Below are 57,671 nucleotides of genomic sequence, written 5' to 3' on the forward strand. Positions count from 1 at the left end.
CGCTGCAACGTTCCATTCGTATTCGCCACAGGCTACGACCCGTCAGTCATCCCTGACAAGTTTACCGGCTTCACCCTTTGCGAGAAGCCGACTGAACTGGGGTACATCGCAGAGGCTTTGTTTGGGGAGAGAACTACTAACTCGAATTGACACCTACTCTATGTCAAGCAACTCCGTCAGACGGTGTCGGGCGCGACTGACCCGGCTCTTGATGGTACCGATCGCCACGTTGCATCGCTGCGCCGCTGTTTCGTAACTCAAGCCTTGGATCAGGACGAGATCGACAACAACACGGTAACCCTCCGGAAGGGCGTGGATCGCTTTTTCCAGTTCCTGCCCCCGTACCTCCCAGTCCTGCGTAGGCGGCGACGAGCCCCACGACGCTGCATCGTCGATGCCACCGACCTGCTCCCGCCGCGAGATTTTGAACTTCGTGCAAAAGGTGTTGCGCATGATGGTGAAGAGCCACGAGCGAAGCTGGGTGCCGGGCTTGAAACTGGCTGAATGGGCGATTGCCTTGGCAAGAGTTTCCTGGACGAGGTCGTCGATATCGTTTCCAGATCTGTAGAACCGGCGCGCGAAGCTTTCGAGCGCCGGAAGGTTTTCCAGTAGCTCGGCGTCGGTGAACCCGTTCGGGCGATCATCCCGCATCTGCGTTTCTCCTCCAATTGAGATGAACCCCGTCGCGGACCAGACGTTCCATGGGTGCACCGAACCAAGGCATGATCTTCAATCAGAACGGTTGGCCTTTCACCGACAACATGCTTTTCGGCTGGGAACGCAGGGAACTTTCGCCGCGCGACCATAGCTTGGACACCGTTGCCACCCTGGTCTCGACGGGCAAGATCTCGGGCAAGCGGGAAGTCTGTTAGCCGGGCGCTCGACAACGGCGTGAAGCCGAAAGAGATCGGCAGACTCATCACCCAGCTTGCCTTCTACACCGGCTGCCCGAACAGTGACCGACGAAGGAGAGGTTCGAGGGAATTAGGCCGGTATCTCCAGTGAAGCTTCGCGCGTCGGGCTCGTAGCGGCGGCTGAAGCTGCTCGCGCCGCAACCAACCGTCCGTCCTCTTCGGCGGTATGCCGTGGGGTCAGGCGGCCCCGTCGAGATCGTCGGCCCAAGCGACGTCGTCTGGATCCCGCCGCATGCCAACGGGCTTCCAGCTTTAGCCACGTCGACGCCATCCGGACATGCGACACGATCTTTTTCGGCTTCTCCATCTAGGGGATGACGGCACCCACCGCGTCGGCGACGTCGTCCTGTCCGGTATAAGAGCGCGCATCGGCTCTGCTACATCGTGGGTCTGAAGGACTTCTCATCGGACCCGCCAAGAACTCAGGTAAGCGTGAATCTTCCGTTCGCTGGGAACTATGGGGCCGCCCACATGTTGGACGCCATTCCTTCTTACATTGGAGAGACCCATGAAAACCCTGCTAGCCCATGCACTGCTCCTACTAGCGACCTTTCCTGTACTAGCTGCCGACGATGCGGCAAAAAAGCATGCCACCGATTTCGCGACAAAGGCCGCGATGTCCAACATGTTCGAGATTGAGGCGGCAAAGGTGGAGGTTGCCAAAGGAAAGGCAAACGATGCAAAGCGATTCGCGGAGGACATGCTGAAGGATCATGGAAAAGCCGGACCTTTCCTCGTCGACGCCGCGAAGCAAGATGGTATCGAAATTCCGACCTCTCTCGACGCAGAGTACAGGCAGAAGCTTGCGGCTCTGCAGCAGAGCGACACGGCCAACCTTGACCAGGCCTATCTTTCGACACAGGTGACCGCCCACCAGGACGCGGTGGAGCTCTTCACTAACTATTCGAAAGAAGGCCCCGACGGGCACCTCAAGAATACCGCTGCAAAAATCCTGCCGGACCTCCGCATGCATCTGACGCGTGTTGAAGGACTGACCTCGAAATGATGGCGAGATCGGCAGGCCCGCCCCCCTGAAGCCATATCTCAGTGAACTGCGACCGAACTCGGCGCGTTCACACGCGTCGAGTATACACCCACATAAATTCCGATGAGCATGTTGGCGATCTCGTCGACCGAGCGATAGCCGTCTTTGTAGAGGTCGAGCGCCGCGGTGCACAGAACTATGGAAGGAGGCACCTCCGGATCGATCTCGTAGTAGCGATACCAAGCCAGTACGGCTTGCGACATTACCCGGAAATCTGCTTCGACTTTCGACCGCATCTTTTTCCCCGCACGCAGTTACTTTTTTTCGGATGCGAGCTCGCCCGGCTTGAGGCTACCCGGCTTGTTCCCTTTCGACGGAACGACGTCCGACCTTGTATTGCTGCTCTTTTTCTTGAGACGAGTGGTACCGCTGTGATGTGCGAGCGATGAAGTCTGGGGAAGATCGCCGTCACCGTCGGCTTCTTGTTCGGCTTCCCGCCAGGGGTCGTGTTCCCCTTCAGGCTTGCCCTCAGCTTCCCACTTTTCGTATGCGCGAAGACGCGTCTTTCCAGTGTCCATTGCAATCTCTTTCTTGGAGACGACCGAACCTCGTTAAGGCATCAATGTTCCCGCACCTTTCGAGTGAAAGCGCGGCACTGCTCGAACTCGCTACCGTTGATTCGGCCGGACACCGAGAGCGGACGGTCGTTCGACGGCGCACATGGTTCGGATCTTTGAAGCTGACGAGAGACCTTCTCTGGCTGTGCTTTAAACCTAAGTCGCGATCCCTCCACGGGCGTTTTGAGCTTCAGCCGGATCTCCTCGCGCGCGGCTCACATCGGCTACCGCCGGCCGAATCCGATGACTTAAGTTCCTGCAGCCGCGCAAGCACCGTTCCAAGCTCGGCGGGCTTGTGGAACCTTGGCACGTCGGCATATTCACGGGGTATAACCCAGTTATAGTAACCGGTTAGAATAACGAATCGAATATTTCGGTTCTTGAGCGGCGGCGAGGTCGAGGGTGATGCCGTTCCCGGTATTGAGGTCGATGATCGCGGCCTGTGCGGGTCGTCGTCCAGATGGCCATTGCAGCCTCTCCCGTCGAGATGGGACCGAGCACCCGCGCTCCGGACATCAATAGGGCGTGAGCAGTCTCGAGCGCAAGGAAATGGTCGTCCTCGACGACAAGTATGGTCTGCTGTCGGAATAAATCTGCACGGATTCCCATTCAAGTCGAAGAAGCTTCCTTGGGTCGATGGGGTTCCCTTACCAATCTTCGAACAGCATCAACGCCGTCGACAGGCTGCGGTATCGATTTGCATCGATCATGTTCGTGCCTCCTGCGGTCAAACAACAAATGCCCGGCGATGTCCCTACCCGCCAAAAATTCATAAAGGCTGGAGTTCCGCGATTGAGGCTGAAGCGTTCAACTACCCCTTAAGCGCGGCATCCATTAAGACGGACGCGGAGCGACGATACTCCTGAGCGCGTTCTTCGAAAGTCGCAGCGGCGGCGGTCCTCCCTGCCTGCATCGCATCAAAGGTCATTTTCTCCATGAGAACGGCCCGTTCGCCGATGACCCGGACGGCCATGCGAACTGCCTCATCGACGGAGCCCTCCTGCTCATGGGCCAAGGCCTCCGCTGTATAGCCGTGTCCCACCTGACAGCGGAAGCGTAGCGGCGAGCGTCTGATCTGCGACAACGTTCCTCCGCATCCCGGACAGTTCAATGGGACCGGGTCGGCAATTTCGGCGATGGTGGGCGTGTCGGATGGTCGTCCGATCGCGATCGCCACCTCAAGCGCGACGCTTGCAGGCGGCGATAATCTCGGGCCTGGCTCTGCCTGCACGAGCCGGGTAAGGAGGGCGGCCAGCTCACTGGCGGGTGCACGGTAGTCGATATCGCTTGCCAGCAGTGCCGTTCGCGGCATCTCGCTTTCGATGGCGTCAAGCGGGCTCTGGACAACCGTCACGCCGCCGCAGTGCTTGAGGTCCGCCAACCCCGAGGCTCCGTCATTCAGCATGCCAGAGAGCAGCACGCCAATCGCTCTCGGACCAGCGCTTATCCCTGCGGATCGAAACAGCGGATCGATCGCCGGGCGCGCCATATTCTCGCGCGGTCCGCGGCCCAATCGGATGAAGCGACCATCGATGACAAGATGATGGTCTACCGGTGCCACATAGATACGCGCTTTCTGGAACGGCTCGCCATCGACCGCGGTGCCGGCCGGGAGCGGACCTCCTATGTCCAGAATGCCAGCGAGCAGATCCTGATTTCCGGCTCCAACGTGAACTGCGATGAGGACGGTAGCATGCAGGTCCGCCGGCAACATCCGGCAAATTTGCCGGATGACCTGGATCGAGCCGGCGGAGCCGCCGATTGCAATGATCTTGCGCATGGCACGTCACCCTTTTGCTTTGAAGAGCGGGACGATCTGCGCCGCTGGCGACGCAGACAGGTCTATCGCTAACTAGATGCTACTCCCAACAACTCCAGCACTCGTTCCGCAAGCTCGCTAGAGCTGTATGGCTTGGTCAGACGCGGCCGATCGCGATGCCGTTCTTCCAGCGCCCAGTCGCTATAGCCGCTGCAGAAGATGAACGGGATCCCCCGCTCGGCGAGAATATCTGCGACAGGGTAGGAGTTCCCGCCCCGGATATTGACGTCGAGGATCGCCGCATCGATCGACGCCTCTTTTGCTAGGAGAATTGCCGCGTCCAGGCGTGACGCGGGTCCGACAACCTGGGCGCCGAGCTCATACAGGGTGTCTTCGATCATCAGCACGATGGTCATTTCGTCTTCGACGACAAGCACCTGACGGGTTTCTGCGATGTGCTGGACAGCCATTAGTTCCTCCCTCGTTCCGGCGGGCGAAGTTCTCCGACTTCCGGGGTGAGTGGAAGGTCGATGATGCAGGCCACCCCGCTCGCTTCGAAGCTGCGCTCCACCACTCCCTCGAATTCGTAGCTCAGCGAGCGGTCGATCACTGTCGTACCGAAGCCCCTCTGCGAAGGCGGTCCGGAGACGCGGGGGCCGCCAGTTTCGGTCCAATTTAATCGCAACCGCCGATCGGGGCCATTTGTGACTGTCCAGGAAACAGTGAGCTCGCCCCGCGGCACCGACAATGAACCGTACTTGGCTGCATTGCTGGCTAGTTCGTGGATGGCCATCGCCACCGACAGGCCGGCCTTCGGGGTGAGCACGATGTCGGGGCCTTCAACCCGGAGGTGCCTATCCTCATACGGCTTGAGCTCGGTCTCTATGAGGTCGCGCAAAGTGCCGGTGCCGCCTGCGCCCCGATTGGTCAGGAGGCTGTGCGCGCGCGTGATCGCAGTAATCCGACCTGAGATGGTATTCGCAAACTCCTCAGGCGAAGAATTCGTCCGCAGCGTTTGAGCGATGATCGAGGATACGATCGCCAGGATGTTCTTCACCCGGTGATCGAGCTCACCTAAAAGCAAGGCTGCATGTTCTTCGGCGCGCTTGCGTTCCTCGATCTGCAAAGTCACCGAGATGACGCTGTTTGCGCGCCCGTCGCTGCCACCAAGTACGGAAAGACTGTCGTGCACCCACACGGAGTTTCCGGCGGCACGCTGCAAGCGGTACTCGGCCTCGAACGGCTTTCCGTCGCGGGTCGCTTGCTCGAAGCGCGCATTGATAGTCTCGACTTCGTCGGGATTAATAAGCTCCTGCCGCCGTAGCTGCTGCAGCTCTTCAGCCGAGCGGCCTGCCATGGTCTCGAACGCGGCGTTGGTCAGAAGGAAGCGACCGTCGAGGTCGGTCTCCGCAACGCCCACGGCGGCCTGATTGACGATCGCGGTGAAGCGCCGCTCGCTGGCGTCTTTGGCCCGCTCCGCCTTTTTACGCGCCGTCACATCGACAAAGGTGATGACAACGCCGTCGATCACCCGCTCGATACTGCGGTACGGGCGAATGCGCATGACAAACGACGCACCGCGGTCGTGCAATTCGAGTTCGCGCTCCATGACGGTGAGGTCACGCAGCACTTTGGCGACGTCACGCCGTAGATCGTCATAGGCAAGCAGGCTGACGATGTCAGTGAGAGGTCGGCCCCGGTCACTCTCTCGCAGACTGAAGATGTCCGCCATGCCGGGCGTGAAGTTCCTGATACGAAGGTCTTCTTCAAGAAAGATCGTTGCGATCTGCGTGCTGTCCAAAAGGTTTTGCAGATCGCTGTTGAGGTTGGAGAGAAGGTCGTTTTTCGCCATCATCTCGGCGTTGACCGTCTGCAGCTCCTCATTGATCGACTGCATCTCTTCCTTGGAGGTCTGCAGCTCCTCGTTCGTCGACTGCAGCTCCTCGTTGACCGATTGGTATTCCTCCGCCGAGGATTTCATCTCCTCGTTGGCTGTTTCAAGGTCGCTGATCGTCGCCTGCAATTGCGCCCGCGCTGTGCGAAGCTCTTGCTCGGCGGCGAGAACCTCCGGGCTCCGCGGTCTTCCGTCGTCGGCTTGCGACGGCTCGGTCACCAGCGTGCGCATCTCCTGAAAGGCCACAACGTAGAGCCCTTCGCCGCCTGTGTCCTGCACGGGTTCGACGATGACGCTTAGCACGCGCTGCCGACCCTCGAGGAAGATGGAAACGTTGTCGGCGACCACCGCGGCTCCGCTCTTCACGACGGACTGTAGCGCCGTGCGAACGGTGATGCGCAGGTTTTTCCGCAGGTTAGAAAGGAGGCCGAGACTTGCCACGCCGGCCGAAGGCTCCAAGTATCGCGCAACTTCCCCGCCGGAATACCGAACGATGTTGCTCTGGCGATCGACGACGAGAAACACCGGTGAGTGTTTCGCCAGGGCAGCGCGGACGGCGCGATCGACGCGGTCACCGCCTCGACTTAACTCGCCGGCAAGGCGAGCGTTGGCGGGCGCCTGCGCCGGCATCGGCATCGCCGGGAACGCAGCATCGCCGTCGCGTCTTTGGAAGATATGAGCGGCTTTGTCCTCGACCGCGAAAAGATGGGAATGCCCGCTCACGCCTTCGGACATCCCGAGGAACAGGAGGCCATCCGGATTCAGCGCATAATGGAACGTGCGCAAGATGCGATCTTGCAGGTCGCCATCCATGTAGATCATCAGATTGCGGCAGGAGATCAGGTCCAACCTCGAGAACGGCGGGTCCTTCGTCACGTTGTGGACGGAAAACACGCACATCCCGCGGATCTGCCGGTTCGGCAAGAACCCGCCTTCCTCCTCGTAAAACCAGCGCTGCAGGCGCTCCGGTGAGATGCCGGTGGTACGTTGGTAGCGCCCGGCTCTGGCGAACTCGATCGCGCGGTCGTCGATATCCGTCCCAAAAATCTGGACGTCAAGGTTTGCGCCGCGCGCGTCAATCAGTTCTCGAATGGTGATGGCGAGGCTGTAGACCTCCTCGCCCGTCGAACAAGCCGGCACCCAGACCCGCAGGGCCTGCTTTTCCCGGCTGCGTTCGAGAATTGCGTCGATGGCTACCGACAGGCCCTGAAAGGCTACCGGGTCGCGGAAGAACTCGGTCACGCCGATCAGCAGGTCGCGGAACAATCGTTCCGCCTCGGCGGAGTCTTCCCGGAGATGCTTTATATAGGCGGGTACAGTGTCTGCCTGCAGGACCTGCATTCTGCGCTGGATGCGGCGGGTGACAGTCTTGATCTTGTACTTCGAGAAATCGTGGCCGGTCTTCGAGCGGAGGACGGCGACGACGCTCGCTAGGTGCTCCGCGGCGTCCGTCCGCGTGCCGTCACCATCCTTGCGGTCGGCAACCAGCGCCAGGTGATCGCGATATTCGATCAACCTTGCGGGCATGTCTTCGACCTGCATGACATAGTCAACGAGACCGGTTGCTGCCGCGCTTTGCGGCATACCAGTCATGGCGTGGTGGTCGAACTCAGCCTGAGCGATCGTTAGTCCGCCGCTTTCCTTGACGGCAGCAAGCCCGATTGACCCGTCGCTCCCAACGCCCGAAAGGACGATCGAAACTGCGTTGTCGTTCTGGTCCTTCGCCAACGATATGAAGAAAGTGTCGATTGGTCGACGGTCCGCACGCGGGGGCGCTGGTTGGACGATGACGAGCTGGCTGTCCTCGATGGTCAAAGTGGCGTCAGGCGGGATCACGTGAACCCGGTTGGGCTCCACGCGCATGCCGTGCTGCGCTTCGACGACCGGGATGGGGGACGCCCGCCCGAGAATATCGGTCAACATGCTCTTGTGATCGGGAGAAAGATGCTGCACCAGCACGAACGCCATCCCACTATCGGGCGGCAGATTTGCGAAGAATGTTGTGAATGCTTCAAGGCCGCCCGCAGACGCGCCGATACCGACAATCAGCCCGAGGCGGGTGGATTTCTCTTGGTTCTCCCTCATGCCATTTAACCGTTCGCCCTCGATTAAGTTCCAGACCGTGGATCCGCTCAATGCAAATTGCTCAATCCGCAGTCGAATACCTCATCACTGAAATATTTGACAGGCAAAAGCGGCGTGGGCGCGAAAGTGAGAGGTCGAGCGCTGGTCGCGGAAACAACGAATAGCTCGAGTACAATCCGCCCTGCGGTTCCAGCGGAGCAATCGTCAGGAAGCGGAAAAACGCATTGGCATGCGGCGAAGAAGACGCTCCCAAGAAAACGCCTCCTTACCAAGTCAGGGCAGTGCGCCTGACCATTCTCGCCACTGCGCAAGCGATAGAAGGGGTTGACGACGATCGCGCCGACAATGCCAAGAACGATGTTCGTGAGAACGCCCATGTCGCTCGCGAACACTGACCAAAGATTCCTCTGCCAAACGATCGGGCTGTTTTGTGCTGCTGGCGATCGTGCTCGCCAGCATGTTCCGCATATTTCCGCTCGCCTGGGGGCTCTTTCCTTCACTAGCACCAACGGAGTAGTCGTAATCGACTGCGCAGGAATGGCGCGAACGAAACGATGGCCTACCGCCTAACCGTGCGGCACCGGCCATGACCGCCGTCTGAGCTTTCACCGGCTCCGGCATTGCGGCCATGAATGAGGTGCGCGAAAGGGGCGTGATCAAGGGCTGGGAGCACAGGCGTCAATGAAGACGCTATCTGCCTCGACGTGCTCGACCGTGCGCATCTGGACTGCATCCTGATTGCCGGCCGTTCTACGCGCTTGACGGCCCGCCGATGAGAAACCTGGTCCGCTTTGCGCGGAGCGCGGGACTTCGTTGGTGCCGGCGGCAGCTTCAACTCCGGCATCCTTGCGACCGGACAGTGCCTGGTGCGCATTTCGACTATGTTGAGGCCGATGCCTCTGGACGGCGCGTTGGCAAGATCCAGGCGCTGGCGAGAAAGTCGGGGGGATCTTACCGCCGCGGCGATGCGATCCCGTTGGAAAGCCTTGTCGTTGCTTCGGCGCTGATCGGCGCCGCCAACCCATCGATCGTCGAACGCAATATCTCATCGCTTGCCCGTCCTATCGACCCCTCGCTTTTCGCCGCCTGCGCGCCATTTACGCTTCGCTGAACCGCGCCGCCGCATGTTGATTGGCTCAGCGGTTGTCGCGCTGTTCAAAGCCATGTTGCCGCAATAAACGGGAACCCACGCCTCGCGAACGTCAATGACATCTTTCCTGCACGCCCGACGTTGAGCTGAGATGAGGAGCTTGGCTCAACGGTGGCAGCTCCAATCCGCGACGATCATAACAAAACCATTGGGTCAGTTCCGAGAAGCCAGTGGCTTCAAAACGGAATGTTGGCTCGCCGCATCGGAATTCACTTGCAGCTCCTTGTCGGGCCGAAAGGGACGTATTAGCAAGTTAACCAAGTCATCTATGAATGTGAAGATGGTCGGTATGACAAGCAAGCTCAAGAACGTCGAGGTGAGCAAACCGCCGAGCACGACGATCGCCATCGGCTGTCGAAAGCTGGAATCACCTCCGCTCAGGCTCAAGGCAGCCGGCAACATCCCTGCACCCATCGCGATTGTTGTCATGACGATAGGTCGGGCCCGCTTGTGGCATGCATCTACTAGGGCATCGAAGCGCGACAGCCCCTTTTGTCGGGACATAATCGCGTACTCGACAAGTAGAATGGAGTTTTTCGACACCACTCCCATCAGCAGGATCAGCCCGATGATGGCGGGCATCGAAAAGCTGGTGCCCGTAATGAGCAGGGGTGCCAACGCTCCTCCAAGTGCCAGCGGAAGCGCCATCAGGATCGTGACAGGTTGGAAAAAATCGTGAAACAAGAGTACGAGGACAGCATAGATGCAGAAGACCCCAATGCCCATCGCCGTACCAAAGCTCTGAAATAGCTCTGAACTGCGTTGCAGCTCCCCCTGCTCGACCTGATGGACACCTTGTGGCAGCTGGCGAAGTGCAGCAAGGGCTTGCGCTTCGTTGTTCACATCACTCAGAATGCGTCCATTCAGCTCGACAGACAACGTGATGTTTCGGGCACGATCGATCCGATCGAGTTGGGACGGACTACCGCCAATCGAAATCGCTGCAATACTCCCGAGAGAGACTTTTCCGTTTGTACCTGCGACCTGAAGCTGCGATATGGCATCGATATCCTTGCGCGAATTGGCATCGAACCGCACCCGGATGGCTATCTGCCTCTGCGGCAGATTGAGTTTCGCCAGCGCGCTGGAGTAATCACCATTCGTCGAAACCCGTACCGCCTCGGCGACTGACTCGGACGTGATACCGAGTGCCGCGGCCTTTGCAAAATCCGGCCTTATCTGGATCTCAGGGGCTTGCAGCGAAGCGCTTGAAGTGACCGCCCCAATAGCTTTCAGTGTTCGTAGCTGGTCTTCAAGCGCGCTTCCCGCCTGATCTAGGGCGTTGGAGTCATCACTTGCCAGTGTCAGCTCAAGCTTCGTACCGTTTCCTCCGCTCCCAACTTCGACACGCACGCCGGCAAGCGAGGAGAGGGCAGTGCGGATGTCGCTCTCGATGGCACCTTGCTTTCGGCTCCGCTTCTTGATGTCCGTCAGATTGACGACAAGAGTGGCCTTGGTTACGTCCGCTGTGGTTGTGGAATCAAGTCCGCCGCTGCTTGAAGAGGTTCCGACAGCACTGAAGACCTGCGTGATGTCTTGAAGTTTTGAAACAATATCGCTTGCGCGTCTCGACACGGCATCGGTCTGCTCCAGGGTGCTGCCGGGCTGAAGTGTCAGAGTGACCTGCGTCTGCGCATCATCAGAGGCGGGAAAGAACCCTGTCTGCAAGAACGGAATGCTCGACAAAGACAGGACAAGCAAGATGCTGGTGACAAGCAACGTTAGCCTGCGATGATAGAGGCAAGCCTTAACCACGGCTATGTACCCCCGCATGATCGGCCCGTCTTCCTTCTCCACATGATTGGGTTTCATCAAGTAGGCGGCCATCATCGGCGTCAAAAAGCGGGCGACCAGAAGTGAGGACAGCACTGCGACGGAAGCCGTTATGCCGAATTGCCGAAATATCAGGCCGGGAATCCCACTCATGAATGCCGTTGGTAGAAACACCGCGACCAGGGTGAACGTGGTTGCTATAACAGCCAGCCCGATTTCGTCTGCCGCCTCGAGCGCCGCATCCATCGGCGTCTTGCCCATCTGAAGATGGCGCGTAATATTCTCTACCTCGACGATCGCGTCATCCACCAGAATGCCAACAACGAGCGATAGTGCGAGAAGCGTTATCGTATTCAGGCTGTAGTCGAACAAATGCAGGACTAAAAAGGTCGGTATAATGGAAAGTGGCAAAGCGATTGCTGATAGAAACGTGGCGCGAAAATCACGCAGAAATAGCCAGACGACGATAACAGCGAGAATAGCGCCTTCGTAAAGCATACCCATCGAGCCGTCATAGTTCTCGATGACCTGGTTTACCGTCGTATAGGCGTCGACAATCTCCACTTCGGGATGCGCAGATGCAAATTCCTTCACCTTCTTCTGGAGCTCTTCGGCAACAGTGGTATCGGAGAACCCTTTCGATCGCTTGATCTCAACGGCAATCACGCGATCCCCGTTGAGATAGGCCAGCGAAGACCGTTCCGAGAATCGGTCCGTAACCTTTCCAACTTCGTCCAGCCGGACGCTCTGTCCGGTCGAGAGCGGAATAGGCAACGTCGATATATCTTCTACAGAGGGTACGGCGCCCAAAGTGCGTATCGTTTGACGAGACGAACCGATGTCGCCGCGGCCACCGGACTTATCGGATTGCACAGACTTTACACGGGCCGAAATATCCGAGGCGGTGATACCGAGGGAGGTCATAATGTTAGGATCGAGGTCGATGTTGACCTCGCGGTGCACACCGCCCAACCGGTCGACTTCTCCCACCCCACCAACGGATAGCAAGGCTTTGGTCAAATCGTTGTCGACAAACCAGGAAAGCTCCGTCTCATTCAGCTGCTTCGAGCGAACTGCGTAAGCGATGAGAACGGAAGATTGCACCGTAACCTTCGAGACTGTTGGCGAATCCATTTCGGACGGAAGGTCGCCCTTGGCGCTGTCGACCGCATTGCGGACTTCGTTCAGCGCACTTTCGCTGTCCTTTTCGAGCTTGAACGAAACGCTGATTGCCACCGATCCGTCGGTGATCGTCGTTGCAATATGATCGAGAAGACTGAGGGTGGCGAGCTTATCCTCGATTTTCCGGGCTACCTCGGTCTCGAGTTGGGTCGGGGCGGCACCTTCAAGCGATGCGGAGACCTTGATGGTGGGCAGGTCCATATCGGGGAAATTCTGGACTTGCAGCTTCGCGAAGCCGAGCAGGCCGCAAACTGTCAACAAAGCGAACAGCAAGACCGGCGGGACTGGGTTACGAATTGACCAAGCCGAAATGTTCATTGAGCTGTCCTGACCACGTTTACGAGCGCGCCTTCAGAAAGAAAGGCTCCGCCCGTCTGCACGAGGGCCTCATCGCCACTCAAACCAGACGTGATCTCGACGCGGCTGTCCCTACGACGTCCAACATCGACGCGTGTCCGGTGAACCCGATTTGCCTGATCGATGGTGAAAATGTAATTGATGCCGTCCTTGAAGACCAAAGTACTCTCCGGCACCGTCAAAGCGCCCTTGATACCGATATCAACTGTCCCAGAAACATAGAGGCCAGCATGGGGCTGGGGCTCCGTGGGTAAAGTGACATATACAATTGAGCGCCCTGTTTCGGTGTTAACCGTCGGCGCGACGAGCCTGACGGTGCCCCTGAACGTTGTCCCATCCGGCCCCTTGATTTCGGTGGTTTGCCCTTGTCTGATCTGGGCGAGATAGCGGGTGGGGACTTCAGCCTGCCACTCTATGCGTTGCTGGCGGGTGAGGCGGAATAGCTCCGTTCCGGTGGATACCACCGCACCGAGGGACGCTGACCGCGAGGTGATTATGCCGTCGTCGACGGCGGTTATTGTGGTCTGTTCGAGTTTAATTCGCTGGCTATCAAGCGCAGCCTTTTCGGAGTCAAGACCTGCTTTCGCACTCTGCTCGGTGGTAAGGTATTCCACTCTCTTTTGGTCGGACAATGCCCCCGAGCCGCCAATCTCGCGAGCGCGATCCGCATCGGCTTTTGCCTTTGCAAGATCTGCCTCCTTTGCGACAACAGCCGCTTCTTCCTTGCGCAAGTCCGCAACCACTGTCTCCTGATTCAGCCGAACGAGAGTGTCGCCTTTCTTGACGATACTGCCGACATCCGCAACGACGTCGATGATACGCAACCCGCTCGTTTCAGATTCGATGACGGCTTCATGCCAAGGTTTGAGCCAGCCACTCGCTGGCACCGTCTGAGGCCAGTCCTGGGTCACGGATTTTATCGCTGCGACCGTCAATGCCGCGGCCCCTTCAGGCTTTGCTTGTTCCTCAGCAGCCACCTGACCTCCGCCGATCAGGCAGGTGGAGATTGCCACAAACAGCACGCGATAAACGAGACGATTGAAGCCGTCGTTCTTAGGGGCATTTTCTTTCGGGTCCATTTGATGTGTAACGGTCATTGGGCGCGTTGCTTTACCTGTATGTGTGGAGCTTCGTTCGTGTCGCCAACGGCCGGCTGTGAAATGTCGATCCGGCCAGCCCAGCCGCCTCCGAGTGCTTTGTTGAGCGAGACATAATAGGTAGCGATATCGGTATTGGTCTCGATGAGATTTTGTTGGGCTGAGTACAGGGACCGGTCAGCGTCCAGCACGTCGAACAGATCCCCCTCTCCGGCAATATTGAGCTGCTTTGAAAGCTTGGCAGCTGCGCTATAGCCCTGGACAGCTTTTGCCAAATCCACCGATCGCGCCCTCGAGCGATTGAGAGACACGATGGCGTTTTGAACATCCTCCATGGCGGAGAGGACGGCTGACTGGTATGAGAACAGATACTGATCACGCTGTGCCTTGGCGACATCAACCGCTGCCTTCAATTGGCCGCCCTGAAAGATCGGAATCGTTAGCGACGGCCCAAACGACCATCCAATGGTCGAGTTCTTTCCCAGCTCGGAAACGCTCGCCGCGGACGAATCGATGGATCCGGTAAGGCTCAGCGACGGATACCGATTGGCCTCAGCCGCGCCGATCTTTGCCGTCGCCTGGGCCAGTTCGCGTTCTGCCTTGCGTACGTCTGGGCGGGAGTTCAAAAGGTCGGCAGGTATTCCTACGGATACTCTCGAAGGAGGAATTGGGAGCCTCGACCTTTTGCCGAGAAGACTATCAAGCAGCAATGGCGACCTGCCAAGCAACACCCCCAGTCGATTTAAAGACTTGGCATAGGAAATTTCATAGGAGGGAATATCAGCATGCGTGGAAGCCGCTTGCGCTTCCACTTTGGTAACATCGACCAAAGACACCCCGCCCGCGCTGAATTGAGTTCGCGTCAGCGCTGCGGTTTGCCCCTGGGATTTGGAAGAATTTCTAGCGAGCTCCGTAAGCTGCTGATATTCTCGCGCTTGAATGTAATAGGTAGCCACATCCCCAATCAGGGTGACGAGCGTATTGCGCAAGTCTTCATTCGCAGCGTCAACCCCGTATTTTGACGCCTCCGCCGTCCGCTTATTACCTCCAAATAGGTCAAGTTCCCAGCTAGCATCGAAACCGGCCTGATAGTCATTGTAGACCGTGGCGGATGTGCCATTCGAGGCGGCCGAGCGGTTCCGTGTCGCGGACGCCGTGCCCTCGATCGTCGGAAGCAACGCGCCTACCTGCTCGCGATAGGTCGCGCGTGCTTCGCGTATCTTCGCCTTTGCCGTGGCAACATCGAGATTGGACGCGACGGCTTGAGCAATGAGATCGTCCAGAATGGGGTCCTTCATTTGCTTCCACCACTCCGCAAGGACTGGCGGCTTGTCCAAACTATCGTGCGCCTTCGCGTTCCAGGTCTTGGGCATGGAGAGCCTTGGCTTCTGGTAGTCTGGCCCGACAACACAGCTGCTGAGCGCACAAGCAAAAAGAAGCAGAGCGCTAAACTGGTGCGCTTTCATCCATATGGTTGGGATTTGACGCCTGTGTTGCGTTGTACGCGCAAGCTCGCTGCTGAGAGATCCGCTGTCGCCATCCAACGTCGCTCCCTCCATGGGCATGGGATATCGAGAATGCGAATGGGGTTCAGTAATCTCAGTCAATATGAGGCTCCGCGACAAATTGCCGACGGACCTCTGATAGGGGCTGTAATGTTAAGCGACGTTAAGGAAGTGTAAAGTTTTGTAAAACTTCTTCCGATCGATCTTTTTGGGTATATTCGTGCAGACGAAATGCACACGGAAAGCGGTATGCCGAAAGTACTTTTGATCGACGACGACACCGAGCTAACCGCCCTACTCAGCGAATATCTCGAAGAGGAGGGTTTTGAGGTGGAGACGTCGGCAGATGCCCGGGTCGGCATAGCAGGGGCTGCCGACCAATCGGCGGACATTATTGTTCTCGACGTGATGATGCCGCGGATGAACGGAATAGATGCTCTTCAGCGCATCCGACGGCTAGGCGACGTCCCCATTTTGATGCTGACAGCAAAAGGCGATGACATCGACCGGATTTCCGGTCTCAACTTTGGTGCGGATGACTATGTTGCAAAGCCATGTTCTCCGGGGGAATTAGTTGCGCGCATTCGCGCCATTCTTAGGCGGGCAGGCAGCAGGTTTGGTGATGAGAATGTTCTTCACGTCGGGAACCTGATCTTGCATCCGGCCGGTCGAACTGCCCAATGGCAAGGCAAACCGCTGGAATTGACGGGTGCCGAATTCAATATACTCGAGGTGCTGGCTCGCAATGCCGGACAATTGGTTCCAAAACAGGATATCTCCCGGCGCGCATTCGGCCGAGCTCTGACACCGTTTGATCGTCGCATCGATGTTCACATCAGCAGCGTACGCCAGAAGCTCGGCACCCGTGGTGACGGCACGTCGTGGATTCGTTCCATACGCGGTCAGGGATATCAACTGGTGCAGGAGCTCTGATGCGAAAGCTATTTTGGAGAATCTTCGCAATTGTTTGGCTCACAATGGCTATATCAATCGCGCTATTGTTCGCGATAAGTTCCGTCTTTGGACTGCTGCCCCCCGTCCAGGAACTACGCGATCAACGGACATCCTTGGCGATCGAAACGGCCACCAGGCTATTGGCGACAAACGGGGTTGACGCCACACAACAATTCCTGTCGGCCGTTGCGCAGACGCCCTCGCCCGTCCACTTAAACCTGACGGCCATCGGCGGGCCGATGGAATGCTCCATCAAGGCAATCGGCAAATTTGAAAGACATGTCGTCAACGCCGGCCACTGCTTTCAGCTGAGCGCTGAGGCGACGGAAATGGACTTTCTATCGCGCAATCTGCCGAAGCTCGTCCCTTGGACTTCAGCAATGTTTGCTGCCGCATTCGCAGCCTATTGGCTGGCCCAATATCTAACACGGCCGGTGGAGCAATTGAAGCGCGGATTGCGTGCGCTGGCGCAGGGCCAATTCGACGTAAGAATAGGCAATAAAATCGATCGAAAGAGGGATGAGATTGCAGCGCTTGCTCATGACTTTGATGTCACCGCCGCGCGTCTGCAAGAGTTCCAGGATGTCCAGCAGGGCCTCTTTCACGATATATCGCATGAACTCCGATCACCTCTGTCCCGGCTTCAAGCTGCTATCGGCCTTCTGAAAAAGAATCCCAGTCGACTGGATGCAATGACCGAGCGTCTCGAACGGGAAATCGCAAGAATGGATGATCTTGTCGGGGAGGTTTTGACTCTCGCCAGACTTACGGCAACGGAAACTCCGCCACTGGAGCAACAAACCCTTGACCTCGTCGACCTTCTTCGGGAGATCGTCGATGATTGCGCATTTGAAGGCGCTGCCCGTAATGTTTGCGTAGTCTATAACGGAGCGGAATCCTTCGTAACATCCTTAAACGGCGAGCTTATCTATAGAGCGATAGAAAACGTGGTGCGAAACGCTGTCAAATATTCCCCTTCAAATGCGCGAGTTATAGTTAACACTGAGCGGGAATACGAGGCCTTCGTAATCACCGTCGCGGATCAAGGCCCAGGCATCCCTAAAGACATTCTCGACGTCATCTTTCAGCCGTTCCGGCGCGGAAGTATTCTTTCCACGGGTGTCGTCGGCTTTGGCCTCGGATTGGCGATAACAAAACATGCCTTCGCCCGGCACGGCGGCCAAGTACAAGCCGAGCTTCCATCAGAGGGCGGACTGCTCATGCGCATGAGCCTTCCTGCCTAACTCCGATAAATTTGCGAGAGGGCAAACCGCGCTCTACTCTCGTGCTTTTGTTTGCGCTCCGATGATTCTCGCAATAACTGCCGCCTTTTACAGTTGACTTCGGTACATCGGTTCGAGCACCCGTCGCCGAAAGGCCAACCTCGTTTTGCAAAACGGTCATCGACTTCCACGAAATGATCGATCAAAAGTCCCGCGAAGCTTGATAGTTGGCTTCTAGCAGCAAAGAAAGTTTGATCGCATCTTTTGCCAACGGCGTGGAAAGGACATCGCTACGTCGGAAATGCAATCATCTCACCGTGGTTGAAGGGCAGACGGAAGGTCAGATCACCCGACTGAAGCCCCTTGAACGGCAAATATACGGTCGTGAGCCGAGATCGATCTGCCTCCGGCAGATTGATCAATCGATCCGCGCGACCTAGCCGCTTCCTTTCGGCAAATGTGCCCCAGAGCCGAGATCTGACCCGCAGTGATGTATGTTTCGGGTCGAGTATTGCGGTCAGGTTTCGCCCTATTGACCCGTCACCCTACCGGTAGCGGGTCTTTTTTGATCTTCAGCAACACAAGGCAAACGCAAACAGGCGCATCTTTGGGGGAATGCGGCGCCTGCAAAGGTTAACCGTTTAATGTTGTCGTTTATTCTGTGACCTTTGCAATGAGATATCCCCATAGTGGATCGATGGCATTACAGGCCACACGAGGATCGGCGCCGTGATCCTTTCTTCCGTCGAGCAACAACGCTGCATTGCAGGCGACTACCGCATCGGAAACTTCCCGGTTATGACGGTATTTACAAGAGTTTGCGCGAATGCCGCGTGAAGTTCGAGCTGGTTGAACGGCTTGCTGACAACCGGGAAGTCGACCTTTTGCCCCTGCTCCATGCGGTCGCTGTAGCCGGTCATAAGGACGATCCTCAAGTTTGGCAGAAGTCGCCTCGAGATTTCCGCAAGCTCGATCCCCGACATACCCGGCATCATGATATCGCTCAGCAGCCCGTCGAGATCCCTCCTCGCCCCAAGTACCTCCAGAGCGTCGCGGGCGCTCCTTGCGGTGAGTACCTCCACCACGTCGCCCTCGACTGATATGCGGGCCGCCTCAAGCGACGCGGGCGTGTCGTCGACAATGAGCAGCCGCCGTGGCAACGTCGCTGCCCCTTCGCCCGTTGGCTTGGCTATGGCTTCTCGAGCTCGCGGCAGATAAATAGTGATTGCGGTGCCGACGGACGTTATGCTCGCTACCGATACGCCGCCCCCGCTGCGTTCCGCAAAGTTTTTTACCTGGGCCAGACCCAGACCGGGCGCGCCTCCTGGCTTTGTGGTAAAAAGTGGTTCGAAAATTCGGGCGATGATGCCGGGCGTGATGCCCGTCCCGGTGTCTCTTATGGTGATCGCGACGTGGGCCCCACTAAGGCGGTCGGACTCTGAACGAGCGTCGGCGACATTTCGAGCCCGGAGAATTATTTCCCCGCCGCTGGGCATCGCCTCGCGGGCGTTAGTGACGAGATTTATAAGTGCGATCTCCAGCGACTTGGCCTCGATCGTCGCAGGCCATAGAAGGGGATCCACGGCGTATTCGACAAGGATGGTGTCGTTCGCCGCCTGCCGCAGCAGCGGATGCACCTCCCGAAGCGTGGCGATGAGATCGGTGACTTCAGCGGTCTGATTGGATTTTCGTGAGAACGACAACAGCCGCTGCGTCATCTCCTTGCCTCTCGTAACGCCTTCAAGCATCGAATCGAGAACCTGCTGCACCCGGCTGTCGTCTTGCGGCCTCCTGCGTATTGCGTTGGCTCCCGCCTGGAAGATCATGAGAAGGTTGTTAAAGTCGTGGGCCACCTGACCAGTCAGTTTTCCTAGCGCCTCCATTCTTTGCGCGTTCGCCATCGTGGTTTCCTGCTCGCGGCGCTGGACGAACTCCCGATAGAATAGGAGAATGGCAACGCCCGAGCAAACGAGGGTAGCAAAGCAGGTGACGAGAAGAAGGAGCGACGTCTTCCACGAGAGAGACCTGTATTCTGAGACGGGCATAGCGGCTGTAACGCTCCAGCCGGTTGTGCCGACAGCAGACGAAGCGACCCTGACGATTTCGCCGCTGGGAAGCATCGCTTCTTCCGCGTCCGCCTTCCCCATGCGCGCGTAGGTTCTTGCCGGCTGCCCCGTCTGGGCTCCAGTATCCAGCGCTGCGACGACCGCACCTGCTCCGTCCGTCGCCCAGGCTTGCCAGCCCACACCCTGTCCATCTTGCTGGAGGACGGTGGAGATTTCGGAAGGGCGGATTATCGCGGTGAGCTCTAAGACGGTCTCACCATTCCTCAGTACAGGCACTCGAACCGGAAACCCAAAATCTCCTAAAAGCCCCTTGCTAACATCTCCAATGACCGGCGAGCTAACCGCCTCAATCTTCCCATCGTTTATGCTGCCTGCGAGCTGTTTCGCCTCCTGCGGCGGCACTGTGACGATCACGTTGCCTTTTACGTCAGTCACCTGCAGCAGACCCCACGCAGGGAAGCGCGCCAGCAGACGCCGTGCGATCTCGCCAAACCCCGCCGCCGTCACGGGCGGGTCGACGCGGGGCGATTCCGACAGTATCGAAAGGAGCTGGATCTGGGTTGAGAGTTCCCTGTTGAGGGCAACTGCCAAGGTAGCTGCCTGCTCGGAGACTTGCTTGTCGAACGCAGCCCGCTGCTGCTGAAGCAGGTATTGGCCGAACAATCCACCAAGAAGAACGACCGGTATAATTGCTGCGAGCATTAGCAGGAACATCGGGCGAATGCGTGCCATGGAACCTCCCAAATTATCCTTCGGACATAGAGCGTTTCCTTGAAAAGCAAGAAGGAGCGAGCCCCGTGACATTCGTGGCCACACCTAGCGTGCTCTCTGGCTTGCGCACCTCAGCAAATGGAGAAAGATCGTGTGAAGCAGTGGACGCGGGAGGAGCATCTAGCCTGGGCTTTGAGAAACTCAACGACGAATTTCCCGTCCTGGGCGCTGCTCAGTTTTCACTGTCAGATGGCAGGCCAACCATAGACACCTGTCTCGTCATCGTTTCGACGGACGGCTGGCAAGCAATGATCATGCTCGTTAGGTCGTCCCCTCATGGAAGTCGGCCGGTTCGCAGCCATTTGTGGGTGACGATCATGCTGATGCGACAGCAACGAATCGTCACTTCAGTATTGTTCGAGTGACAACGTGGACGCCTGGCCAGACATTGGCCGAATGATCTTGCCGTGGCTTGCGCCCACGGAGACGGACGGTCGGCTGACATTGGCGCCGACCATGCCACTTCCGTCAGACAAAGATTCTCAATGCCGACCTCTGACTGTGCAGGTCAACCCTCCCAGCTTAGGCCACAAGCATCGGACCGATGAGAAGCCCGGTCAATGTAACCAGCCCACGCCCGCTAGCCAAAGCGCAATGAACCAGCCCGCCCGCTGCAAGACCAACGTGGTGCTTAATGGTACCCCTTCTCCGGGGCGGTCTTGCCGTGGAACACCCAGTAGACGTAGCAAAGCTGACTGGTGATAAAGCTCTTCGAACAATTGACGCCTTGTGGGCCTGACCCAACGCAAGACACGCCTGTCGTTGAAATCGGCGAGCAATTCGGCAATCGCCGCGTTCTCATTTCCACGAGCGCAATGCGAGCTAGCCCTCGTCGCCTGAAAGCTAAATGAAAGGTTGCGTGTGACACGCTTGCTTGCTGCATCGGGGAGGAAGCGCCAGCCGGCGAACCGATGCGTTTTACAAAATAGGAGGAGGTTTCTATGCCTAAATCGCACACGCTCTTCAACGCCTTGGTTTTTTCGCTTGCTGTGGGCGGCGTCTCGTTGAGCGCGCCTGTCGCCCAAGCCGCAGACAAAGTGACCATCATGGTAGGTGGCTACGAAAAACAGATCTATTTGCCAGCCAAACTAGCAGAATCACTCGGTTATTTTAAGGATGAGGGTCTCGACGTCGAGTTGCTGAATGAACCAGCCGGCGTTGATGCAGAAAACCAGTTGCTGGCGGGAGCCGTCCAGGGCGTCGTTGGCTTTTACGATCATTGCGTCGATCTTCAGGCAAAGGGAAAGTTCGTCGAGTCCATTGTCCAATTCAGTCAAGCGCCTGGCGAAGTTGAACTGGTGTCTGCGAAACATCCTGAAATCAAATCAGCTGCGGACCTCAAAGGAAAAAGTGTTGGCGTAACCGGTCTCGGCTCGTCGACAAATTTCCTAACACATTATTTGGTGACGAAGGCAGGCTTGCAGTCAGGAGATGTGACGTCTGTTCCCGTCGGAGCCGGGACGACATTCATAGCTGCGATGCAGCAAGATACCATTCAGGCAGGTATGACGACGGAGCCTACGATTTCGCGACTGCTAAAGACGAAGGAAGCGACTGTTCTCGTTGACATGCGTACGGTCGGAGCAACCCGGGCAGCACTTGGCGGTACCTATCCGGCCGCTTCATTTTACGTCGAGAGTGACTGGGTCGACGCTCACAAAGAAACCGCGCAGAAACTTGCAAACGCCTTCGTGAAAACTCTCCGCTTCATTAGCAGTCATTCCGCCGCCGAAATCGCCGAGAAGATGCCAAAGGATTTCTACGTCGGTGACAAGGATGGCTATGTCGCTGCCCTCAATGACGGCAAGGCCATGTTTACACCTGATGGCGTGATGCCTGAAGATGGCCCGAAGACGGTTCTTGCGGTACTTTCCCAAGGTAACAAAGACATCCAAGGCAAGCCGATTGACCTTTCGAAGACCTACACGAGCGAATTCGTCAAGAAAGTGAAGTAAGCGTGCGAGAGACGAGCCTCCGGCGCCCGGCCGGAGGTCAGCTTGCGGAACAGGGTTGCGGTCGGCGCAGCCAGGTGAAGACGCCAATGCGCATGGAATTCCGTTCTTATCTTCGCGTCGCCGATATCCGACTACCTTATCGAGACCGATCGGCGTCTCAGGAACTCTAGGATCGGTCGGGTAGATAAGTGCATTGATCTTGGCGCACCCGAAAAAGCGCAGAGTGTACAGAGGTCCAGACCCCCTGATCAATGTCTTTACCTATCTGCAGTCCGGCGCCCTGGGCACGGATCGTGGCCCTTTGAAGCGCGCCAATAGTCAAGCCTGTGGAAATGTTTCGCCTCTCATTGTGCCGCATGAGGTCAACTGCTCGCACCGGTGCCAAAACGAACGAGCCCGTGTCTGACGGGCCGGCCTCTCCCCAGCGCGCGGGGACGAGATGTCGACCAATCGGTGCCAGTCCAATCGTGCCCAGGCGGCGATCTAGCGGGAGTTGATGTTATCGCCAAGGCGATCAGCATGTCTGTCTATTAGGCGGTCGGATCCGAGCCTGCCCCCATTTCGATCTGATCATACGTACACTGGCCAGGCCGTTTATCTGGTCGCCACCGAATGATCTTGGTCCCGTGGCGGAAGCGATGGCCGGTGACATGATCGAATCTGACTTCCACGACTAGGACAGGATTCAGAGGCTCCCACTCGTCGCTCTTTTCTGTACTCCAGCGACTCGGGCCACCTGGTGCTTTGCCATCAAACCCAGGAGCCTGCCGAAGCGCCTCCAGCCTTCCCGTTAGGCCCGAGCGCTCGTCGTCGGTAATCGTTGCGGTGAAGCCTACATGATCGAGCTTGCCACGTTCGTTATATAGCCCAAGCAGAAGCGACCCAACCTGCCTGGATTTGCTCCGATATCGAAATCCGCCGACGACACAGTCGGCAGTGCGTAGTCGCTTGACTTTGATCATAGCGCGTTCGCCCGATTGATAGAGCGTGTCGAGATGTTTGCAGATGACGCCGTCTGTTCCGCCGCTCCCCGCTTCGGATAACCACCGTCGGGCTTGTTTCAGATGATTGGCGATAGGGGACAGCGTCAACTTTCCGCGGCGCTCGGCCTGCACCGAGAAGGCTTCGAGTTCTGCGCGGCGTTCCGAGAGCGGGCAGTCGATGAGGGTTCTGCCGTCAGGGGTGAGAAGGATGTCGAACATCACAAGCTTCGCTGGATTTTCGGCCGATAATTTGCGAATGCGGCTCTCGGCGGGATGCAACCTCATCTGCAACGCTTCGAACGACAGCAGGCCATCGATCTCGATAACCAATTCACCGTCGATCACGAATCGCTCTGCCGGTAAATGCTGCAGGAAGGCCACGACCTCCGGGAAATACCTGGCAAGCGGCTTGCCCGACTTTGCCCGAAGATCGACGTTCATCCCTTCCTTAAAGGCAAGGCAGCGAAACCCATCCCATTTCGGCTCGTACTGCCAGCGTTTACCCTCTGGCAATGCCTCTGCCGAACGTGCTTCCATTGGAGCAATATCAAGCGGAAGACCAAATTCTGCCATGTCCTGATCAGCGGCTGCAACCATCCCGCCAGCAGCGATCAGCGTCACTCGGTCCTCGGTGACGCCTGACACCACTCTATGTACATCCTTCAGTCCTCTGGCGGGTATCTCAGACGTGTTTTCAGCCGCGCGCACGCGACCTTGCTCTTTGGCTGCATTAACCTCCGGCTCTGGCTTATGCTGTTTGCTCACCGAATGCCTCCCTAGCTCGATTGGCGTTATTCAGCCTCGCTAAAAGCGGAACAATTGCCGGTCGAGCAAGTTCCGCAACCCAATAGGATGGAGCTGAAACCTGCAAACTCGGTGAAACATCGAGGGATTGCCAGTGAGAGCAAGGATGCGATCGGGGTTTCTGGCTGCCTGCGTCTGTCGCAAGCATGTAGATTTCGCCGGCGGGCCTCGCCGTTCGCGGTGCCCGCAAAGGCAGCCCCAAAGGTGCCTGCGACATTACAAAACGTCCAGATCAGCGAAATCGGTTGATACCCCGGTGTGGATTGGACCGAAGCTCGTAAAGCTGCAGGCTTTTACCCATGCCGGCCGTAGCGTAAGAATTCCGGAAGATAGCAGCGCGCCGATCTTGCCGAGAGTGATTGCTCCTCAAACGATACCTTGGGCGCCTCGAGCAATTTCTGAGACTGCCGTTTGATTCAGGCTCTCCCCTGCCGTCGGGCCCCGGTCTCCGCAAGTCGATGCCATTCTGGCATATTTCAAAGACGGCTTCAACATGACAAGTTCCTCCAGGCCGCGAGGCTGTTGGCTCCAAAGACTGTTAATTGGCCGCCCGTACAGACTTTTTGTTCGAAAATCAGCAAGCCAGCGTTTCAGGAAATAGGACGGCCGCAACGCAGACTGACCGCCTTGCCTCTAAGATCGTCGCCCTCAACACCCGACCGTCCGGCTCTGTAGCTTCATCCTCTTCATTAACCTCCTTTCCGGTGACAACGTCGACGAAGCGGCTAACGACACGGTTTTTGGTGTCCTCGTTTAGGGTGTGGAACCGGAATTTCTCATTCTCCGAAGGCGTCATCGCCACCGGACAGTGACCAGCGACAGCTCAGGCAACATCCCGGAATGGTAGCGGCGCCATATCGAAACTCCTTGAGAGGATCGGGAACGGTGTAACCGGGGCTCTATTAGTGTTCGGAGAGCAATCAACGCGCTTCAGATCCAAATATTAGGTCCGACTTAGGCCTCGGGGAACATTCGACGAAGCCCATGGTTGAGCCAACAGCGCGGCCATGGCTGCCGCATCAATTACTGGAGGAGATGAAATGTCAGAGGATATCAACCGGCCCGGAAGCCAGATCGAAACCACCACGCGTCAACAACCGCTGCCGACTGTCAATGACCTGAAGTCGAAAGTCAGCGACGATCTTGGCACCGCCAAACAGACGCTGAAAGACGGGGCGGAATCTGCAATGGATCAGGTGGGGGAGAGGGTTTCTGAGCAAAAGCACTTTGCCGCTCATCAAATCGCGGGGATTGCCACCGCACTTAAGAACGTTGGTACCGAACTTGAAAATGGCGATCAGGCAGATGTAGGCCGATTTGCAAAACAGATTGGCGAAAACGTCAAGACGCTTGCCGATAATCTTGAGGGTCGCGATCTTCGCGAGATTGCCAATATGGCTGAAGATTTTGGTCGCATGCAACCGCTCGCCTTCCTCGGGGTCGCAGCTCTTGCGGGGTTGGCCGCCAGCCGCTTCCTGACGGCGTCTTCAAAGCGCAGTCCTACATCGGGTGCCAGGCAAAAATCAGATGTCCAGGCCGGGTCTGCTCTGACTCGCCCGGCAATTGGGCTTGGGGGGCAATACAATGGTTGACGCGGAAAAAAGTAAACCGCTTACCGAACTGATTGGCGGTCTCGTCTCGGATGTATCAGGTCTGGTTCGCAAGGAAATTGATCTTGCCAAGACGGAAGCATCGGAGAAGGTGACGCAGGCGATGGGCGGCATGGAAGTCCTTGTGGCCGGCCTGGTTTTGATTATCGGCGCAGTCGGGGTCTTTCTGAGCGCTCTTGTCAGCGGGCTTGCGGCATTGCTCGTGAGGCAGGGATTCAGTCTCGCCGCCTCAAATACGATCGCGGCCCTGGTGGTTGCCTTTGTCATTGCCCTCATCGGTTACGCCCTGCTGTCAAAAGGCCTCTCAGCATTCCGTGGAAGCAATCTGAAACTGGATCGCACGGCCGCGTCGGTTCGTCGCGACGTTGACGTCGTAAAGGAGAGAATCTGATGGAACGTTCGATGGAAAAATCATCCGCTGAAATTCAACGGGAAATCGATGTGGACCGTCTTCGCATCGAAGACAGGATCGGTGCAATTCAGGAGCGCATGTCTCCGGGCCAGCTCGTCGACGAAGTTCTCGCCTATGCAAAAGGAACCGGGTCGGGAGAGTATGTGAGCAATCTTGGAAAAGCTCTCAAGGAAAACCCACTTCCAGTCGCGCTCATGGGCGTAAGCCTTGCATGGCTGATTGCAAAACAGGGTCAGTCGAAAACGCTCGCGTCGCAAAACAGCATTCAGGTTGCCACTGGGGAATTCCCACTCTATGCGGCCGTCGGCGGCGTCCGACGTATCGGATCGCCAGAGCAGTCCGATGGCAAGTTTTATAGTTACTTCACGGACGAAGCGGGGACACGCTTCAAGGCGGTCACCGACGAAGCCGGAAGGCGCGCCGGCAATTTCATCGACGAGGCGGGAAAGACTTATCGAGGCTTTACTGACGCGGCGGGCAAGCATATCAGTCAAATGACTGACGACGCGGGCGCGGCGATTGATGCTTCGACCGGCTGGCTGTCCGACACTTGGGAACAGGTCAAGGATGCCGTCGGGGAAGTGACGCAGAAAGCTACCGAGACGGCCGGCGCGTTATCGAACAGGACATCTTCTGCTGGCACCCAGCTTGCCGATGGCACAACACGGCTTAACGACGCGATCATCACCCATTTTCGTGACCAGCCCTTGGTTGGTGGCGCCCTAGCTTTCGCGATGGGAGCTGCCATCGGCGCAGCATTGCCGCATACAGAAAGGGAGGATCAAGTTCTTGGCAAAGCGGCCGACGATCTGAAAGATAGTGCTAAGGCACAAGCTAGCGACGCGATAGATCGTGGCAAAGAGGTTGCCTCCAATATCGGAGACCAGGTCCTGGCCGCAGCATCTGAGATACACGATTCTGCGAAAGATCGAATTGTCCAAGGCATCGATCAAATACAAGAAAATAGGTGAGCTGATCACCGGCGTCAGCTGCCGCATTGTCGCCCATTGGGCGGCAGCGTGAGGCATTTCGTGAGTAAGTCCAAGCGTCGAATTGCGTTTACCGTTGTCCGGACGGCCGGAAACAGGGCATCATTGCAGGTTAATTAACGTCTCTTGCCGAAGCGTTACGGTAGCAGGAGAGCGACATTTCTGATCAGTACAGTTCACTCAGCCGGGCACCATCATAGGTGCAATAGACTTCAGAGCTTGAGTTGCTCCAACGCGCTAAAGCGCAACGCCCTGCCGTCGGCGGCAACCACTGAATGCATTTCCTTCTCAAGGGCATCGCGGTCGTCGACGCCCCGCAGAAGACGGCCAGCGAGCACATCGAAACGGCCGTCAGCAATATCGGCGATAAGAAGAGCGGCTCGCGATGGATCAATATCGACGCCATCGTCAAAGAGCTGCTGGATACCGGGCAAATAGGTTTTGCCTGCCTCCGATGACAGCTGCATTTCGGTCATAGCGCTTCGAACAAGCCCAGGATCTACGGCAAAGGCGAGCACTCCATGTCCGATTGTCGTATCGTTGAGGCACTCTGTCAGACGCATGATCGCTGCTTTACTGGATGCATAACCTGAGCCATGCGGAAAGCTGTTTCCCGTTCCGCCTCCGACCAGGTTGACAATCCGCCCCCTGCCCCTCGCTATCATTGCCGGAGATGCTGCGCGGCAGGTGTGGAACGTTCCTTGCAAATTGATTTCGACATCCCGCCACCAGTCACGGGGATCGCAATCCCATATGGGACCGAACGCCCGGAATGAGCCATGGTTATTGACCAGCGTATCAACTGGGCCCAATTCGGCTGCGATGCGGATAAAAGCGCTTTCGACGGAGCTATAGTCTGTGACATCGACCGTAAGCGCGATCGCGCGTCCGCCCTCGCCTTCGATCAGCGAGACCGTTTCCTCGATCTCGACGGCCGTTCGCGCAAGCACGGCGACCTTAGCGCCATCGCGTGCTTGTTGACGGGCGATTTCGCGACCAATGCCTCTGCCGCCACCCGTGACGACTGCTACCGTGTTCAAGAGCTGAGCCATTTTGTGCTTCCTAATGCTGAAGGGCGTTGCTGCAGCAACACTTCTAATTTTGCCGTCGGGCGATCCAATCCTATGTAGACAACGGAGCGATCAGATCAATACAGTTGCCGGCGACCGCCCTTTTCCGTGGGGCCGCAAGGTTGAAGCTATGGTGTAGAAACAGCGCTTAGATGGATGACGTCTGATCGACAACTTGCCTCTTGCTATGTCACCTCACCGAGGTCAAGAGCCTGCTCGCCCGATACGATGGCAGCAAACTCGTCTCCACCTAATCTGAATGCGTTCCATCGGCATGCCGCCGATATCCGATCTGCAACCGCCTGAACCAACGCGCCACCCGCAGCGTGCCCAAAAGTGTCATTCACCAGTTTCAAGGTGTCGATATCAGCGAGCAGTACTTCCCAGGGGCGACCGGGTTGGAGCAGTTCCTGCCCCAGGACCCGATTGAAGCTGGCGCGATTTGGTAGCCGGTTAAAACATCACAGTATGCCAACCTCTGACGCTGCATCACCCGCTCCTCTCGATCGAGGGCGATCGAGCACGAATGGACGCATCCTTCAACAATCGCCTGCCCCACGGCGCTGGGACCGGTACACTCTCGATAATAGACGGCGAACGTACCAACGAGCCGTTCGCCACTTTTAATCGGGGTAGACCAGCACGCTGAAAGCGCGCTTCACTAAGCTCAGATTGAGGCACATGGTCACCTCACCGGTGGTGTTGCTCACCGGACCGCCGGTTTCCGAAAATCGAATTGATACAAGGATGAGTAACTCCTGCTGAGTTACAGGATGCTATCCCGACCGTCAGAGGAGAGGTAGCCGTGCACATCGCACATCATCAATGCATCGTTTGCAGCAATAAAAGTGTTCTGCTTCGGGGAGTTGATCTGTGCATCCGGCTGGAAGTCGAAGTATAGGGCGGGGCACGGGTCGTCATCGGTGGATGGGCGAAACGAACGGCAAGTTCCGCTTGCTATCGATCTTCCTCGCGCAATTCATACTCGTCGTCTCTCGACCTTCAGGATAGGCTGACATATGCGCTCAATCGCATGATGACTGGTGCGTAATCGCCGTTCGGCAAATGTCTTCTCAAAGAGCGATCAGCCGTTAGCATTACTGTTTCGGATATGATGCTCGCATGATCTTCGGCGGATTGGTTGCCCCCTACAACCTTGATATGCGTTTCATCAATCCGTTCTTTGAAGAAGGCGACATGACCCAAGCGCAGATTTTGACCGGTCGACGGGTTGAAGCAGGTAAATATCGCCAAATCCCCTTCCTCTGGACTGTTGGTTTTTCGGAAGGCCGGCTCCAGGAAGGACTGAGACGAAGCGCTTCCGCTTCCGTTTCTGCCACTACGGTGGATGCAAAAATTGGCAAACGCTGCGCACCAGGGGACGACATCGCCATTTGGCGTCAATATGTTCTCGAAGAACTTTGCGATGAGTGGATTTGGTGCTGCCGGTGGGGGCATTTGAGAGATCAGCGCTGGCTCCTTCGCATAGAAACGGTCAACGAATGTCTGCGCAATATCTATTGGACGAGGGCCAGTGGGAGTTTTTGCAATAATTTCATTGGCTCTTCGTGCCTGAACAACAGTCGCAACTAGTCTTTGCGAATGTTGTGGGTGTGGGCTGACGACCGGCGGGTATTCGAGTTGAGAGATTATCTCCCTATGGCGGCTCTTGGGAAAGGCTTTTCCACCTTTCAACAGTGCCGGTATCATGAGACACCCAGCAACAAAATTGCGTCGGAAAATCATTTGCCCCTCTCTCGCAAGTTATTGCTTTTGTGATGATTCCTCATGCACCTGTTGCCGAACTGTGATTCTACGAATGCCCCAGCCCACCATCGAGCCGGACATTGGGGTCAAGCGGTTCAAGCGAGCCGTTTCTCGACCGCACTTTTGACGTTCACCGAGGCCGTAGCCAGTTTGGTCAGTGCCTCATCGGTCGCCGACTCCTCCCGTAGAGTGGCATCGAGCAGCGCAACGGCGTCCGTAATGCCGAGCTGGGTCGCCCAAGTCTTGAGTGTTGCGTAGCGGGTGATCTCATAATGCTCGACCGCCTGGGCAGAAGAGATAAGGCCCGCATCGAGAGCGGGTGAACCCTTGAATTCGTCCATGATCTCGTCGCCTTCGGCGATGATCCCTTGAATTGCCTCGCAGGTTTTGCCACGGACCGGTTTGTCGAGGATTTCGAAAACCCGCTGCAGCCGTTCGATATGCCCTTGCGTTTCTTCTTGGTGCTTTTCGAAAGCTGCTTTCAGCTCTGGTGCCTGCGCGGCCCGCGCCATTTTCGGCAATAGCCTCAAAACCTGGCGTTCGGCGAAATAGATGTCTTTCAGCGTGTCGAGAAATAGATCGTCAAGGGTCTTGTCTGCCATGGGAGCCTCCTTCTGGCTGTCGCAATGCCCTTCAACTTGATGCGTCACTAAATGTTCCAGGCAGCTCGACCGATGCGTTTTTGGATTCCCTACAGTCATGCCTTCCCAAACGAGCGCGTTAAGGTCGACGACGATGGCGCGACTGAGCTATAGTGCGTCGTCGCGCCCTCAGACGGACCGACGATGCATCGGGGTGGCGCCGGGCAAGGACAACTTTGCTATCGGCGTGCCTTTCTACCGCACCGCCAAAACACGCGCGTCAGCGCCAGAGGCTGCCGATTGATGCGTGGATCGGATGGGATCTCGCAGACAAAGCGGAGGGGTTGAACCGCCTAGGGCGTCGATCGGGAACAAAATATGCGTTGGGCGCTTCTCACGTCTGAGGTCGCGTGTCGTGCCAACCGGACGTGACAGTGATGACGAACGCAGGGATTTCTTGCGGCCAACGAAAACGGCAGTCGCGCGTCCCACCGTCCGGCCCGCGCCTCAGCTCCATCGTCATTCGACGCGGGAGGTGGATGTGTATTGGGGACTGCCATGGCCAGCGACAAATTATCAACCTACAAGCAGAAGCGTGATTTCCAGAAGACCCATGAGCCGAGCGGCCAGACGGAGCTGAAGGCGTCGAACCGCCGCCGCTTCGTCATCCAGAAACATGACGCGACGCGATTGCATTACGATCTTCGGCTTGAGCTTGATGGCGTGTTTAAATCTTGGGCGGTGACCAAGGGACCGTCGCTCGATCCGCACGACAAGCGTCTTGCCGTCGAGGTCGAGGATCATCCGCTCGACTACGGCGACTTCGAAGGTACGATCCCGAAAGGCCAGTATGGCGGCGGCACGGTGATGCTCTGGGACCGCGGTTACTGGGAGCCGGAAGGCAATAAAAGCCCTGAGCAGGCGCTGGCCAAGGGTGATTTCAAGTTCACCCTGGAAGGTGAGCGGCTCCATGGCAGCTTCGTCCTCGTGCGGATGCGCAACGATCGCGACGGCGGCAAGCGCACCAACTGGCTGCTGATCAAGCATCACGATGATTTCTCCGTCGAGGAAAACGGCGCGGCAGTACTGGAAGAGAACGCAACCTCTGTCGCCTCCGGCCGGACGATGGAAGCGATCGCCGCCGGCAAGGGGAAAAAGCCGAAGCCGTTCATGATCGAAAGCGGCGACATGCAGGCGGATGCGGTCTGGGACAGCAACCACGGCCTTGCCGCCGATGAACGCAAAGCCGAAACCAAAACCAAGAAGAAGCCGGCCCAGACAAAGGCAGCCAAGTCCGCGATGCCCGACTTCATCGCGCCGCAGCTCTGCGAAACACGCGAGCGTCCACCCTCGGCAGACGGCTGGATCCACGAAATCAAGTTCGACGGCTACCGCATCCAGATGCGCATCGAAAACAGCGAGGTGACGCTCAAGACCCGCAAGGGTCTCGACTGGACAGGCAAATATCCGGCCATCGCGGCGTCGGCCGCAAACCTGCCCGATGCCATCATCGACGGGGAGATCTGCGCGCTTGACGAACACGGCGCGCCGGATTTTGCCGCTCTGCAGGCGGCGCTGTCGGAAGGCAAGACCGATGCGCTGGTCTACTTTGCCTTCGACCTGTTGTTCGAGGGCGACGAGGACCTACGGCAACTGCCGCTGACAGACCGCAAGGTTCGTCTGCAGAAACTGCTTGACAACGCTGGCGAGGATCCACGACTGCGGTTCGTCGAGCATTTCGAGACCGGCGGCGATGCGGTCCTGAAGTCGGCTTGCCGGCTGTCGCTGGAAGGCATCGTTTCGAAACGAGTCGATGCGCCCTATCACTCCGGCCGCACCGAGACCTGGGCCAAGTCCAAATGCCGGGCCGGCCATGAGGTGGTGATCGGCGCTTACGCCAAGACCAACGGCAAGTTCCGCTCGCTGCTTGTCGGCGTCAACCGTGGTCCCCACTTCGTCTATGTCGGTCGGGTCGGGACCGGCTACGGCGCGAAGGTCGTCGATATGATTTTACCGAAGCTTCGCGAACTCGAGGCGACCAAATCCCCCTTTACCGGCATCGGTGCGCCAAAGAAAGGTCCAGAAATCGTCTGGCTCAAGCCCCAGCTCGTCGCCGAGATCCAGTTCGCCGGCTGGACCGCCGATGGTCTCGTGCGGCAGGCGGCGTTTAAAGGCTTGCGCGAGGATAAGCCCGCTGGAGAGGTGGTGGCCGAAAGGCCGGCTTCGCCGAGCACGGCCGCCGTGCCCGATCCAGAGGTAGAGGTAGAGGTAGAGGTCAAAACGCCGGCGGCAACGAAGACCTTCCGAATGGGTGGCAAAGCGAGTGTGATGGGCGTGTTGATCTCCAATCCGGAAAAGCCCCTGTGGCCGGATGCCGGAGACGACAAGCCGGTGACCAAGGTCGAGCTTGCGCAATATTACGAAGCCGTCGGACCTTGGCTCATCGACCATATCAAAGGCCGGCCGTGCTCGATCATCCGAACTCCGGATGGCATCGGCAGTGAGCAGTTCTTCCAGCGCCACGCCATGCCGGGAACATCGAACCTCCTCGAACTGGTGGCCGTCTTCGGCGACAAGAAACCCTATCTGCAGATCGATCGCGTCGAGGGCCTTGCCGCCATCGCGCAGATCGGCGGAGTGGAATTGCACCCCTGGAATTGCGAACCGAAGCTGCCTGAAGTCCCGGGTCGCCTCGTCTTCGACCTCGATCCAGGCCCCGACGTACCCTTCTCAACAGTGGTCGAGGCCGCCCGCGGGATGCGCGATCGCCTCGATGAACTTGGCCTCGTTAGCTTCTGCAAGACCACCGGCGGCAAGGGGCTGCATGTGGTCACGCCCCTGGCGGTTGCCAAGGGCAAGAAATTGGCCTGGCCTGAGGCGAAGGGTTTCGCGCACGACGTCTGCCTGCAGATGGCGCGCGAGAACCCGGAGCTCTACCTGATCAAGATGGCGAAGAACCAGCGCAATGGTCGCATCTTTTTGGACTACCTGCGCAACGATCGGATGGCGACTGCGGTCGCACCGCTGTCGCCGCGGGCCCGGCCCGGCGCCACGGTATCGATGCCGCTTACCTGGAGCCAGGTGAAGACGGATCTCGATCCGAAGCGTTTCACTATCCGCACCGTGCCGGCGTTACTTCAAAAGACGAGCGCCTGGCAGGACTATTGCGACGGTCAGCGCTCGCTCGAACAGGCGATCAAGCGCTTTGCCAAGTTGATGAAGCAGGCGGCCTGACTAATCGGCCGCCGCATGGCGAGTGAACTTGAATTCGCAACTCCGCGGTACAGCACGATGAAACAGGAACCGAACAGCGATGCTCCCTCACCGCCGCGCGATGGCGCGACGACAGAGCTGCCTCACGATCGCATCACAGTGCAGCGCTTTCGCCAAGCCTTTCCGCGCGCACGATGGAGCGATCGTCTCAATGCCTGGTTCGTGCCGGGGCGGACCGCTGAGAGGCGCATCGGTCGTTGGCTGGCGGAAATTGAAGCGGAGGGAGAGGCTTTCGCCGATGAGAAGGGCAAAGATGCCTTCGCGTTCGATCCGATCAAAAGCCGCTATTTGGAAGCAGGTCCGTCTTTCTTTCGAATCCGGACACCCTATTCCCGTACCATCGTCAACGAGATCAGGGAGATTCCCCTTGCGCGCTGGGATGCGGACCGGCGCCTGTGGATGGTGCCTTACCGCTCGTTCGACGAACTCCGCCGGCGGTGGCCGGCTATAGAGATGGCCGCCGAACGCAATGAGCCCGAGATGCGGAAGGCGCGGCGTGAAGCGATCAAGGGTACCGGGGAAGATGAAGCGTCTAAGGCGCGGACGAGGGAGCGCCGGCGGAAACGGTACCCCGTCCCTGCCAATGACGGCCCGCCGTTGCAGCGCTCCATCAGCACACATGCCGGGATCGTTTTCTTCACGCGCACGGACGGCGAACTGGCCGACACAGCGACCGTCGATACGTTCTATTTTCCCGCAAGACACCATGAGGAGTATGTCTGGGCGTCGTGGCGATCGGGCTCGCTGGAAGAATTGGTGACCACCTGGCCGGCGCGGACATCTCCGGGCCGACAAGAGCTTGAACGCGGCTGGTGGCTTTCGACGCTTGATGAATTGCGAACAGCGCGCCGAGATGCCAAATCGAGGAGGCGAGCGCGGCAGCGCAGGGAAAAGGAAGCGTCGTCTGAGCGAACAGCAGAAAACCCTTGAACAGTTTCAGTGCTTGCCGCCGATCGAGCCACGCGAGATGATCGGGCTGTGGCGGAGTCGAGGGATCCCGGCTGGCCACCCCTTCGACGGCGTGCTGGAAAATCTTGGCTGGTTCGGCAAGCGGTTTACAGCAGAGTTACGCGCGGACGCGCTCTTGTTTCGCTCCGGGCAACACGAGCTGATACCGATCGATCCCGCGCGGATACCGTTGGGTTTGGCGCTCCGCTTCCACAAGGTCGGAAGAACGCGCGCCGCGAGAAATCTGTTTTCGTACCTTCGGCGCGGACTGCGGGCAAAAGGCCCGGTTGCGTCGCTGAAGACGATGTCATTTCGGGGCGTGACGAGCGCCGCGATGGCGTATGACGAGCAGCCCATCGTCGATCACTTTCGTCGAATTGATGAGCGCAGGATCATGGGGATGATGGAAATAGAAGGTGACGAACGGATTTACTTCTTCGAACTTGAACGGGTCGATCCGCCATCAGCATCGGCATGAGCCGACCCTTGAATTCCCCGTTCGGACTATCATCTATCGGCTACCACCCGTCTTCGATGATCGCTTGCGCGGTAGCTTGTCTGCCCGAGCCATTGTCCGGGTGCGGCAGGGCGCTCCCCGCAAGGGTCGAGCGCCCTGCCCATTTAGTCGCCACGACGCTCGTCCATGTCGAAAACTGCGGCGTTGTCCTGGATTTCTCGGAGACCTTTGTAGGAGGCATGGCGTAAATTGCCATCGTCGGTCCAACCTCGAAACTCGACTTCGGCGATCGGCGTCGGTTGGGCAAAGACGTAGTTTTTGCCTTTTAGCGGAACGACTGGCGTCCTCATCTTCAACGTGTCGAGCGTCTTCTTCAGGTAAATCGCGTCCTTCTCCTTAAAGCCTGTGCCGACGGCGCCGACATAGACCCAGTCATGGCCGCGACGACCAGCAAGAAGAAGACTGCCGATCCCGCCGCGCGCCGAGGCAGACTGCTCATAGCCGACGATCATGAAACTCTCGCTCTGCACGCACCTAATCTTGAGCCAGTCTCCCGTCCGGCCGGAGCGGTACGGGCTATCACGGTGCTTGGCGATGATGCCTTCCAGTCCCAGCGAGCGGGTGTTTTCCAGGAGTTCGGCGCCGTCACCCTGGACCCTTCGGAGAGCTGGACTGCGCCGACCGCACTATCGAGCAGATCTTCAAGCAGGTGGCGCCGGACCGATAGTTCGGTCTTCGTCCGATCGTGGCCGTCGAAATACAAGAGGTCGAAGGCGAATAGGATCGATTCCGTCGAGACACGGTTGCCGCCGCGTCCGCCCAGCGAGCGTTGCATGGCTCCGAAGTCCGAGCGGCCCTGCGCATCAAGCACCACGGCGGGCTTCGATCCACCCTTGACCGATACCGGCGCTCCCACGCAAGGCCTGCAGCAGATCGCTCGGCTTCGATGCGACCGGCGTTCTTCTTTGGCAGCGAACGACCTTCGATTTTCGGCTTCACGAGTTCGACAACGGCGGCCTCATAGGTGTTGCTTGGCGCGGCGCGAATCGCGTTTGGAGGCTGCGATTGAAAAAATTCCCGGTGCCGTCATCTTCGCCGCCCGGAAAGATGACGTCTGCGCTGAAATGACTAGACGTTTGAAACTTCCAGCTTTATTTTTCGCAGCTCGCCGCCGCGCCTTTACCCTGCCCACGTCAAACGGCGGATCGCAACCGCTATCCGCCTAAAGCCGCAGGAACCCACAACTGCCGCCGCCCCGCCTCTTGACGGAATCGTGGCCTGCAACACGTTTGTCACATGCCTGATGAACCCAACTGCAAGCTCAAATACAAATGGCGCAAGACTTGGCCGGATCCGAGTGACTCGGCCAGTTGGCAGACCGACTATTGCGGCTGGGACGGCAAGATCATGGTCGGGCGCATCAGGTTCCAGCAAAACGGTCCGAAGAAGGACTTCTGGCAGTGGAGCGGTCACGGCGGGCCGAAAGCGTGGCCCCGACTGATGCCGCAACAAGGATACTGCACCAGCGCACGCGAGGCGGCCGCAAAGTGCGAAGAGTATTACGATAAGCTGAACGTTGATCCTCGGCTGCCATAGGCGTATCTTAGTTGTGGTGGCATCGCCCGGCGCAACCAGCCGATCAGGCGCTTGTGCTCCATCCGTTGTAGGGCGTCTGATCGCTCTCTGTGTAGCCCGCGCCTTCGTCTGCAGCCTTGAGAATCGCTTGCCGCACCTCATTCGGCGACTTCACCTCATTGAAAGCGTCAAGCACCGCTATCTCCGCCCGCCTCGAGCAGCCCCTCCGATGGACATTGATCCATGAGCATCTTACCGGCTCCCATGACCGTGTGCACGGTCTTATACCTGCGCGACAAGGATGCTGACGGGTTTGAAGGTTCGGCGATGGCCCATTAGCGCCTCCGCCTCTTCGGATTGAATTTCATATCCGTGCTTTTGCGGTTCGGGTCGATTGGCGTCACCAAGGCCAGGTTCTTTGGCATGTTGTCGGTGATAAAACGCCCCGATTCTTCGACCGCGAGAATGAAGTCGTGCCGAGCATCGTCCGCAGGTGGCTCGCCATCCATAGCTGCAGAGCAGATCGATATTGCATGTCGATGCGCCTCACCGCCCTTTTCAGGCCATCTGTTGAACAAGATATTCGCGGCTTCGCGGGTCGAGCCAATTACCCGAGCTTACCGAGTTCCATATAGATGGCTTGGGACCGAAGGCCATTCGTAAGCGATGCCATTACGCACGCCACTGAAACGCAAAACGGCGACCTAGCGGAACTGCGGCGATCCGTTCCGTGGGGGTTGGGTTTATTTGATGGTGCGTGGAACTAACCGTCCACACTGTTGTTGATCGAGGGATCAAGAAGCGTTGCCCTCGCACCAATAGCTTCTGATTGCTCCTTCCTTGCCCCGCTTGTCCAGTCACAACAGGCGGGGCTTTTTTGTAGTGGTGAGGACGCCGAACCAGCGCCCACATGCGCTGGGACCGGGGTGGAGTCAACGTTCTGATCAAACGCTCGACGCCCTCAGTTGTGTAAATGGATAACCTGAAATGGGGTTCCAGAGATCGGAACATTTGCACTCGGCACTTGTTTGGCCGATGCTCGCCCTCCTTGATCTCACCGACATCCTCTACATCAGAACGGCCACGCTGGCTGCGGATTGAACGCGTCCTTGACTGCGAAAAAACAAGCACATAATAAGAACATTCAGCCTCTCCAACAGCGCAGAAGGAGGAGTCATGCTCGCGAAAATCGAATATCTTCTGAGAATTTGACGGGTATCAGCGCCGACGTCATCTGCGAAGCGCTGACCAAATGGTGCACGGAAAGCCGAAGCGAGCCAGACCACGTCCTAATGTCGCGCGCGATCAAACTATAAAAATCGCGGCAATGAAACCCCGGAGCTTCTCATCGAAGCCCCAAGATCTGAGCTTGTGAATTAGACTTGACGAATAGCCGGATGGCTCCATCTACAACCGTGGTTCAACGCCCGCTGCAACCATATGGCCAGACGCAAGGTTACCGGTTGCGCCTTTTGAGCTTGCTCACCTCACTTATGTCGAGATGAGCCTCGAATGCAGCATCCAGCTTCGCATGCCAGGACTGATGGCGCCCGACACTATGCTGCGCCTGGCTGAATGGCGATCAGAACGATGACTAAACGTCCAGCCATCCGCGGTTTCGACAAAGCTCTTCACCAGCAGCGACACCCGCCTTGCGATCAGGGTATGGACCCGGAAGATAAATCGCCTTCCCGCGAAAAGTCACGGCAACGCCTTTCGAAGTTATGTCGAAAATGACTGTCATATCTGGCTCATATGCCATTTGCGTTCCCCCGACCGAGAACGTCACAGAGGTGGGTAGGTTCCGACGGGCAAAAGTACCGGCCCCTGTTGAGCCGCTTTAGTACGACAGCGATCTGCCGTATTCTATAAGCTGAGTAAAGGCCCGATTCTTGGAGGGCCGGAGACCGTAGCCCTGCAAAGCCTCGCAGCCGCCGGGCTACGGTTTCGATTTTGGCGGCAGTCGCTGCCATTTCCTTCAATATGGAATCGCCGCCGGAGACCGTCGGGTTAACCCATCGTGGGGATTGATCGACCCGACTGCGACGCTTAGATATTGTGGAGGTTTGCTTTGCCCAGCTGGGCCCTAAGCCAGACGCCGAGTTCCCCCAAACGACAACGGCGTCTGGTCTTTTTTGAGCGACGCGCTCGCTGGATTCAAAACTAACGATTCCAATACACTTATCGAGGTTTGGTCCCCCGTCTCTACCAAGGGGCCCAGACAATGGGTGTCCCGTTCGACCCATTGGTCCTGCGGCTCGAGGATCAGGTGATGATTGCTATTGCGAGAAGAGTGTCTTGGGCGCCCCCAGCGGCGCCCCCCTGCCGAAAGTCCCCGCCAGTCCGGGCCACGCCATTTCCAGCCAATGATGATGACGCGAGCCGCGTCGACATGCTTTGCCCACATCGAGCCAAGGTCTCTTGCGAAGCACATCTGCCTCGATCGCCACCGCAATGACTTGCCATGGCAGCACCCGGCATTGCTGGAGTTAAGTCCCCGTCGCCGATCCGCGCCACGGCCGTTTTTCGGTGGTTCCAGCGGTCGATCGCCGAAGCAATCGTTGCGGGGGGCGGCCTGAGCTTGCGACGTAGATGAGGAAGGTCCAAAACAAGGCGTCGGTGAGCCATTCATTGTCGCATAGCAGCTTCACCCATGCGGGTGCTGGCGGTCAACTGCTGCATGAAGCTTGCCACCAAACAGATCCTCAAAGGACACGACCGCATTTCGGCAAAGCCGAACGCCTCGGCCAATCCATCCGTTACCGCCCGCAGATCCGGATTTGGTGTCAGCAGTTTTCAGGGGGTCAATGTTCGGCGCTCGTTGAAAGCGTGTGCGACTATCCCTTGAGCAAGGGCATTTTGAGCCGCCCGCGAAATAGGCCACGCCTCGCTATCGGCTCGAACAGCGCCTCGGGACCTTCGGGATCTAAAATCTCGTTGTCGGCCATCCACTCGGCCAGGCCGGAGATTCCCGGTGTCTCGTAGGGAACCAAAGTTCTAGAAGTTCCTGCCTCGCCGCCTACTCGCGACTGCCTCAGCGTCTCAATGGCTCCAATCAAGGAGCCGGCCTGGTCTATTGAAGCGGCCACCGTGTCGGCGCTGACCCCAAGATGCTCCGCGAGCAGTTCATTTCTCAGATCAAGGAGTTTCCCGGCCAACACTTCGTCATCGGCCTCGAAAGCGACATCACATTCGTTGTCGAAACGCATCGAGCGGTTGTTGAAGTTGGACGAACCCACCCTCATAATCTTGTCGTCAACTATCATCAGCTTCGAGTGTACGTAAATCGCTGTGCCGTGTGCGGTAATGGGGTGGTAGATGCGGAAACGACCCAGTCGATCGTGGGGACGGATCGCTTCTCGCAAACGAGCGCGGGCGGTATCCATCGCCACGGCTCCCAACCAGTTGTCGGCCGTTACTGGATTGATCAAAATGATTTCCGGCCCATCGATCTCTTCAAGTCGGCGAGCTATTGCCTGGGCAATCACCCGTGACGCAAAATACTGGCTTTCCGCATAGATCGATGTCCGTGCGGACATGATCATATCGACATAAAGCTTCTCGATCTCCGTAACGCCCTTGCTGTTTCCATAGGCGGGGCTGGTTCGAGAGATCGCCAGGCTGACGGATCCGAACACCATGGCACCGCCGAGTGGTGGGAATGATCCGTGCGGTTCGACTGCCTCCAGGGCCTCCCCGCCCGCAAGCTTCCAACGCAATCGACACAGATCGCCCAACGCAAGTGCCGCAGGGCCTTTGCATAGGCTCGTAGCATCATGCCAAGGTCCGTAAGGCGCGCCGTTTGGCCGTTTCCTGTTTGGATTGTCGTCAAGGTGGTTTCGGGTGTCCCAGCGATCCGTGGTGACATCAATCCCGCCGCAGAAAGCGACGCTGTCGTCAATGACGAGAATCTTTTGATGGTGGGAGCTGCCCAGGGGATGGTTGCTATCCAGCTTCACCTTGATCTGGGAATGCCATTTCCACCGTAGCAGATAAGCGGCGTTGGAGAATTTAGTCCAAGTCGCCAAGAAGCCGGGGTTCCAAAGCAGAAGGCGGATATCCAGCCCTGGATTCTGCTTTGCCAACCACTGAAGGAAATCGCCGACGCCCTTTGGCGCGTCATCCTCTACGTCCGGATGTCCAAGAGTAATGGATGCATCGAAATCCCAACCGACGAGGAAGATCGAACGCTTGGCCGCCTTCATTGCTGATCGTGCAGCGCCGTAGTAGTCGTCGGCATCGATTAAAATCGTGAACTCGTCAGCCCTCTCGATGCGCCAGCAGTTGTTCGACGATTTCAGCAATGAGTTTGATGGCATTCGATTCTCCGCACTTCCCATATCATCATACGAGGGAAGGGGGCGAGGCCTGCGCAGCCGATATTTTGTGCCCCGTGCTGTTTGCCGCCGCTACAGTTCACACGGACAGCGTCCGATATAGCGCGATCAAGTGTGCCGTGAACCGGCCTTGACATGCTGCCCAGCGCTCAGCATCAAGGCTGGCTTTCCGGAAGGCAAAGAGAGCCATACAGATCGGACCGAGAGGGCTAGTGCGCAGACCTTGCAGGTTGCCCAGCAAGCCTCGGCGCGGATGTGGTGATCGACTATACGAGCCAGGACTTCGAGAAAGTGCTCTCCGGCTACGATGTCGTGCTGAACAGCCAGGATCCGAAGACGCTTGCGAAATCTTTGAACGTCCTGAAGCCGGGCGGCCACCTCGTCTCCATTTCGGGGCCACCGGACCCGGCCTTTGCCGAAGCTCTTGGGCTGAACCCGCTCCTGAAGCTCGTCGTCCGACTGTTGAGCCGCAGCGTGCGCAAGAAGGCTAGGAGCCGCGGCCTTCACTATTCCTTCCTGTTCATGCACGCCGATGGTCGGCAACTGGAGCAGATTGCCGGGTTGATCGATGGCGGCGCCCTCCGCCCCGTCGTCGACAAGATATTCCCCTTCACCCAGACGCCCGAGGCAATTCCGTTGCTTTGAGAACGAGCTACCACCGGCCCGCAGGCGATCGGCTCTCACCGCGCTTAGAAAATGGAGATCAATCTTTCAGCCTGCGGTGGGCCTCATAGGCTTCCAGGAATTCCGGAGAGGCGACGTCATCGGCCAGCACGCGAAGCGCAGCCGCGGAAGGGCCAAGCACGACCTCAACGCGCTGATTGGCGTCAGCCCAATGGACCAACGCCTCGTGCAGAAGATGCTCTCCAGACGTCGTTAGCATGGCATGCTTCGTGCGGCCATCATGTTCGTCAGGTATGAGCTCGACGAGCCCCTCTCGGACCAGCGGACGAAGCGCATGGGTCAGAGCACCTCTCCGAAAGGGGCTATGACCTCATTCTCGTGGCCCGTCGCTCCGATCGCCTGAAGGCACTCTCGGACAAACTGCGTGCTGCCCACGGTACGAAAGTTGAGGTCGTGGAGGCCGACCTGACGAAAGATGCCGACGTCACCCGCGTCGAAAAGGTGTTGAAGGCAAATCCTGCTATCACGCTCCTCGTCAACAACGCCGGCAACGCGAGGCTCGCTCCGGTCGCCAAGACTTCCGAGGAAGACGCGGCTGCGATGATCGCACTCAACGTCACCGCGCTCACACGCCTCACTCACGCCATTCTGCCGGCGTTCCTCGCCCGCAACGAGGGCGCGATCATCAACGTCGCTTCGGTCCTGTCTTTCCACGCACTGCCGATCAGCGCGATCTACAGCGGCACCAAGGGCTATGTGATGAACTTCAGCCGGGGCCTGCAGCAGGAATTGGCAGGGACTAATGTCCGCCTGCAGCTCGTCATGCCCGCATCTACGGCAACCGAACTCTGGGACTTGGCAGGCGTGCCATTGACATCGCTCAACCAGACAGCCGTTATGATGTCCGAAAATCTCGTCGATGCCGCCCTGGCCGGTTTCGACAAGGGCGAAGACATCACGCTGCCATCCGTTGCCGACACTACTTTCTGGGACAAATTCGACGGAGCCCGATCCCAGCTGTTCGCCGCGGCTCAGACCGGCGAACCTGCACCCCGCTACCGCTCCGCCTAAGCCAGCAGTGTAAAACCCAATAGATCGACCGCATCGGTAATGCATGCGCCAGCGGGCGTGAGCAGGCCATGCAGAAAACCTGCTTTCCTTATTGAGGAGAACCAATGCCCAACTTATTCGACCAGTTCGCGCTGAAAGGTGTCACACTGCGAAACCGTATCGCGGTTTCCCCCATGTGCCAGTACTCCGCGATCGATGGCGTCCCCAACGACTGGCACCATGTTCATCTCGCAAGCTTGGCGCGTGGTGGCGCGGGCCTCGTCAACGTCGAAGCCACCGCCGTCTCGCGGGAGGGCCGGATCACACCGGGCTGCACCGGTCTTTGGAACGATGAGCAGGCCGAGGCCTTTGCACCGATCGTCGCGAGCATCGAAAGGCCGGCGCCGTCGCGGGTATCCAGATCGGCCATGCCGGCCGCAAGGCCAGCGCCAACCGGCCCTGGGAAGGCGACGATCATATCGCCGACAATGATCCGCGCGGCTGGGACACCATAGCGCCATCCGCCATTGCATTCGGGGGCGGCCTGCGGAAGGTGCCACGAGCGATGACGAAAGCGGACATAAATCGCGTTCGTGGCGATTTTGTCTCTGCCGCGATCCGCGCGCGCGACGTTGGATTCCGCTGGCTCGTGTTGCATTTTGCCCATGGCTATCTCGGCCAAAGCTTCTTCTCGTCGCATTCGAATAAGCGCGACGACGAATATGGCGGCAGTGCCGATAACCGCGGGCGCTTTCTCCTCGAGACCCTAGCAGCCGTTCGTGGGGTCTGGCCCGAGGATCGTCCGCTGGCGGCTCGCTTCGGCGTGATCGAGTTTGACGGCCGTGACGACGAAACCCTGCAGGACGCGATCGATCTTGTGGGGAAATTCAAGGTAGCCGGTCTCAACTTCATCGATGCCAGCCTCGGCTTCTCGACCCCGGCCGCCAATATTCCCTGGGGCCCGGGGTTCATCGCGCCATACGCCGAACGGATTCGGAAAGCCACCGGCCTCCCCGGCTCGGCGAGCTGGAACATTACTCAGCCGGAGCAAGCGGACGAGCTCATCCGCAGCGGACAACTCGACCTGGTGATGATCGGCAAAGCGATGCTCGCGGATCCGCATTGGCCATACTCAGCCGCACGCAAGCTCGGCGCCGAGCGACCGTCGTGGACATTACCGGCCCCCTACGCACATTGGCTCGCATCCTACCGCGCGGCCTGAATGATCGGGGCCTTCGACATTGTTCGAAGGCCCCGCTTTCTGGAGTTCGATGTTCCAGACGCCGTTCGAGTTCAGCGCGAAGGAATGGTCCGATCTCGGCGAGACGCTGACTGAAGAAAAGCGCCGGCTACGGTGAATTCTGCCCGTAGGATGTCACCAGCCGGTCGAACAGCCGCCGGCTCAATCGGTCGCTCGTCGTCTTGCCGGTCTTCGCCGGTTGCGCATCCTCGCTGATCAGGATCGCCACCATCCTATCGGCTTCCTTGCCGGGCAACTGCGGTGCCACGGCGATCAAGCGCAATGCGGGGCGGGACAGCTCGGCAAAGATCCAGAGCCGCGGCGGCGCTGCGCGCATAGGCAAGTTGGCAGCCGTCGCGCCAGGCCTCTGCCCTGCTAGGTCAAAATCGGGTGCCGAGTTTCGGCTTAACGCTTCAATTGAAATCGGGACGTAAAAAGCCACACACAGCCAGCGCGGTTCGGCGTCCTGATGTTCAGGTCTGGAGCCGAATGCTATCCATTTGCTTCGTAGATGAATATTCTCCATCTGGAAGTCAATCGATAGTTTGCTTCGTCTATCGGCTGATCACCTAATATTGCTTCACCATGAAGAATTCGACGCTACATACGATCCCGGCCTCGGAATCTCCGCTGATAGGCGGGATCGTAGAGCGAACTTTCCTGAAAGTCATTGGTGCCCAGCGACGGACCGACGAAGATGATGGCAGTTCGCTCGATCGGCTCCGCCGCCACCTTCGCTTCTATATCAGCAAGTGACCCTCGGATAATGCGTTCGTCCGGCCAGGAAGCCTTGACGACGACGGCGACCGGACAATCCGCTCCGTAAAGCGGCGCCAGCTCATCGACGACCTGCCCGAGCGCGTGGATCGCCAGGTGAATAGCCAGCGTTGAGCCAGTCGCTCCAAATTTGGCCAAGGATTCGTTTACTGGCATTGGTGACGCCCGTCCGGAAACACGCGTCAAAACAAGGCTTTGGGCAATGGCCGGAATTGTCAGTTCACGACCAAGTGCAGCTGCAGCCGCCGCAAAGGCCGGAACACCTGGCGTGAGCGTATAGGCGATCCCGTGCTTTTCCAGCCGGCGTATCTGTTCGGCAACGGCGCTCCAGACGGAAAGATCACCGGAGTGAAGCCGCGCGATGTCTTCGCTGGATGCTTCAGCCTTCAGATATTCCGCTTCTATCTCGTCGAGCGACATCGGTGCCGTGTCGATGATCCGCGCACCTGGCGGGCAATATTGCAGCAGATCCGGCGATACGATCGAACCGGCATAGAGACAGACTGGACAGGCAGCGATCAGGTCGCGACCGCGCACGGTAATAAGGTCCGCGGCACCTGGGCCGGCACCGATAAAATTCACCGTCATTCGCTTCTTTTCCCTCTTAAGGCTTGATCCAGGACCATTGCGTCACAGGCATTGCCGGGCGCCATCCGGTCATGGTTCCGACCGGAACCGCCCGCGCGATATCGATGCGGATCAGGGACCCTCCCCGCTTCGCCTGCTCCGCGAGAAGCAGCGCTTCCATTTCCGTCGTGACGGCGTTGGCTACAAGCCGGCCACCAACCCGCAACGCTGAAATTGCGGTGTCCACGACGCCCGGATGGCTGCCTCCGCCGCCAATGAAGATCGCATCAGGCACTGAAAGGCCCGCTAGCGTTCCTGGCGCTTCACCTTCGACGATGACAAGTCCAGGGACACCTAGACTACAGGCGTTCCGCCGTATGCGTGCCGCACGTTCGGCCGACATCTCGATTGCGATTGCCCGCATGGACGGGTCGGCCAGCATCCATTCGATACCGATGGAGCCGGACCCGGCGCCGATATCCCATAGAAGTTCGCCGTGCCGCGGCGAAAGCGACGACAGCGTGATGGCGCGGATTTCGCGCTTGGTTATCTGTCCATCATGTTCGAAAAGCGCATCGGAAAAGCCCGTTGCGAAGGGCAGAATGCGGGCCCCCGCGTCGGAAATAACATCGATGGCGCAAACGTTTAGCGGATTTATATCCCTCAGCGAAAATTCTTCAGCTTTTTGCGAGGAAAGACGCTCCCGCGGGCCACCCAAGGCCTCCAACACGGTGACCTGCGACGACCCAAAGCCGGCTTCGACGAGCAAACTCGCAAGTTGGGCAGGTCCTTGACCATCCGAAGTCAACACCAGGATTTTTCGGCCTTTATGGAGATATGGGCGGACCAGATCGAGCGGTCGCCCATGCAACGAAACGGTGGCTACAGTCTGCAAGGGCCAGCCAAGGCGTGCAGCAGCCTGGCTGAACGAGGATGCAGCCGGGATGACCTTCATCTCTTCGCAAGCGACAAACCGCGCCAGGGTGGCACCTACGCCGTATAAAAACGGGTCTCCGGACGCGAGGACCACCGTTGGCATGCCGCGGCGTGCCAGGATAAGATCAATTGACCGTTCGAATGGACTGAGCCAGCTTTGCGCTTGGCCGGTCATCAATTTTGCGACAAGCTCAATATGTCGAGTACCACCAAAGAGGACCGGGGCGCGGGAGATCAGGTTCTTGGCTTCGTCGCCAAGTCCGACTGGACCGTCCTCGCCAAGGCCGATAACAGTGAGCCATCGTTGTGGGGTAGCAAAAGGCGTCTCAGGCATGGGCAGGACCCGTATTCTTATCCTCGGCGGCACGACCGAGGCGCGTGCGCTTGGGGAAGCCATTGCGCCACGTTTCGATTTCGATGTGATGCTCTCGCTTGCCGGTCGGACTGCGGATCCCCTGCCATTGCCCGTTCCTGTTCGTCTTGGCGGTTTCGGCGGCATCTACGGCCTTGCAACCTTTGTCAAGCAGCAACGAATCGACCTGTTGATCGACGCGACCCATCCCTTTGCCAATAGGATATCCGCAAACGCAGCGGCGGCTGCCAAAATCGCCAATGTGCCGGTATTCGCCTTGCGACGCGATGCCTGGACACCTGTCAAAGGCGACCGATGGCAGTCGGTCGAGACCGTGCAGTCGGCTGTATCGGCGCTTGGTCAGTCTCCCCGCCGCGTCTTTCTGGCAATCGGTCGCCAGGAGGCACACGCGGCCGACGCCGCACCGATCCATCACTATCTTGTCCGCAGCGTCGACGCCGTCGATCCACCGCTGCTGGCACCTGATGTGAACTATCTTCTCGCCAGGGGTCCGTTCGAGCTCAACGGGGAACTGCGACTGCTGCGGGATAATCGCATCGACGTCATCATCACAAAGAACAGCGGCGGCGCCGCAACCTATGCCAAGATCGAGGCTGCTCGCCTGCTCGGTATCGAGGTGATGATGGTCGAGCGTGCCAGCGCTGCCGATGTGCCTTCTGTCGGGACCGTGGAGGCTGCGCTGCGCCATATCGATCACCTCGTCGCGGCTGCGATGAAGCGCGGAGTGTAGACGAGATCGCCTCTCCCCAAACGGTGAATGATGCGCGTCTCGGCTGATCCAATGATGACGCATGTCGCCATATCGGCAGTTGATGCCTCCGCGTCCCTAAGCCGACTAACAGTAATCCGCTCGTCCTTACGCCCCGCAGCGCGCCCGAAGATGACGGGGGTTTCCGCCGGAAGAATTGCACGCAGAATATCGAACGCTTGGGCGAGCTGCCAGGGCCTTGCCTTGCTGATCGGATTATAAAGCGCGATAACCAGACCCGCCTGCGCCGTCAGCTTGAGCCGATTCTCGATGATATCCCAAGGCTTTAGGTTGTCGGACAAGGAAATCGCGCAGAAATCGTGGCCAAGCGGTGCGCCGATGCGTGCTGCGACCGCGAGCATCGCCGTGATCCCGGGTACAACGACGAGATCGACGTCTTTCCATGCCTGGGGCCCGTGATCGATCGCCTCACAGACGGCGGCCGCCATCGCAAACACGCCGGGATCACCGCCCGAGACGATGCAGACGTTCGCCCCCGCTGCAGCCCGATCCAGCCCTGCCTTCGCCCGATGCAGCTCTTCACGATTGTCGGAGATGTTGCGCTTCTGGTCCGGTCGCAGCGACAGGCGGTCGAGATACGGGCGGTAGCCGAAGAATTCAGCCGATCTTTCCACCGCTGATCGCGCTTCTGGCGTCATCTGGTCCGGGCTACCGGGGCCGGTGCCGATTACAAAGACGCGGCCGCTCATGACTTTTCTTTCCAGCCGGGAACCAGGATCAGCGAAAAGTAAGGGGCCTCGCTATCGTCACGCTCCGAAAGCTGTATCATCGCTTCGTTCTTCATCGTGCCGCGCTCGACATACACAGCCTCGCCCAGCCTTCCCGACGTTTCAAGCGCCCGCCGGATCTTCGGCAGGTTACGCCCGACTTTCATGATGACGGCAGCCTCGGTGTCGCCAAGACGTCGCGCCAGCTCCGCCTCGGCCATGGTGCCGGGAAGCACCGAGAGAACGTCGTCGCCCTGCACGATCGGAACGCCGGCAAGCGACCAGCAGCCCGACATGGCGGTGACGCCAGGGATAACTTCCGCCGAATACCGCGCCGCGAGCCGCACGTGCAAGTGCATATAAGACCCGTAAAACAGCGGGTCACCCTCGCTGAGAATGGCGACTGTCCGCCCGGCATCGAGGTGATCGGCGACCGCTTTCGCCGAAGCGTTGTAGAACTCGGCGATCTGGCTCTTGTAGCTATCCTCCCGTGTCTCAATCTCCGTTGTAACAGGATAAAAGAGCGGCAACAGCGTGACTGTCGGGCTTAAGAGGTGCTCGACGACAGCTCGTCCGTTGCCATTGCGGCCCTGTTTGGCGAAATAGGCGACAACGTCCGCGCACTTGAGCGCCCTCACCGCCTTGACCGTCAAAAGTTCGGGATCGCCTGGACCGGTGCCGACGCCAATCAACCGCCCGGTTTTACCGGCGGTCATAGGCCCCGCCTCGCCAAGGCGTTGACGGCGGCTGCGGTGATGGCGCTTCCGCCCAAGCGTCCGCGAACGATCGCATAGGGAACGCCGTAGGAATTTTCGGCCAGCGCGTCCTTTGATTCCGCCGCGCCGACGAAGCCGACCGGCATGCCGATGATCGCCGCAGGCTTCGGCGCCCCGTCACGCAGCATCTCCAGGAGATGAAACAGGGCCGTAGGTGCATTGCCGATCGCAACGATCGCACCGGCCATGCGTCCTCCCCAGAGGTGCGTCGCAGCTGCGGAACGCGTGTTGCCGGTCTGCTTAGCGAATTCCGCGGTACGAGGGTCGTGCAACGTGCAGATCACTTCGTTTGCAGATGGCAGTCTTGCGCGGGTGACGCCGTGAGCAACCATCTCAGCATCGCAGAACACCGGTGCGCCGTTGGCAAGCGCTGCTCTCGACACGGCAACGAAGTCGGAGGAAAACTCAAAATACGCCGCTGCTTCGACCAATCCACAAGCATGGATCATCCGAACGGCAATATCAGCCTCGTCCTCGGAGAACCGGGAAAGATCGGCTTCGCCACGAATAATCGCGAAGGACCGCTCATAGATGGCGTTCCCATCGCGGATGTAATCATACTCCGGCATTCCTACCCCTGTTGCAGCGCTGTAACGATATCGTCGGCGGTCAGCCGTTTAAGGCACCTATTCGCCGATTCGCCAGCCTCTTTCTTATCATGAACCAATCGAGCAATCCCTCGGAGAGCTGATGGAAGATCATTTGTGCCGATATACGCCAGAGGTGCCGCTGATGCGACCCCGTTTACGACAAGTCCATAGCCTGTTGGCGTACCAACGACCGTGAGCGCCGCTGGGCTGGGATGCGCGCAGCCCTTCGGGCAACCAGAAAAATGAACCCTGATGCTTCCGTCGAGGAACTCTCTGCCCGCGTTGAGCAATTCGGTCGCCGCAGCCTTCGTCTCGTAGAAGCCCGAAGCGCAAGCCCCTGCTCCGGCGCAGGTCGCGATGTGGCTGGCCGGATCGGCCGGGTCGGCGCAAAGCCCAAAGTTGGCCGCGGCCAACTTTGCCGCCTTCGCCGCGTCTTCGGTTAGGCCGAGCAATAGCATCGCGTGCCCAGCGGCCATGCGAACCTCCTTTGCACCATAGCTCCCGACGAGATCGGCAAAGGCAATCAGATCGGCCGCGCGGATCTGACCAAAGCTCAGTCGCAGGCCCAGCGCCACCCTGCCAGCGGCCAGCCGGTGCAGCCCGACCGGCGATTGCTCGCGTTTCGAATATGTGGGAGGCCCGCCAGCTCGAGAAAAGAGATGGCCAATCGCCGTGGCATCAAGCTGCCGCCCACGGGCGCGCGGTCCACGGCTCGCTAACACTTTCAGTAAATCGAGAACCGCCGGAACGACGCGCGCGCACGATATCGTGCCCAGGAACCGGGCACTTCGCCCCGTTCCTCCAATAGCGATAATCCAATCCGGCATCCCGGCGGATGAGCGGACGGCTTTCAATCTTATGTCGGCAGACACCGCGTCGAGCCCAAGCAGCCCGCCGCCATCGATGATGATGGCAAGTTTCGGCGCCACCACAAGCGGGGCTTCGAGCGCGACAATCGCCTTGCGAAGAGCTGCCGCCATGTCGCGCGCGTCGGCTATCTCTTGCGGATCAATGCCCGAAAGTGGGCCGGTTTCTATTGCCACGCCCGTTTCCGGTATGATCCGAGCGCGGTCGATGTCCTCCGAAAGTGCCTGTACTGTCTGCGCTTTCAATCCGCGCAGCTGCAAATTGCCGCGCGCGGTGATTTCGATGATCCCGTTGCCCCTCCTCGCCGCCGCTTCGGCGAGCAGCCGCATCTGGGAGAGTGTCAGACCGGCCGTCGCCGGACGCAACCGGACGAGGAGCCCGTCTCCGGTCATCATCGGCGTCGAAAGCGAGGGGCAGGCCCCTCTTGTGTAAGCCGAAGTCGGACTGGGAGTCTCGGAAGAGCAAACGGGGGCAATCCAAGAGCCGACACCGGCCTCTCTGATTGTCTGCCCGTTGATGACGGTCATGCGAACACCCTTCCTCGAAATCTCCTTACATGATCCCACCGACCTGGCAAACACTTTGACCATTTCGGCGAAGGAAGGCGCGCGGTCTATTCCTCGAAGTCGTGACCCTTCCGCAAGAGATAGATATCCATGATCCATCCATGCCGGGCCCGCGCCGCCGCGCGCGTGGCAATAATCTCGTTTGAAACGTCGGCCAGACGCCCGGCGATCAGGATCTCATCCGACGTTCCGACATAGGCTCCCCAATAGATGTAAGCGTCCGGATCGTTAATTTTCGCAAACGCCTGCTCTCCGTCAAGCATGACGACAGCACTATCTGCAAGCCCAGGAAAGCTTTCCGCAAGCCGCCGCCCCGTGGTGATCTGGACGGATTTGCCGACGAGATTAAGCGGAATCCTGTGGCTGGCCGTCAAGGCCTGGATGCTGGTGATCCCGGGAATCACACTGTAATCGAACGCCACATGGCCCCGCTGCTTGACACGCTCGATGATCCGGATCGTGCTGTCGTAAAGGCCCGGATCGCCCCAGACCAAAAATGCCGCAGTGCCACTATCCGGGATGCTTTCGATCAAAAGGTGCTCATAGGTCGAGGCGATGCCGGCATGCCAGGCGTCGACGCTTTGCGTATAGCTGCGCTCGAAGGTGTCGCGGCTGCTCACGGCATAGTCGATGATTTTGACGCCGACAGCATTTATGTATCGCGTGCAGATATCTTTCCTGACATCGGCAAGCTTGGCTTTTGCTTCTCCCTTCGAGGGCACGAAGACGACGTCAACCTTGTTCAAAGCGTTGATCGCCTGAACCGTCATATGCTCCGGATTGCCGGACCCGATACCGATGATGTAGAGATGTTTCACGGACAGACCCTCGTCTCAATTGCTGTTTGCAGCAAGCTCGCGCAGATTTCAAGAGCCGCTCGCCCCGCCCCAACTGCGTCTGGGACGTCAATTTGGCCCTGAAGACAGGCTATATTGCTGCCAATCCCGAATCGTGTCATTTTCAATACGCTTTTTGACGATATGCTGACAAAAAAGCGCATCGAAAAGGAATGAGTGTTTTGGACACCTTAGGCGTATCATCTACGGACGTGAGAATTGAGCGGCACGCGACACAGCTGTCGCGGCAGCTGAAGCTTCTGCGGGAAAAACTTTTCCCGCCTTTGTCGCAAAAGGCACTTCGCACGTTCACGTCAGGCGAGGCCGCGCAAATGGTCGGCGTTTCCGATGGCTATCTAAGGCAGCTTTCGCTCGATGGCAAAGGACCGGCACCGGAAACAACGACGAGCGGGCGCCGTTCCTATACCCTCGGTCAAATCAACGAACTTCGTCACCACATGGCGAAGGTAAAGCCAAAGGACGCAGGAAACTATGTCCCGCGGCGACGTCCTGGGGAAAAGCTGCAGACAATCGCCGTCACCAATTTCAAGGGCGGCTCGGCCAAGACGACAACGACGCTGTATCTCGCGGAATATCTGGCGCTGAATGGCTACCGGGTGCTGGCGATCGATCTGGATCCGCAGGCTTCGCTTTCGTCGATGCTTGGTCTACAGCCTGAATTCGATCTCGAAGAAGGCGATACGCTTTACGGCGCCATCCGCTACGACGACAGCCGGAAGCCGCTGCGCGATATCATCCGCAAGACCTATTTCGAAGGCCTCGATCTTGTGCCGGGGAACCTGGAACTTATGGAGTTCGAGCACGAGACCCCGCGGGCACTTTCCGACCGCCAGCGCTCAAGTGGCGAAATGTTCTTCAAACGCGTTGGCATGGCGATCGCGCAGGTCGAAGACGACTACGACATTGTCGTGATCGATTGCCCGCCTCAACTTGGCTATCTGACACTTGGCGCAGTATGCGCGGCGACATCACTACTCATTACCATCCATCCGCAAATGGTCGACGTCGCTTCGATGTCGCAATTCCTGCTGATGACCTCGGACCTCCTTTCGGTTGTCCGAAAGGCAGGTGGCGATCTCCAGCACGACTTCATCAAATATATCGTCACCCGCCATGAACCGTTTGATGCGCCGCAGTCGCAGATCGTAGCGCTGTTGCGCAGCCTCTTCAGCGACGACGTTCTGACGGCGACGATCCTGAAGTCGACGGCAATCGCCGATGCCGGCCTGACAAAACAGACGCTCTACGAGATAGAGCGCGGACAGGTCAGACGGTCGACTTATGATCGCGCACTGGAATCGGTAAATGCAGCCAATGGCGAAGTCCTGGCAAGCATCCATAAAGCGTGGGGGCGCACATGAGCAGACGTGACCGACTGAAGGGGCTTTTCAACGATTCGGCGCAGGAGTTGGCCGCGGCCAACTTCGACGTCTCGGCGCGCGGACCAGCGGGTCCGGTACGGTCGATGGCATTGACGCTTGGCCGGATGGAAGAAGAAACCCGGGCGATGCAGGAAGCCTTGCTGTCCGGCGAACGGATTGTCGAACTCGATCCGGACCTGGTGGATGTCTCGTTCATTCGCGACCGTCTGGGTGATGCCACGCTTGATCTCGACGACGAGCTTGTTCAATCCATTGCCGAAAACGGCCAGGAAGTTCCCATTCTTGTCCGCAACCATCCGACATCCGAAGGGCGATACCAGATCGCTTATGGACACCGCCGCCTACAGGCAGTCAAACTGCTCGGGCGCAAGGTGTTTGCGATCGTGCGAAAACTCGATGACGTCGACGTGGTCATCGCCCAGGGCATAGAGAACTCCGCGCGAAGGAACCTCTCCTATATCGAGCGGGCAATCTTCGCCTCCAATCTCGAGAGTGGCGGGTTCGATCGACCGGTGATCATGAAGGCCCTGGCCACCGATAAGACCGAGCTCTCCAAGCTGATCTCGGTCGCAAAGGCCGTGCCAACCGATATCGTCAAGGCGATCGGCGCATCACCTGGGATCGGGCGCCGTAAATGGATTGCGTTGGCGCAATCGATGACCGGTCAGTCGGTCGCAAAGCTTTACAAGTTGATAGAAAGTGACGCCTTCGAGAAGATCGATTCCGATCGGCGCTTTGAGTTGGTCGTCAGCGAGCTGACCCGCAAACAGGCGAAAGCCGAGCCGAAAGAATATGAGTGGAAGCCAAAAACCGGTGAGCGTATCCGCGGCGTCATCAAGGCCAGCGAGACCTCATTCACCTTGGCCCTGAAGACAGCTGACGCGCCTGCGTTCGGCGACTTCCTCTCAAGCCGTTTGGATGAGCTCTTTGCAGCTTACCAATCCGATAAATCGAAGAGAGCAGGAGACTAAACCGCAAAAGAAAAAAGCCTCCGAACGTTGCCGTCGCGGAAGCCTTTCTCATATCTGGACAATCTGAGATTCGCACTTCCTCGAAATACTGTCAAGCGTATTGGGCACCAATTTTGGTGAGCTGATTTCTTTTGCCTTGGAAAAGGCGATGGAAATGCAAATTGGAAGTGTAACGACGCCCTTTGGGCGGCGGCCGATGACGCTTGGCATGTTGACGAATCAACTCAATGCCCGCGAGATGACGCCAACAAAGTCAGTTGATAAATGGAAGCTGTTCCGTTCGCTCTGCGAAGCAAGGAAAGTCATCGGCGTTTCTGACCGGGCGCTTGCCGTGCTCAACGCACTGCTGAGCTTCTATCCAAAGACAGAGCTTTCCGACGAGAACGGCCTAGTCGTGTTCCCGTCCAATACGCAATTGTCCCTTAGAACGCACGGAATGGCCGATACGACCTTGCGTCGACATCTGGCAGCTCTGGTCGACGCCGGCCTTATTTTCCGTAAGGATAGTCCCAATGGCAAACGATATGCCCGCAAAGGCAGGGGAGGGGCAATTAGTGTCGCTTTCGGGTTCAGCCTTGCGCCATTGCTTGCCCGCGCGCAGCAGATAGAGCAACTTGCCGCCGAAATGGTCGCCCAGAGGCAATTGGACAAGCACCTGAAAGAACAGGTTTCCCTTTGCCGCCGCGACATAGCCAAGCTGATCGAAGCAGCGCGTCATGAGGGTATTGCTGGCGATTGGCAAGACGTGCAGCTTCAGTTCGATGCCCTTACCGTCGCTCTGCCGAGGTCTCCACAGACAGCCGAACTCTCAAGCTTGCTCAACAATCTCGAGGCTTTCCGCGACGAGATCGTTAAATGCCTCGAAACATACGTAAATGCGTCAAATGAGAGCGCCAATGACAGCCATATTGGCGGGCATATACAGAGTTCAGATACTAATCCTATATCTGAATCTGAACGCGGGGTTCCAACCGGAGCAGAACCTCACGATCCTGCGATAAAGCCCAAGAGCTTGCCACTGAGCAAAGCTTATTCGCTCGACATGGTGCTGCAGGCATGCCCTGAGATCGCCATGTATGGCCCAACAGGCTCGATCTCGAGTTGGCGAGACCTGATTGTCGCAGGACAAGTCGTTCGCTCGACGTTGGCCGTCAGTGCCGCCGCCTACCAAAAGGCTTACGAGGTCATGGGGCCGGAAAATGCGTCAACGGTCATTGCCTGCATTCTCGAAAGGGTCGACCAGATAAGCTCGCCGGGCGGATATCTTCGCGATCTAACCCGGAAAGCCGAAAGTGGAGCATTCTCTCTCGGGCCAATGCTTATGGCCTTGCTGCGCGGCCGGGCCAACAATGCAAAACTTGCGGCGTGATGCATGAATACCGATAGGAACCGCCAAGCAGCCAATAGGAAGCCCGATCGACGCGTATGCTTGACGGAAATGAAGGATAAGTTGGCTTCCTTAACGGAGCGAAACAAGCGTCAGGTCAATCGTTTGAAATTTCGATCGACAGGCAATGAAATCGCGACAAATCTCGATCCCGGCCATTCGCTTCTGATCGACACTATAGCAGCAATTTCGAGATTTCCAAGAAGGGCCAGGCACTTAGATGCAGCCAAGGTAAGCAGGAGAGAGGTCGATCAATGATGAACATGCGCGCACTGGCTATGATCGGCCAGCACCTCAATGACCCTACATTGCTCGACACGACCATGCCCGCATCCTTCAACCATCAATTCGAGCTCGCCCTTCAGAGCAGTGAGGCTTCGAATTCGCTGCTCAACCTCAATAAGGCGAGCCTTGGCGATGCCGTCCGCAGACGCGCAGGATTGATGCGGGTCGTCTTGGAGCGTCAACAGCGTGCGAATGGCATCGATATCGAAGCCGAGTTCACGCGCATGTCGGATGAAGGAAAGCCTGCGGAGATCCGACGGCTCATAGCAGCGCTGGTTACCTTCGCTGCGGTCGGGCGGCACAAGCAGGCCGATGCTTTCATAGTAGCGAATCGTCGGTACCTTGACGCCGCTCTTTCGGGCTGCATCGCCGATTGTGATCTTTTTCATATTTTTCCTCTAGCACCTCTAGTCACTAGAGTGATGTAGGAAAGATGCTTCTATTTGACAAGGAAGCGGATGATGGCTGAGGCAACGCAGACAAGATACCGAGTTGGTGGCATGGATTGCGCCTCCTGCGTCACCAAGATCGACACAGCCGTTCGGCGCATCCCGGGCGTTGAAGACGTATCTGTTTCGGTAACGGCAGGCACGATGACAGTCCGTCACGATGATACCAGCGATCTTGTGGCGTTGGAAAAGAAGCTAGCCAGCCTCGGTGCTCCGCCTCTTCGCTGCTCGCCAAGGCTGCCAAGCCTTCAGTGCATTCGCATGGACACGCTGCCGACAATCATCGCGGTTGTCGATCACGCGACGCATGACCATGACGAAATTGAGATCAAGGGCCTTCCCGGGCACGACCACACTCCGATGGCCGGCCCGTGGTGGGAAACCGATAAGACGATCATGTCGGGCTTGGCGGTCGCTGCAGCCTATGTAGCCGGCCACTTCGTTCCGGTGATCGAGCCTATGCGTTCGTTGCTGCGATGCTGGTCGGACTGGTGCCGGTCGCCCGGCGCGCAGCCATGGCCGCGCTTGCCGGAACGCCGTTCTCCATCGAGATGCTGATGACGAGTGCCGCCGTCGGCGAACTGCTGGAAGGCGTCGCGGCGGGCAAAGCGCGGGCAAGCATCCAGTCCCTGACAGCCCTCATGCCGAAAAACGCCCTTCTCGAGGAACATGTCAAATAAAAAAATACCGGTGGAAGGTCTCCACTTCGGCGACATCATACTGGTTCGTCCTGGCGATCGCGTTCCGGCGGACGGCGTTATTCTCTCGGGCGAAAGTAACATCGACGAGGCGCCGGTCACGGGCGAAAGCACGCCTGTGGGCAAAGGCGTCGACGAAAAGGTCTTTGCCGGCACGGTCAATGGCGATGCGGCACTGCGCATCCGGGTCACGGCAGCTGACCCGACAATACGATCGCGCGCGTCGTGCAGTTGGTCGAGGAAGCCCAGGAATCCGAGGCACCAACCGAACGATTCATAGACCGGTTCTCGCGCTATTATACGCCTGGCGTCGTTGTCGTCGCTGCTCTGGTCGCAGTCGTTCCACCGATGCTGTCAGCGGGCCTTGGGGCGAATGGGTTTACAAAGGGCTGGCGACCCTTTTGATTGGTTGCCCCTGCGCTCTGGTCATCTCGACACCGGCGGCGATCGCGGCTTCTCTTTCGGCTGGCGCGCGACGCCGCCTCTTGAATTGCCGCGCTCAGCGGCGAAGGTAAGACCGTTTCCATCCTGATCGTTGGCAAGGTTCTGGCTGGCGCGATTGCGATGCCCGACGAGGCGCGCGGATGCTGAAGCCGGGCTGAAGGCTCTGACCGAAAGCGGCGTCAAGATCGTCATGCTGACCGGCGACAACAACCGCACAGCCTCGGCGATCGGCAGGGAACTGGGTATCGAAGTTCGTGCCGAGC

The 57,671-nt window shown here is 58.2% G+C and carries 47 protein-coding genes and 7 pseudogenes (2 of these 54 running past the window's edge); 23 read left to right on the forward strand and 31 right to left on the reverse strand.

The window, feature by feature from the left end:
* Positions 1-150: the final stretch of a response regulator gene (locus tag CPY51_RS03650; RefSeq protein ID WP_111158707.1), read on the forward strand. Its footprint begins 237 nt before the window's first position; 150 of the gene's 387 nt are visible here — the last part of the coding sequence; the start codon falls outside the window, past its left edge; the stop codon is at positions 148-150.
* Between the two features lie 3 nt (positions 151-153).
* On the opposite strand, the gene CPY51_RS03655 is transcribed toward CPY51_RS03650, so the two are convergent.
* Positions 154-651 carry a sigma-70 family RNA polymerase sigma factor gene (locus CPY51_RS03655; RefSeq protein WP_111158708.1) on the reverse strand — a complete coding sequence of 166 codons (498 nt, stop codon included), beginning with the start codon at positions 649-651 and terminating at the stop codon, positions 154-156.
* 50 nt (positions 652-701) lie between these two features.
* On the opposite strand from CPY51_RS03655, the gene CPY51_RS32965 reads away from it, so the two are divergent.
* Complete coding sequence (locus CPY51_RS32965) at positions 702-872, forward strand: hypothetical protein (protein WP_206607226.1); 171 nt, start codon at positions 702-704, stop codon at positions 870-872.
* A 550-nt stretch (positions 873-1,422) separates the two neighbouring features.
* On the forward strand, positions 1,423-1,920 hold the full coding sequence (locus CPY51_RS03665; protein WP_111158709.1) for a DUF4142 domain-containing protein: 498 nt from the start codon (positions 1,423-1,425) through the stop codon (positions 1,918-1,920).
* Positions 1,921-1,958: 38 nt separating this feature from the next.
* Here CPY51_RS03665 and CPY51_RS03670 read toward each other — a convergent pair whose 3' ends face one another.
* The 5 genes from CPY51_RS03670 to CPY51_RS03690 all read right to left on the reverse strand — a co-directional run bounded on the left by CPY51_RS03670 (position 1,959) and on the right by CPY51_RS03690 (position 8,254).
* Entirely contained in the window at positions 1,959-2,195 is a 237-nt protein-coding gene (locus CPY51_RS03670; protein WP_111158710.1) for a hypothetical protein, read from the reverse strand.
* 18 nt (positions 2,196-2,213) lie between these two features.
* The gene (locus CPY51_RS03675; RefSeq protein WP_111158711.1) at positions 2,214-2,477 is read right to left on the reverse strand and encodes a DUF2934 domain-containing protein; all 264 of its coding nucleotides are present in this window, start codon (positions 2,475-2,477) and stop codon (positions 2,214-2,216) included.
* Between the two features lie 850 nt (positions 2,478-3,327).
* Entirely contained in the window at positions 3,328-4,296 is a 969-nt protein-coding gene (locus CPY51_RS03680) for a chemotaxis protein CheB (protein WP_111158712.1), read from the reverse strand.
* 68 nt (positions 4,297-4,364) lie between these two features.
* Positions 4,365-4,745 (reverse strand): response regulator, encoded by a 381-nt coding sequence (locus CPY51_RS03685; protein ID WP_111158713.1) that lies wholly within the window; start codon positions 4,743-4,745, stop codon positions 4,365-4,367.
* Positions 4,745-8,254: a chemotaxis protein CheB gene (locus CPY51_RS03690; RefSeq protein ID WP_111158714.1), complete on the reverse strand. Its 3,510-nt coding sequence runs from the start codon at positions 8,252-8,254 to the stop codon at positions 4,745-4,747. The genes CPY51_RS03685 and CPY51_RS03690 overlap by 1 nt, the downstream gene beginning before the upstream one ends.
* 224 nt (positions 8,255-8,478) lie before the next feature.
* Between CPY51_RS03690 and CPY51_RS32440 the strand changes: the two genes are divergently transcribed.
* Positions 8,479-8,649, forward strand: coding sequence for a hypothetical protein (locus CPY51_RS32440; protein ID WP_154677713.1), 171 nt, complete (start codon positions 8,479-8,481; stop codon positions 8,647-8,649).
* A gap of 464 nt (positions 8,650-9,113) precedes the next feature.
* Entirely contained in the window at positions 9,114-9,365 is a 252-nt protein-coding gene (locus tag CPY51_RS03695; RefSeq protein ID WP_111158715.1) for an aldo-keto reductase family protein, read from the forward strand.
* A gap of 192 nt (positions 9,366-9,557) precedes the next feature.
* Here CPY51_RS03695 and CPY51_RS03700 read toward each other — a convergent pair whose 3' ends face one another.
* Genes CPY51_RS03700 through CPY51_RS03710 form a run of 3 tightly spaced genes read right to left on the reverse strand, consistent with a single transcriptional unit; the run spans position 9,558 to position 15,372 of the window.
* Positions 9,558-12,677, reverse strand: coding sequence for an efflux RND transporter permease subunit (locus CPY51_RS03700; RefSeq protein ID WP_111158716.1), 3,120 nt, complete (start codon positions 12,675-12,677; stop codon positions 9,558-9,560).
* Positions 12,674-13,813, reverse strand: a complete 1,140-nt coding sequence (locus CPY51_RS03705) for an efflux RND transporter periplasmic adaptor subunit (protein WP_244598413.1) — start codon at positions 13,811-13,813, stop codon at positions 12,674-12,676. Before CPY51_RS03705 ends, CPY51_RS03700 begins: the two co-directional genes overlap by 4 nt.
* Positions 13,810-15,372 carry an efflux transporter outer membrane subunit gene (locus CPY51_RS03710; protein ID WP_420820665.1) on the reverse strand — a complete coding sequence of 521 codons (1,563 nt, stop codon included), beginning with the start codon at positions 15,370-15,372 and terminating at the stop codon, positions 13,810-13,812. The genes CPY51_RS03705 and CPY51_RS03710 overlap by 4 nt, the downstream gene beginning before the upstream one ends.
* A 195-nt stretch (positions 15,373-15,567) precedes the next feature.
* Here CPY51_RS03710 and CPY51_RS03715 point away from each other — a divergent pair, with 195 nt between their 5' ends.
* Both CPY51_RS03715 and CPY51_RS03720 read left to right on the forward strand, forming a co-directional pair.
* Positions 15,568-16,251 carry a response regulator transcription factor gene (locus tag CPY51_RS03715; RefSeq protein WP_111158717.1) on the forward strand — a complete coding sequence of 228 codons (684 nt, stop codon included), beginning with the start codon at positions 15,568-15,570 and terminating at the stop codon, positions 16,249-16,251.
* Positions 16,252-16,511: 260 nt separating this feature from the next.
* Positions 16,512-17,516, forward strand: a complete 1,005-nt coding sequence (locus tag CPY51_RS03720; RefSeq protein ID WP_244598414.1) for a HAMP domain-containing sensor histidine kinase — start codon at positions 16,512-16,514, stop codon at positions 17,514-17,516.
* A gap of 752 nt (positions 17,517-18,268) precedes the next feature.
* Here CPY51_RS03720 and CPY51_RS03725 read toward each other — a convergent pair.
* Entirely contained in the window at positions 18,269-20,152 is a 1,884-nt protein-coding gene (locus CPY51_RS03725; protein WP_195909409.1) for an ATP-binding protein, read from the reverse strand.
* A gap of 1,121 nt (positions 20,153-21,273) precedes the next feature.
* Here CPY51_RS03725 and CPY51_RS03735 point away from each other — a divergent pair.
* Positions 21,274-22,287, forward strand: a complete 1,014-nt coding sequence (locus CPY51_RS03735; RefSeq protein WP_111158721.1) for an ABC transporter substrate-binding protein — start codon at positions 21,274-21,276, stop codon at positions 22,285-22,287.
* A gap of 530 nt (positions 22,288-22,817) precedes the next feature.
* Here the strand turns inward: CPY51_RS03735 and CPY51_RS03740 are convergent.
* Both CPY51_RS03740 and CPY51_RS33090 read right to left on the reverse strand, forming a co-directional pair.
* Positions 22,818-23,867 carry an ATP-dependent DNA ligase gene (locus CPY51_RS03740; protein WP_111158765.1) on the reverse strand — a complete coding sequence of 350 codons (1,050 nt, stop codon included), beginning with the start codon at positions 23,865-23,867 and terminating at the stop codon, positions 22,818-22,820.
* An 883-nt stretch (positions 23,868-24,750) separates the two neighbouring features.
* Positions 24,751-24,876, reverse strand: a pseudogene (locus CPY51_RS33090) (non-homologous end joining protein Ku); the annotation flags it as partial.
* Between the two features lie 205 nt (positions 24,877-25,081).
* Between CPY51_RS33090 and CPY51_RS03750 the strand changes: the two are divergent.
* The 3 genes from CPY51_RS03750 to CPY51_RS03760 are packed head-to-tail and all read left to right on the forward strand — an operon-like array spanning position 25,082 to position 27,067.
* Complete coding sequence (locus tag CPY51_RS03750; RefSeq protein WP_244598415.1) at positions 25,082-25,666, forward strand: nutrient deprivation-induced protein; 585 nt, start codon at positions 25,082-25,084, stop codon at positions 25,664-25,666.
* Positions 25,659-26,075 carry a phage holin family protein gene (locus CPY51_RS03755; RefSeq protein WP_111158722.1) on the forward strand — a complete coding sequence of 139 codons (417 nt, stop codon included), beginning with the start codon at positions 25,659-25,661 and terminating at the stop codon, positions 26,073-26,075. The genes CPY51_RS03750 and CPY51_RS03755 overlap by 8 nt, the downstream gene beginning before the upstream one ends.
* Positions 26,075-27,067, forward strand: a complete 993-nt coding sequence (locus CPY51_RS03760; protein ID WP_111158723.1) for a DUF3618 domain-containing protein — start codon at positions 26,075-26,077, stop codon at positions 27,065-27,067. The genes CPY51_RS03755 and CPY51_RS03760 overlap by 1 nt, the downstream gene beginning before the upstream one ends.
* 230 nt (positions 27,068-27,297) lie before the next feature.
* Here the strand turns inward: CPY51_RS03760 and CPY51_RS03765 are convergent, their stop codons facing one another.
* The 4 genes and pseudogenes from CPY51_RS03765 to CPY51_RS03780 all read right to left on the reverse strand — a co-directional run bounded on the left by CPY51_RS03765 (position 27,298) and on the right by CPY51_RS03780 (position 30,524).
* Entirely contained in the window at positions 27,298-28,137 is an 840-nt protein-coding gene (locus CPY51_RS03765) for an SDR family NAD(P)-dependent oxidoreductase (RefSeq protein ID WP_111158724.1), read from the reverse strand.
* Between the two features lie 218 nt (positions 28,138-28,355).
* A pseudogene (locus tag CPY51_RS33890) lies at positions 28,356-28,807 on the reverse strand (GGDEF domain-containing protein); the annotation flags it as partial.
* Positions 28,808-29,157: 350 nt separating this feature from the next.
* A complete protein-coding gene (locus CPY51_RS03775) occupies positions 29,158-29,865 on the reverse strand; it encodes a CHAP domain-containing protein (protein ID WP_195909410.1) in 708 nt (235 codons plus the stop codon).
* Between the two features lie 152 nt (positions 29,866-30,017).
* Positions 30,018-30,524, reverse strand: coding sequence for a YciE/YciF ferroxidase family protein (locus CPY51_RS03780; protein WP_111158726.1), 507 nt, complete (start codon positions 30,522-30,524; stop codon positions 30,018-30,020).
* A 537-nt stretch (positions 30,525-31,061) separates the two neighbouring features.
* Between CPY51_RS03780 and ligD the strand changes: the two genes are divergently transcribed.
* From ligD to CPY51_RS03795, 3 genes are read left to right on the forward strand one after another with little or no spacing between them, the layout of a single operon-like run.
* On the forward strand, positions 31,062-33,737 hold the full coding sequence (gene ligD, locus CPY51_RS03785; protein WP_111158727.1) for a DNA ligase D: 2,676 nt from the start codon (positions 31,062-31,064) through the stop codon (positions 33,735-33,737).
* 57 nt (positions 33,738-33,794) lie between these two features.
* Positions 33,795-34,706: a hypothetical protein gene (locus CPY51_RS03790; protein WP_111158728.1), complete on the forward strand. Its 912-nt coding sequence runs from the start codon at positions 33,795-33,797 to the stop codon at positions 34,704-34,706.
* Positions 34,630-35,202: a DUF4334 domain-containing protein gene (locus CPY51_RS03795; RefSeq protein WP_111158729.1), complete on the forward strand. Its 573-nt coding sequence runs from the start codon at positions 34,630-34,632 to the stop codon at positions 35,200-35,202. The genes CPY51_RS03790 and CPY51_RS03795 overlap by 77 nt, the downstream gene beginning before the upstream one ends.
* Positions 35,203-35,345: 143 nt before the next feature.
* Here CPY51_RS03795 and CPY51_RS03800 read toward each other — a convergent pair.
* A pseudogene (locus CPY51_RS03800) lies at positions 35,346-36,058 on the reverse strand (ATP dependent DNA ligase); the annotation flags it as partial.
* Positions 36,045-36,204 (reverse strand): annotated as a pseudogene (locus CPY51_RS33100) (non-homologous end joining protein Ku); the annotation flags it as partial. The pseudogenes CPY51_RS33100 and CPY51_RS03800, both read right to left, overlap by 14 nt.
* 273 nt (positions 36,205-36,477) lie before the next feature.
* Between CPY51_RS33100 and CPY51_RS03810 the strand changes: the two are divergent.
* A complete protein-coding gene (locus CPY51_RS03810; RefSeq protein ID WP_111158730.1) occupies positions 36,478-36,777 on the forward strand; it encodes a hypothetical protein in 300 nt (99 codons plus the stop codon).
* Between the two features lie 43 nt (positions 36,778-36,820).
* Here the strand turns inward: CPY51_RS03810 and CPY51_RS33700 are convergent, their stop codons facing one another.
* The 3 genes from CPY51_RS33700 to CPY51_RS03830 all read right to left on the reverse strand — a co-directional run bounded on the left by CPY51_RS33700 (position 36,821) and on the right by CPY51_RS03830 (position 41,075).
* Positions 36,821-36,952: a hypothetical protein gene (locus CPY51_RS33700; RefSeq protein WP_275540448.1), complete on the reverse strand. Its 132-nt coding sequence runs from the start codon at positions 36,950-36,952 to the stop codon at positions 36,821-36,823.
* A 139-nt stretch (positions 36,953-37,091) separates the two neighbouring features.
* Positions 37,092-37,364 (reverse strand): DUF982 domain-containing protein, encoded by a 273-nt coding sequence (locus tag CPY51_RS33975; RefSeq protein WP_111158731.1) that lies wholly within the window; start codon positions 37,362-37,364, stop codon positions 37,092-37,094.
* 2,229 nt (positions 37,365-39,593) lie between these two features.
* Positions 39,594-41,075 (reverse strand): phospholipase D-like domain-containing protein, encoded by a 1,482-nt coding sequence (locus CPY51_RS03830; protein WP_111158732.1) that lies wholly within the window; start codon positions 41,073-41,075, stop codon positions 39,594-39,596.
* 258 nt (positions 41,076-41,333) lie between these two features.
* Here CPY51_RS03830 and CPY51_RS03835 point away from each other — a divergent pair.
* Positions 41,334-41,738 (forward strand): annotated as a pseudogene (locus tag CPY51_RS03835) (zinc-binding dehydrogenase); the annotation flags it as partial.
* A 58-nt stretch (positions 41,739-41,796) separates the two neighbouring features.
* On the opposite strand, the gene CPY51_RS03840 reads toward CPY51_RS03835, so the two are convergent.
* Positions 41,797-41,976: a hypothetical protein gene (locus tag CPY51_RS03840; RefSeq protein WP_244598416.1), complete on the reverse strand. Its 180-nt coding sequence runs from the start codon at positions 41,974-41,976 to the stop codon at positions 41,797-41,799.
* A 119-nt stretch (positions 41,977-42,095) separates the two neighbouring features.
* Here CPY51_RS03840 and CPY51_RS03845 point away from each other — a divergent pair, with 119 nt between their 5' ends.
* Both CPY51_RS03845 and CPY51_RS03850 read left to right on the forward strand, forming a co-directional pair.
* Positions 42,096-42,788 carry an SDR family NAD(P)-dependent oxidoreductase gene (locus CPY51_RS03845; protein ID WP_244598418.1) on the forward strand — a complete coding sequence of 231 codons (693 nt, stop codon included), beginning with the start codon at positions 42,096-42,098 and terminating at the stop codon, positions 42,786-42,788.
* 104 nt (positions 42,789-42,892) lie between these two features.
* A pseudogene (locus tag CPY51_RS03850) lies at positions 42,893-43,989 on the forward strand (NADH:flavin oxidoreductase/NADH oxidase).
* Between the two features lie 127 nt (positions 43,990-44,116).
* Here the strand turns inward: CPY51_RS03850 and CPY51_RS03855 are convergent.
* The 3 genes from CPY51_RS03855 to cbiE all read right to left on the reverse strand — a co-directional run bounded on the left by CPY51_RS03855 (position 44,117) and on the right by cbiE (position 46,621).
* Positions 44,117-44,344: a DUF1403 family protein gene (locus CPY51_RS03855; protein ID WP_244598434.1), complete on the reverse strand. Its 228-nt coding sequence runs from the start codon at positions 44,342-44,344 to the stop codon at positions 44,117-44,119.
* Between the two features lie 263 nt (positions 44,345-44,607).
* Positions 44,608-45,372 carry a precorrin-4 C(11)-methyltransferase gene (cobM, locus tag CPY51_RS03860; RefSeq protein ID WP_111158734.1) on the reverse strand — a complete coding sequence of 255 codons (765 nt, stop codon included), beginning with the start codon at positions 45,370-45,372 and terminating at the stop codon, positions 44,608-44,610.
* A 16-nt stretch (positions 45,373-45,388) separates the two neighbouring features.
* Positions 45,389-46,621 (reverse strand): precorrin-6y C5,15-methyltransferase (decarboxylating) subunit CbiE, encoded by a 1,233-nt coding sequence (gene cbiE / locus CPY51_RS03865; RefSeq protein WP_111158735.1) that lies wholly within the window; start codon positions 46,619-46,621, stop codon positions 45,389-45,391.
* Between cbiE and CPY51_RS03870 the strand changes: the two genes are divergently transcribed.
* Positions 46,620-47,390, forward strand: coding sequence for a cobalt-precorrin-6A reductase (locus CPY51_RS03870; protein ID WP_111158736.1), 771 nt, complete (start codon positions 46,620-46,622; stop codon positions 47,388-47,390). The genes cbiE and CPY51_RS03870 overlap by 2 nt on opposite strands.
* Here the strand turns inward: CPY51_RS03870 and CPY51_RS03875 are convergent.
* The 5 genes from CPY51_RS03875 to cobF all read right to left on the reverse strand — a co-directional run bounded on the left by CPY51_RS03875 (position 47,354) and on the right by cobF (position 51,753).
* Positions 47,354-48,118, reverse strand: coding sequence for a precorrin-3B C(17)-methyltransferase (locus tag CPY51_RS03875; protein WP_111158737.1), 765 nt, complete (start codon positions 48,116-48,118; stop codon positions 47,354-47,356). The genes CPY51_RS03870 and CPY51_RS03875 overlap by 37 nt on opposite strands.
* Positions 48,115-48,852, reverse strand: coding sequence for a precorrin-2 C(20)-methyltransferase (locus tag CPY51_RS03880; RefSeq protein WP_111158738.1), 738 nt, complete (start codon positions 48,850-48,852; stop codon positions 48,115-48,117). The genes CPY51_RS03875 and CPY51_RS03880 overlap by 4 nt, the downstream gene beginning before the upstream one ends.
* Positions 48,849-49,481 carry a precorrin-8X methylmutase gene (locus CPY51_RS03885; protein ID WP_111158739.1) on the reverse strand — a complete coding sequence of 211 codons (633 nt, stop codon included), beginning with the start codon at positions 49,479-49,481 and terminating at the stop codon, positions 48,849-48,851. The genes CPY51_RS03880 and CPY51_RS03885 overlap by 4 nt, the downstream gene beginning before the upstream one ends.
* A gap of 2 nt (positions 49,482-49,483) precedes the next feature.
* On the reverse strand, positions 49,484-50,896 hold the full coding sequence (gene cobG, locus CPY51_RS03890; RefSeq protein ID WP_111158740.1) for a precorrin-3B synthase: 1,413 nt from the start codon (positions 50,894-50,896) through the stop codon (positions 49,484-49,486).
* Between the two features lie 86 nt (positions 50,897-50,982).
* On the reverse strand, positions 50,983-51,753 hold the full coding sequence (gene cobF, locus CPY51_RS03895) for a precorrin-6A synthase (deacetylating) (protein ID WP_111158741.1): 771 nt from the start codon (positions 51,751-51,753) through the stop codon (positions 50,983-50,985).
* Between the two features lie 200 nt (positions 51,754-51,953).
* Here cobF and repA point away from each other — a divergent pair, with 200 nt between their 5' ends.
* The 3 genes from repA (at position 51,954) to repC (ending at position 55,514) form a co-directional block, all read left to right on the forward strand.
* Positions 51,954-53,153 carry a plasmid partitioning protein RepA gene (gene repA / locus CPY51_RS03900; protein WP_111158767.1) on the forward strand — a complete coding sequence of 400 codons (1,200 nt, stop codon included), beginning with the start codon at positions 51,954-51,956 and terminating at the stop codon, positions 53,151-53,153.
* The gene (gene repB, locus CPY51_RS03905) at positions 53,150-54,145 is read left to right on the forward strand and encodes a plasmid partitioning protein RepB (protein ID WP_111158742.1); all 996 of its coding nucleotides are present in this window, start codon (positions 53,150-53,152) and stop codon (positions 54,143-54,145) included. The genes repA and repB overlap by 4 nt, the downstream gene beginning before the upstream one ends.
* Positions 54,146-54,299: 154 nt before the next feature.
* On the forward strand, positions 54,300-55,514 hold the full coding sequence (gene repC, locus CPY51_RS03910; protein ID WP_111158768.1) for a plasmid replication protein RepC: 1,215 nt from the start codon (positions 54,300-54,302) through the stop codon (positions 55,512-55,514).
* Positions 55,515-55,783: 269 nt separating this feature from the next.
* Here the strand turns inward: repC and CPY51_RS03915 are convergent, their stop codons facing one another.
* Positions 55,784-56,206 carry a MerR family transcriptional regulator gene (locus CPY51_RS03915; RefSeq protein ID WP_111158743.1) on the reverse strand — a complete coding sequence of 141 codons (423 nt, stop codon included), beginning with the start codon at positions 56,204-56,206 and terminating at the stop codon, positions 55,784-55,786.
* Between the two features lie 72 nt (positions 56,207-56,278).
* Here CPY51_RS03915 and CPY51_RS33105 point away from each other — a divergent pair.
* Positions 56,279-57,671, forward strand: a pseudogene (locus CPY51_RS33105) (heavy metal translocating P-type ATPase); it runs 392 nt beyond the window's last position.

The organism is Arminella tubonensis (assembly GCF_003240585.1).
Classification (GTDB): Bacteria; Pseudomonadota; Alphaproteobacteria; order Rhizobiales; family Rhizobiaceae; genus Rhizobium; species Rhizobium tubonense.

Excerpts from the sequence above, each read along its gene's own strand:
- CPY51_RS03655 (WP_111158708.1), bottom strand. The coding sequence starts at position 651 with ATGCGGGATGATCGCCCGAACGGGTTCACCGACGCCGAGCTACTGGAA.
- CPY51_RS32965 (WP_206607226.1), top strand. The coding sequence starts at position 702 with ATGGGTGCACCGAACCAAGGCATGATCTTCAATCAGAACGGTTGGCCT.
- CPY51_RS03665 (WP_111158709.1), top strand. The coding sequence starts at position 1,423 with ATGAAAACCCTGCTAGCCCATGCACTGCTCCTACTAGCGACCTTTCCT.
- CPY51_RS03670 (WP_111158710.1), bottom strand. The coding sequence starts at position 2,195 with ATGCGGTCGAAAGTCGAAGCAGATTTCCGGGTAATGTCGCAAGCCGTA.
- CPY51_RS03675 (WP_111158711.1), bottom strand. The coding sequence starts at position 2,477 with ATGGACACTGGAAAGACGCGTCTTCGCGCATACGAAAAGTGGGAAGCT.
- CPY51_RS03680 (WP_111158712.1), bottom strand. The coding sequence starts at position 4,296 with ATGCGCAAGATCATTGCAATCGGCGGCTCCGCCGGCTCGATCCAGGTC.
- CPY51_RS03685 (WP_111158713.1), bottom strand. The coding sequence starts at position 4,745 with ATGGCTGTCCAGCACATCGCAGAAACCCGTCAGGTGCTTGTCGTCGAA.
- CPY51_RS03690 (WP_111158714.1), bottom strand. The coding sequence starts at position 8,254 with ATGAGGGAGAACCAAGAGAAATCCACCCGCCTCGGGCTGATTGTCGGT.
- CPY51_RS03700 (WP_111158716.1), bottom strand. The coding sequence starts at position 12,677 with ATGAACATTTCGGCTTGGTCAATTCGTAACCCAGTCCCGCCGGTCTTG.
- CPY51_RS03705 (WP_244598413.1), bottom strand. The coding sequence starts at position 13,813 with ATGACCGTTACACATCAAATGGACCCGAAAGAAAATGCCCCTAAGAAC.
- CPY51_RS03710 (WP_420820665.1), bottom strand. The coding sequence starts at position 15,372 with ATGGAGGGAGCGACGTTGGATGGCGACAGCGGATCTCTCAGCAGCGAG.
- CPY51_RS03715 (WP_111158717.1), top strand. The coding sequence starts at position 15,568 with ATGCCGAAAGTACTTTTGATCGACGACGACACCGAGCTAACCGCCCTA.
- CPY51_RS03720 (WP_244598414.1), top strand. The coding sequence starts at position 16,512 with ATGGAATGCTCCATCAAGGCAATCGGCAAATTTGAAAGACATGTCGTC.
- CPY51_RS03735 (WP_111158721.1), top strand. The coding sequence starts at position 21,274 with ATGCCTAAATCGCACACGCTCTTCAACGCCTTGGTTTTTTCGCTTGCT.
- CPY51_RS03740 (WP_111158765.1), bottom strand. The coding sequence starts at position 23,867 with ATGGTTGCAGCCGCTGATCAGGACATGGCAGAATTTGGTCTTCCGCTT.
- CPY51_RS03750 (WP_244598415.1), top strand. The coding sequence starts at position 25,082 with ATGGCTGCCGCATCAATTACTGGAGGAGATGAAATGTCAGAGGATATC.
- CPY51_RS03755 (WP_111158722.1), top strand. The coding sequence starts at position 25,659 with ATGGTTGACGCGGAAAAAAGTAAACCGCTTACCGAACTGATTGGCGGT.
- CPY51_RS03760 (WP_111158723.1), top strand. The coding sequence starts at position 26,075 with ATGGAACGTTCGATGGAAAAATCATCCGCTGAAATTCAACGGGAAATC.
- CPY51_RS03765 (WP_111158724.1), bottom strand. The coding sequence starts at position 28,137 with ATGGCTCAGCTCTTGAACACGGTAGCAGTCGTCACGGGTGGCGGCAGA.
- CPY51_RS03775 (WP_195909410.1), bottom strand. The coding sequence starts at position 29,865 with ATGATACCGGCACTGTTGAAAGGTGGAAAAGCCTTTCCCAAGAGCCGC.
- CPY51_RS03780 (WP_111158726.1), bottom strand. The coding sequence starts at position 30,524 with ATGGCAGACAAGACCCTTGACGATCTATTTCTCGACACGCTGAAAGAC.
- ligD (WP_111158727.1), top strand. The coding sequence starts at position 31,062 with ATGGCCAGCGACAAATTATCAACCTACAAGCAGAAGCGTGATTTCCAG.
- CPY51_RS03790 (WP_111158728.1), top strand. The coding sequence starts at position 33,795 with ATGAAACAGGAACCGAACAGCGATGCTCCCTCACCGCCGCGCGATGGC.
- CPY51_RS03795 (WP_111158729.1), top strand. The coding sequence starts at position 34,630 with ATGCCAAATCGAGGAGGCGAGCGCGGCAGCGCAGGGAAAAGGAAGCGT.
- CPY51_RS03810 (WP_111158730.1), top strand. The coding sequence starts at position 36,478 with ATGCCTGATGAACCCAACTGCAAGCTCAAATACAAATGGCGCAAGACT.
- CPY51_RS03830 (WP_111158732.1), bottom strand. The coding sequence starts at position 41,075 with ATGCCATCAAACTCATTGCTGAAATCGTCGAACAACTGCTGGCGCATC.
- CPY51_RS03840 (WP_244598416.1), bottom strand. The coding sequence starts at position 41,976 with ATGCTAACGACGTCTGGAGAGCATCTTCTGCACGAGGCGTTGGTCCAT.
- CPY51_RS03855 (WP_244598434.1), bottom strand. The coding sequence starts at position 44,344 with ATGCGCGCAGCGCCGCCGCGGCTCTGGATCTTTGCCGAGCTGTCCCGC.
- cobM (WP_111158734.1), bottom strand. The coding sequence starts at position 45,372 with ATGACGGTGAATTTTATCGGTGCCGGCCCAGGTGCCGCGGACCTTATT.
- CPY51_RS03870 (WP_111158736.1), top strand. The coding sequence starts at position 46,620 with ATGGGCAGGACCCGTATTCTTATCCTCGGCGGCACGACCGAGGCGCGT.
- cbiE (WP_111158735.1), bottom strand. The coding sequence starts at position 46,621 with ATGCCTGAGACGCCTTTTGCTACCCCACAACGATGGCTCACTGTTATC.
- CPY51_RS03875 (WP_111158737.1), bottom strand. The coding sequence starts at position 48,118 with ATGAGCGGCCGCGTCTTTGTAATCGGCACCGGCCCCGGTAGCCCGGAC.
- CPY51_RS03880 (WP_111158738.1), bottom strand. The coding sequence starts at position 48,852 with ATGACCGCCGGTAAAACCGGGCGGTTGATTGGCGTCGGCACCGGTCCA.
- CPY51_RS03885 (WP_111158739.1), bottom strand. The coding sequence starts at position 49,481 with ATGCCGGAGTATGATTACATCCGCGATGGGAACGCCATCTATGAGCGG.
- cobG (WP_111158740.1), bottom strand. The coding sequence starts at position 50,896 with ATGACCGTCATCAACGGGCAGACAATCAGAGAGGCCGGTGTCGGCTCT.
- repB (WP_111158742.1), top strand. The coding sequence starts at position 53,150 with ATGAGCAGACGTGACCGACTGAAGGGGCTTTTCAACGATTCGGCGCAG.
- repC (WP_111158768.1), top strand. The coding sequence starts at position 54,300 with ATGCAAATTGGAAGTGTAACGACGCCCTTTGGGCGGCGGCCGATGACG.
- CPY51_RS03915 (WP_111158743.1), bottom strand. The coding sequence starts at position 56,206 with ATGAAAAAGATCACAATCGGCGATGCAGCCCGAAAGAGCGGCGTCAAG.